This is a genomic window from Marinobacter salinexigens (assembly GCF_008370345.1).
Taxonomy (GTDB): Bacteria; Pseudomonadota; Gammaproteobacteria; order Pseudomonadales; family Oleiphilaceae; genus Marinobacter; species Marinobacter salinexigens.
In genome coordinates this window covers 1-57,671 of record NZ_VTUU01000004.1, presented here as the reverse complement: position 1 = coordinate 57,671, position 57,671 = coordinate 1, and the positions used below count along the sequence as shown (strand labels likewise).

The 57,671-nt window shown below is 55.7% G+C and carries 55 protein-coding genes and 1 rRNA gene (1 of these 56 running past the window's edge); 24 read left to right on the top strand and 32 right to left on the bottom strand.

Translation table 11 applies throughout. The features are described from left to right. On the bottom strand, window positions 1–144 hold the 5' portion of the coding sequence (locus tag FWJ25_RS09940; RefSeq protein ID WP_246166777.1) for a DUF2066 domain-containing protein. The gene continues 1,128 nt to the left of window position 1, outside the view; 144 of the gene's 1,272 nt are visible here — the first part of the coding sequence; its start codon is at window positions 142–144; the stop codon falls past the left edge of the window. Window positions 145–454: 310 nt separating this feature from the next. Here FWJ25_RS09940 and purM point away from each other — a divergent pair, with 310 nt between their 5' ends. From purM to FWJ25_RS09925, 3 genes are all read left to right on the top strand, one after another. Beyond that, the gene (purM, locus tag FWJ25_RS09935) at window positions 455–1,519 is read left to right on the top strand and encodes a phosphoribosylformylglycinamidine cyclo-ligase (protein ID WP_149600138.1); all 1,065 of its coding nucleotides are present in this window, start codon (window positions 455–457) and stop codon (window positions 1,517–1,519) included. Next, complete coding sequence (gene purN, locus FWJ25_RS09930; protein ID WP_149600137.1) at window positions 1,516–2,178, top strand: phosphoribosylglycinamide formyltransferase; 663 nt, start codon at window positions 1,516–1,518, stop codon at window positions 2,176–2,178. The genes purM and purN overlap by 4 nt, the downstream gene beginning before the upstream one ends. An 85-nt stretch (window positions 2,179–2,263) precedes the next feature. Then, window positions 2,264–3,013: a DUF3108 domain-containing protein gene (locus FWJ25_RS09925; RefSeq protein WP_149600136.1), complete on the top strand. Its 750-nt coding sequence runs from the start codon at window positions 2,264–2,266 to the stop codon at window positions 3,011–3,013. On the opposite strand, the gene FWJ25_RS09920 is transcribed toward FWJ25_RS09925, so the two are convergent. From FWJ25_RS09920 to apbC, 4 genes are all read right to left on the bottom strand, one after another. Continuing rightward, window positions 3,010–4,287: a valine--pyruvate transaminase gene (locus FWJ25_RS09920; RefSeq protein WP_149600135.1), complete on the bottom strand. Its 1,278-nt coding sequence runs from the start codon at window positions 4,285–4,287 to the stop codon at window positions 3,010–3,012. The two genes, FWJ25_RS09925 and FWJ25_RS09920, sit on opposite strands and share 4 nt — an antisense overlap. 82 nt (window positions 4,288–4,369) lie before the next feature. Further along, window positions 4,370–4,969: a YjaG family protein gene (locus FWJ25_RS09915; RefSeq protein ID WP_149600134.1), complete on the bottom strand. Its 600-nt coding sequence runs from the start codon at window positions 4,967–4,969 to the stop codon at window positions 4,370–4,372. Beyond that, window positions 4,966–5,532 (bottom strand): dCTP deaminase, encoded by a 567-nt coding sequence (gene dcd, locus FWJ25_RS09910; RefSeq protein WP_149600133.1) that lies wholly within the window; start codon window positions 5,530–5,532, stop codon window positions 4,966–4,968. The genes FWJ25_RS09915 and dcd overlap by 4 nt, the downstream gene beginning before the upstream one ends. A gap of 239 nt (window positions 5,533–5,771) precedes the next feature. Further along, entirely contained in the window at window positions 5,772–6,872 is a 1,101-nt protein-coding gene (gene apbC, locus FWJ25_RS09905) for an iron-sulfur cluster carrier protein ApbC (protein ID WP_149600132.1), read from the bottom strand. 192 nt (window positions 6,873–7,064) lie between these two features. Between apbC and metG the strand changes: the two genes are divergently transcribed. The 8 genes from metG to nth are packed head-to-tail and all read left to right on the top strand — an operon-like array spanning window position 7,065 to window position 15,299. Next, complete coding sequence (metG, locus tag FWJ25_RS09900; RefSeq protein ID WP_149600131.1) at window positions 7,065–9,095, top strand: methionine--tRNA ligase; 2,031 nt, start codon at window positions 7,065–7,067, stop codon at window positions 9,093–9,095. Window positions 9,096–9,122: 27 nt separating this feature from the next. Next, the gene (gene rsxA, locus FWJ25_RS09895) at window positions 9,123–9,704 is read left to right on the top strand and encodes an electron transport complex subunit RsxA (RefSeq protein ID WP_149600130.1); all 582 of its coding nucleotides are present in this window, start codon (window positions 9,123–9,125) and stop codon (window positions 9,702–9,704) included. A 15-nt stretch (window positions 9,705–9,719) separates the two neighbouring features. Further along, the gene (gene rsxB, locus FWJ25_RS09890) at window positions 9,720–10,298 is read left to right on the top strand and encodes an electron transport complex subunit RsxB (RefSeq protein ID WP_149600129.1); all 579 of its coding nucleotides are present in this window, start codon (window positions 9,720–9,722) and stop codon (window positions 10,296–10,298) included. Then, window positions 10,298–12,148: an electron transport complex subunit RsxC gene (gene rsxC / locus FWJ25_RS09885; protein ID WP_149600128.1), complete on the top strand. Its 1,851-nt coding sequence runs from the start codon at window positions 10,298–10,300 to the stop codon at window positions 12,146–12,148. The genes rsxB and rsxC overlap by 1 nt, the downstream gene beginning before the upstream one ends. A gap of 21 nt (window positions 12,149–12,169) precedes the next feature. Next, window positions 12,170–13,222 carry an electron transport complex subunit RsxD gene (gene rsxD, locus FWJ25_RS09880; RefSeq protein WP_149600127.1) on the top strand — a complete coding sequence of 351 codons (1,053 nt, stop codon included), beginning with the start codon at window positions 12,170–12,172 and terminating at the stop codon, window positions 13,220–13,222. Window positions 13,223–13,225: 3 nt separating this feature from the next. Further along, on the top strand, window positions 13,226–13,927 hold the full coding sequence (gene rsxG, locus FWJ25_RS09875; RefSeq protein WP_149600126.1) for an electron transport complex subunit RsxG: 702 nt from the start codon (window positions 13,226–13,228) through the stop codon (window positions 13,925–13,927). A 2-nt stretch (window positions 13,928–13,929) separates the two neighbouring features. Continuing rightward, window positions 13,930–14,649 (top strand): electron transport complex subunit E, encoded by a 720-nt coding sequence (locus FWJ25_RS09870; RefSeq protein WP_149600125.1) that lies wholly within the window; start codon window positions 13,930–13,932, stop codon window positions 14,647–14,649. 11 nt (window positions 14,650–14,660) lie between these two features. Beyond that, complete coding sequence (nth, locus tag FWJ25_RS09865; protein WP_149600124.1) at window positions 14,661–15,299, top strand: endonuclease III; 639 nt, start codon at window positions 14,661–14,663, stop codon at window positions 15,297–15,299. An 84-nt stretch (window positions 15,300–15,383) separates the two neighbouring features. Here the strand turns inward: nth and FWJ25_RS09860 are convergent, their stop codons facing one another. The 17 genes from FWJ25_RS09860 to FWJ25_RS09780 form a co-directional block, all read right to left on the bottom strand. Next, entirely contained in the window at window positions 15,384–15,959 is a 576-nt protein-coding gene (locus tag FWJ25_RS09860) for a chalcone isomerase family protein (RefSeq protein ID WP_149600123.1), read from the bottom strand. A 215-nt stretch (window positions 15,960–16,174) separates the two neighbouring features. Next, a complete protein-coding gene (rpoS, locus tag FWJ25_RS09855) occupies window positions 16,175–17,155 on the bottom strand; it encodes an RNA polymerase sigma factor RpoS (protein ID WP_149600122.1) in 981 nt (326 codons plus the stop codon). A gap of 209 nt (window positions 17,156–17,364) precedes the next feature. Next, window positions 17,365–18,135 (bottom strand): peptidoglycan DD-metalloendopeptidase family protein, encoded by a 771-nt coding sequence (locus tag FWJ25_RS09850; RefSeq protein WP_246166754.1) that lies wholly within the window; start codon window positions 18,133–18,135, stop codon window positions 17,365–17,367. Between the two features lie 304 nt (window positions 18,136–18,439). Beyond that, window positions 18,440–19,357, bottom strand: a complete 918-nt coding sequence (locus tag FWJ25_RS09845; protein ID WP_246166775.1) for a DUF368 domain-containing protein — start codon at window positions 19,355–19,357, stop codon at window positions 18,440–18,442. A gap of 80 nt (window positions 19,358–19,437) precedes the next feature. Continuing rightward, complete coding sequence (locus tag FWJ25_RS09840) at window positions 19,438–20,094, bottom strand: protein-L-isoaspartate(D-aspartate) O-methyltransferase (RefSeq protein ID WP_149600120.1); 657 nt, start codon at window positions 20,092–20,094, stop codon at window positions 19,438–19,440. After that, window positions 20,091–20,861 carry a 5'/3'-nucleotidase SurE gene (gene surE, locus FWJ25_RS09835; RefSeq protein WP_149600119.1) on the bottom strand — a complete coding sequence of 257 codons (771 nt, stop codon included), beginning with the start codon at window positions 20,859–20,861 and terminating at the stop codon, window positions 20,091–20,093. The genes FWJ25_RS09840 and surE overlap by 4 nt, the downstream gene beginning before the upstream one ends. 11 nt (window positions 20,862–20,872) lie before the next feature. After that, window positions 20,873–21,979 carry a tRNA pseudouridine(13) synthase TruD gene (gene truD, locus FWJ25_RS09830; RefSeq protein WP_149600118.1) on the bottom strand — a complete coding sequence of 369 codons (1,107 nt, stop codon included), beginning with the start codon at window positions 21,977–21,979 and terminating at the stop codon, window positions 20,873–20,875. Next, window positions 21,976–22,455 (bottom strand): 2-C-methyl-D-erythritol 2,4-cyclodiphosphate synthase, encoded by a 480-nt coding sequence (gene ispF / locus FWJ25_RS09825; RefSeq protein WP_149600117.1) that lies wholly within the window; start codon window positions 22,453–22,455, stop codon window positions 21,976–21,978. Before ispF ends, truD begins: the two co-directional genes overlap by 4 nt. Window positions 22,456–22,479: 24 nt before the next feature. Further along, window positions 22,480–23,184 carry a 2-C-methyl-D-erythritol 4-phosphate cytidylyltransferase gene (ispD, locus tag FWJ25_RS09820; RefSeq protein ID WP_149600116.1) on the bottom strand — a complete coding sequence of 235 codons (705 nt, stop codon included), beginning with the start codon at window positions 23,182–23,184 and terminating at the stop codon, window positions 22,480–22,482. Window positions 23,185–23,189: 5 nt separating this feature from the next. After that, window positions 23,190–23,462 carry a septum formation initiator family protein gene (locus tag FWJ25_RS09815; RefSeq protein ID WP_149600115.1) on the bottom strand — a complete coding sequence of 91 codons (273 nt, stop codon included), beginning with the start codon at window positions 23,460–23,462 and terminating at the stop codon, window positions 23,190–23,192. Window positions 23,463–23,674: 212 nt separating this feature from the next. Continuing rightward, window positions 23,675–24,970: a phosphopyruvate hydratase gene (gene eno / locus FWJ25_RS09810; protein ID WP_149600114.1), complete on the bottom strand. Its 1,296-nt coding sequence runs from the start codon at window positions 24,968–24,970 to the stop codon at window positions 23,675–23,677. A gap of 200 nt (window positions 24,971–25,170) precedes the next feature. Continuing rightward, window positions 25,171–26,016 carry a 3-deoxy-8-phosphooctulonate synthase gene (gene kdsA, locus FWJ25_RS09805; RefSeq protein ID WP_149600113.1) on the bottom strand — a complete coding sequence of 282 codons (846 nt, stop codon included), beginning with the start codon at window positions 26,014–26,016 and terminating at the stop codon, window positions 25,171–25,173. A 2-nt stretch (window positions 26,017–26,018) separates the two neighbouring features. Continuing rightward, a complete protein-coding gene (pyrG, locus tag FWJ25_RS09800) occupies window positions 26,019–27,647 on the bottom strand; it encodes a CTP synthase (protein ID WP_149600112.1) in 1,629 nt (542 codons plus the stop codon). Between the two features lie 88 nt (window positions 27,648–27,735). After that, window positions 27,736–29,097: a tRNA lysidine(34) synthetase TilS gene (tilS, locus tag FWJ25_RS09795; protein ID WP_149600111.1), complete on the bottom strand. Its 1,362-nt coding sequence runs from the start codon at window positions 29,095–29,097 to the stop codon at window positions 27,736–27,738. Then, window positions 29,081–30,034 carry an acetyl-CoA carboxylase carboxyl transferase subunit alpha gene (gene accA / locus FWJ25_RS09790; RefSeq protein WP_149600110.1) on the bottom strand — a complete coding sequence of 318 codons (954 nt, stop codon included), beginning with the start codon at window positions 30,032–30,034 and terminating at the stop codon, window positions 29,081–29,083. The genes tilS and accA overlap by 17 nt, the downstream gene beginning before the upstream one ends. A gap of 179 nt (window positions 30,035–30,213) precedes the next feature. Next, a complete protein-coding gene (dnaE, locus tag FWJ25_RS09785) occupies window positions 30,214–33,696 on the bottom strand; it encodes a DNA polymerase III subunit alpha (protein WP_149600109.1) in 3,483 nt (1,160 codons plus the stop codon). Between the two features lie 43 nt (window positions 33,697–33,739). Further along, complete coding sequence (locus tag FWJ25_RS09780) at window positions 33,740–34,207, bottom strand: TlpA family protein disulfide reductase (protein ID WP_438616566.1); 468 nt, start codon at window positions 34,205–34,207, stop codon at window positions 33,740–33,742. A gap of 67 nt (window positions 34,208–34,274) precedes the next feature. Between FWJ25_RS09780 and arsC the strand changes: the two genes are divergently transcribed. Genes arsC through tfpB form a run of 4 tightly spaced genes read left to right on the top strand, consistent with a single transcriptional unit; the run spans window position 34,275 to window position 37,451 of the window. Continuing rightward, window positions 34,275–34,628, top strand: a complete 354-nt coding sequence (arsC, locus tag FWJ25_RS09775) for an arsenate reductase (glutaredoxin) (protein WP_149600108.1) — start codon at window positions 34,275–34,277, stop codon at window positions 34,626–34,628. A 28-nt stretch (window positions 34,629–34,656) separates the two neighbouring features. Continuing rightward, a complete protein-coding gene (gene wrbA / locus FWJ25_RS09770) occupies window positions 34,657–35,262 on the top strand; it encodes an NAD(P)H:quinone oxidoreductase (RefSeq protein ID WP_149600107.1) in 606 nt (201 codons plus the stop codon). Window positions 35,263–35,301: 39 nt separating this feature from the next. Next, a complete protein-coding gene (locus tag FWJ25_RS09765; RefSeq protein WP_149600106.1) occupies window positions 35,302–35,661 on the top strand; it encodes a DUF2069 domain-containing protein in 360 nt (119 codons plus the stop codon). Beyond that, window positions 35,658–37,451, top strand: coding sequence for a type IV pilus assembly ATPase TfpB (gene tfpB, locus FWJ25_RS09760; RefSeq protein ID WP_149600105.1), 1,794 nt, complete (start codon window positions 35,658–35,660; stop codon window positions 37,449–37,451). The genes FWJ25_RS09765 and tfpB overlap by 4 nt, the downstream gene beginning before the upstream one ends. Before the next feature lie 5 nt (window positions 37,452–37,456). On the opposite strand, the gene FWJ25_RS09755 is transcribed toward tfpB, so the two are convergent. From FWJ25_RS09755 to smrA, 9 genes are all read right to left on the bottom strand, one after another. Continuing rightward, window positions 37,457–38,515, bottom strand: a complete 1,059-nt coding sequence (locus tag FWJ25_RS09755) for a DUF3080 domain-containing protein (RefSeq protein ID WP_149600104.1) — start codon at window positions 38,513–38,515, stop codon at window positions 37,457–37,459. Window positions 38,516–38,562: 47 nt separating this feature from the next. After that, window positions 38,563–39,255 carry an acireductone synthase gene (gene mtnC / locus FWJ25_RS09750; RefSeq protein WP_149600103.1) on the bottom strand — a complete coding sequence of 231 codons (693 nt, stop codon included), beginning with the start codon at window positions 39,253–39,255 and terminating at the stop codon, window positions 38,563–38,565. Beyond that, the gene (locus tag FWJ25_RS09745) at window positions 39,252–39,812 is read right to left on the bottom strand and encodes a 1,2-dihydroxy-3-keto-5-methylthiopentene dioxygenase (protein WP_149600102.1); all 561 of its coding nucleotides are present in this window, start codon (window positions 39,810–39,812) and stop codon (window positions 39,252–39,254) included. The genes mtnC and FWJ25_RS09745 overlap by 4 nt, the downstream gene beginning before the upstream one ends. Continuing rightward, window positions 39,809–40,435: a methylthioribulose 1-phosphate dehydratase gene (locus FWJ25_RS09740; RefSeq protein WP_149600101.1), complete on the bottom strand. Its 627-nt coding sequence runs from the start codon at window positions 40,433–40,435 to the stop codon at window positions 39,809–39,811. Before FWJ25_RS09740 ends, FWJ25_RS09745 begins: the two co-directional genes overlap by 4 nt. 49 nt (window positions 40,436–40,484) lie before the next feature. Continuing rightward, a complete protein-coding gene (locus FWJ25_RS09735; protein WP_246166752.1) occupies window positions 40,485–41,489 on the bottom strand; it encodes an XdhC family protein in 1,005 nt (334 codons plus the stop codon). A 16-nt stretch (window positions 41,490–41,505) separates the two neighbouring features. After that, on the bottom strand, window positions 41,506–43,710 hold the full coding sequence (locus FWJ25_RS09730) for a xanthine dehydrogenase family protein molybdopterin-binding subunit (protein ID WP_149600099.1): 2,205 nt from the start codon (window positions 43,708–43,710) through the stop codon (window positions 41,506–41,508). A 1-nt stretch (window position 43,711) separates the two neighbouring features. Then, entirely contained in the window at window positions 43,712–44,194 is a 483-nt protein-coding gene (locus FWJ25_RS09725) for a (2Fe-2S)-binding protein (RefSeq protein ID WP_149600098.1), read from the bottom strand. Between the two features lie 82 nt (window positions 44,195–44,276). Next, window positions 44,277–44,471 carry a hypothetical protein gene (locus tag FWJ25_RS09720; RefSeq protein ID WP_149600097.1) on the bottom strand — a complete coding sequence of 65 codons (195 nt, stop codon included), beginning with the start codon at window positions 44,469–44,471 and terminating at the stop codon, window positions 44,277–44,279. 64 nt (window positions 44,472–44,535) lie between these two features. Then, window positions 44,536–45,117 carry a DNA endonuclease SmrA gene (smrA, locus tag FWJ25_RS09715; RefSeq protein ID WP_149600096.1) on the bottom strand — a complete coding sequence of 194 codons (582 nt, stop codon included), beginning with the start codon at window positions 45,115–45,117 and terminating at the stop codon, window positions 44,536–44,538. A 169-nt stretch (window positions 45,118–45,286) separates the two neighbouring features. Here smrA and FWJ25_RS09710 point away from each other — a divergent pair, with 169 nt between their 5' ends. The 9 genes from FWJ25_RS09710 to FWJ25_RS09670 all read left to right on the top strand — a co-directional run bounded on the left by FWJ25_RS09710 (window position 45,287) and on the right by FWJ25_RS09670 (window position 57,489). Further along, entirely contained in the window at window positions 45,287–47,206 is a 1,920-nt protein-coding gene (locus FWJ25_RS09710) for a putative nucleotidyltransferase substrate binding domain-containing protein (protein ID WP_149600095.1), read from the top strand. Window positions 47,207–47,220: 14 nt separating this feature from the next. Continuing rightward, on the top strand, window positions 47,221–47,928 hold the full coding sequence (locus FWJ25_RS09705) for a 3'-5' exonuclease (protein ID WP_149600094.1): 708 nt from the start codon (window positions 47,221–47,223) through the stop codon (window positions 47,926–47,928). A gap of 210 nt (window positions 47,929–48,138) precedes the next feature. Further along, window positions 48,139–48,402: a DUF4212 domain-containing protein gene (locus tag FWJ25_RS09700; RefSeq protein ID WP_149600093.1), complete on the top strand. Its 264-nt coding sequence runs from the start codon at window positions 48,139–48,141 to the stop codon at window positions 48,400–48,402. 6 nt (window positions 48,403–48,408) lie between these two features. Then, entirely contained in the window at window positions 48,409–50,175 is a 1,767-nt protein-coding gene (locus FWJ25_RS09695) for a sodium:solute symporter family protein (RefSeq protein ID WP_149600092.1), read from the top strand. A 98-nt stretch (window positions 50,176–50,273) separates the two neighbouring features. Then, window positions 50,274–50,780, top strand: a complete 507-nt coding sequence (locus FWJ25_RS09690) for a hypothetical protein (RefSeq protein ID WP_149600091.1) — start codon at window positions 50,274–50,276, stop codon at window positions 50,778–50,780. Between the two features lie 49 nt (window positions 50,781–50,829). Continuing rightward, entirely contained in the window at window positions 50,830–54,336 is a 3,507-nt protein-coding gene (locus tag FWJ25_RS09685; RefSeq protein ID WP_149600090.1) for a hybrid sensor histidine kinase/response regulator, read from the top strand. A gap of 8 nt (window positions 54,337–54,344) precedes the next feature. Next, window positions 54,345–55,988 (top strand): tetratricopeptide repeat-containing response regulator, encoded by a 1,644-nt coding sequence (locus FWJ25_RS09680; RefSeq protein ID WP_149600089.1) that lies wholly within the window; start codon window positions 54,345–54,347, stop codon window positions 55,986–55,988. Next, entirely contained in the window at window positions 55,985–56,701 is a 717-nt protein-coding gene (locus FWJ25_RS09675) for a sensor histidine kinase (protein ID WP_246166750.1), read from the top strand. Before FWJ25_RS09680 ends, FWJ25_RS09675 begins: the two co-directional genes overlap by 4 nt. A gap of 35 nt (window positions 56,702–56,736) precedes the next feature. After that, on the top strand, window positions 56,737–57,489 hold the full coding sequence (locus FWJ25_RS09670) for a response regulator (RefSeq protein ID WP_149600088.1): 753 nt from the start codon (window positions 56,737–56,739) through the stop codon (window positions 57,487–57,489). Between the two features lie 86 nt (window positions 57,490–57,575). On the opposite strand, the gene rrf is transcribed toward FWJ25_RS09670, so the two are convergent. Next, window positions 57,576–57,671, bottom strand: a 5S ribosomal RNA gene (rrf, locus tag FWJ25_RS09665); the annotation flags it as partial.

Below are 57,671 nucleotides of genomic sequence, written 5' to 3'. Positions count from 1 at the left end.
CCGGGAGCCGGAAACCCGAACCAGAACCCTGGCGAGACCATCTGCGTAACCTTCCGCCAGTTGCGCCGGGGAAGAGCCCGCGACAGGGACCTCCACCGAGTACAACCCGGAAACGGTCACTGCGGAAACCGGTGATCCAATCATCGCCAAGATGAGCCCCAACGCTCCTGCCCATGCGGTCTTCCATGCGGCCTTAGCTGACCCGCACATCGACTTTGGTCCTGTCACTGACATGAAATACCCTGCTATTCACGTGAATGGCGCATAGGATACACCATGCCCCAGGACGTGAGTAGCGAAGAGGATTTCAGAAAAGCAATAATAGCCAGTGCCTTGGCGGGAATACTTCCAGCTCCAGTGGCGCCGTCAGTCGTAGGGGGAAATACATTTGGAGCGCTCCTCTGCACCTGTTAAAATCCGCCGCCTGACCCATTGGCCAACGGTTAAGTACACCATGAGCGAACAGAAGCCCTCCCTGACCTACCGCGACGCCGGCGTTGACATCGACGCAGGCAACGAACTCGTTAACCGCATCAAGAATACTGCCGCGCGCACCCGTCGCCCGGAAGTTCTGGGTGGTCTTGGCGGATTCGGCGCAATGGTTTCCATACCTGCCGGTTATAAAGAGCCCGTACTGGTTTCCGGTACCGATGGAGTGGGCACCAAGCTCAGACTCGCCATGCAGCTCAACAAGCACGACACCATCGGTATTGACCTGGTGGCCATGTGTGTTAACGATCTGGTTGTTGGCGGGGCCGAACCCCTGTTCTTCCTCGATTACTATGCGACCGGCAAGCTGAACGTCGACGTCGCCGCCAACGTGGTTGCCGGAATCGGCGAAGGCTGTGAACTGGCGGGCTGCGCATTGGTCGGTGGCGAAACCGCCGAAATGCCGGGCATGTATGAAGGCGACGATTACGACCTTGCAGGCTTCTGTGTTGGCGTCGCCGAGCGCAGCGAAATCATTGATGGGTCCCGGGTTCAGCCGGGTGATGCCCTGATCGCTCTGGGCTCTTCAGGCCCACACTCCAATGGCTATTCCCTGATCCGGAAAATCCTGGAGGTCAGCGGTGCTGACCTGAACGCGCCAATGGGCGACACCACCCTGGCCGATGCGCTGATGGCTCCGACCCGCATCTACGTGAAGAACCTGCTGAAGCTGATTAAGGATGTTGACGTTCGCGCACTGTCCCATATCACTGGCGGCGGGCTTCCTGAAAACATTCCCCGCGTTCTGCCGAGCGGCACTGTAGCAGCCATCGACACCGCCAGCTGGACACTGCCTCCTGTGTTCAAGTGGCTTCAGGATGCCGGCGGTGTGGCCAGCGAAGAGATGTATCGCACCTTCAACTGCGGCATCGGCATGATTGTCTGTGTCCCGGCAGACCAGACAGATCAGGCTCTGGCCACTCTGCAATCACTGGGTGAAAACGCCTGGCAGGTTGGTGTTATGGAAGCTGCCGACACAGCAGATACCGACGCCAGCGTACGCTACGCACCAGGACTTCTCTCCGCATGAAGGCAGACCAGACTCCCCTGCCGAGGATTCTCGTCCTGGCCTCTGGTAGCGGCACCAATCTGCAAGCACTGATCGACGCCACCCGGGAACGAGACTTCCCGGGCGAGATCATTGCCGTAGGTAGCAACAAGCCAAACGCCTTCGCTCTTGAACGCGCGGCTCAGGCCAACATTGACACCTTTGTGGTGGATCATACCAAGTACGATTCCCGCGAAGCATTTGACGGCGCCCTGATGGCGGAGATTCGCCAGCACAATCCTGACCTGATCGTGCTGGCAGGATTCATGCGCATTCTGACAACTGATTTTGTTCGCGCCCTCCGCGGCCAGATGCTGAACATCCATCCGTCGCTACTACCCAGCTATACCGGATTGAACACCCATCAGCGTGTACTTGAAGCCGGCGACAGCAGCCACGGAGTCTCGGTTCACTTCGTGACGGAGGAACTGGATGGCGGCCCCGTCATTGCACAGGCAGAAGTAAACGTTCTTGCTGGCGATACGGCGGAATCACTCGCCGAAAGGGTTCAAGTGAAAGAACACCTCCTCTACCCCATTGTCGTGCGCTGGTTCTGCGAGGGTCGCGTGCAACTTGGAACGGACTACGTGCTCTTTGATGGAGAACTGCTGAAAAAGCCAATGAGGCTGGCCGACAACTGAGTGACGCCTGAACGGATTGTCACATTTCACATCCGTGTAAACAGCTAGACTGTCGTCATACGAGACGGCTTTGAGATGTAAACACATGGACAGACGCCAACAACCCGCAAGACGCCTTGCCAGCGCCACAGCAACTCTGCTGCTGGCGCTCGGTGCCAACACCGCACTGGCCAACACAACGGCCGACACCCCCCCTGGTTTGCAACCGTTCGAAGCCAGCTATACAGCCGCCATGGATAAAGGCGTCTCGCTGAATGGCAGCGCCAAACGCACTTTGACCTCAAAAGGTAACGGGGTATGGCTTTACAGGACCGACGTGGATTCGTTCATTGCCGATATCGACGAATCGATCATCCTGAAATGGGAAAACGACCGGGTTGTCCCCCTTCGCTACCGTTATCGATTATCCGGCTTCCTGATCAAGGATCGCGAAGAGTCCATTGATTTTGACTGGGCTTCAGGCAAGGCTACCGGCAAATACAAAGGCAAACCTTTCAGCCTGGATCTTGAAGAAGGCACCCTGGACCCTTTGGGCTTCCAGCTTCAACTTCATCAGGACATCAAAGCCGGCAAACGCGACGTCACCTACAGAATCATTGATGGCAACAGCTACGACACCGACCGGTTTGCGGTGATCGACAAAGAACCTCTGGAAAACAACGGGAAAACGCACATCACCTTCAAAGCAGAGAAAGTGCGTGAAGAAGGCGCCAAACGCCAGACATTGATGTGGTTTGCGCCCGACGAGGATTTTTTGCTGATGCGCCTGCTACAGGTGGAGCCGGATGGCAGCCACTACGAGCTCAGGCTGAAAGACGCGGAGCTGGGCAGTTAATCTGACCGCCCCGTCTCTTTCCATACAGCTTTGACTTCGTCTGCGATAATCCGCAAACCTTCCGCAACCCGGTCATCATCCTGAGAGTATGTTACTCGCAGACATTCATGGCGATGCTTCCAGCCATCCTCCGGCAAGCCCGGGAAGAAGTAATGACCGGACACGACCAACACCCCGCGCTGTTTGAGTCGCTGATACAACTCAAGACTGGAGATCGGCAAATCCGGAAACCATAACCAGAGGAACATGGCGCCCTCAGGCTTGTGGATGTACCAGCGGCAGCTGTCCTCCCCCATAGCCGCCCTGAAGGCCGCGACGGCCTTTTCCATTTTGGCTTTGTAGAACGGGCAAACCACCTCTCGACTCAGGGACAGGATCTCCCCGGTTTTTACTAATGGCTCCGCCAGCATTGCGCCAAAACTGCCCGTGGCCAGGTTAAGAATCGCATTGATACCTGACAAGGCCTTAATAGTGGGCTCCGCGGCGATTACGATTCCCGTTCTGGCTGCCGGCAGGCCGAGCTTGGACAAACTCAGACAAAGGATAATCTGATCATTCCATGTTGGCTCAGCATCCACGAACAGCAAGCTGGGGAATGGCGTGCCATAAGCCCCGTCAACGATAAGCGGTATGTCATGATCCCTCGCCATCTGCTCCAGTCGCAACAACTCTTCATCCGTTACCACGTTTCCTGTCGGGTTGGTCGGCCTGGAAACACAGATAGCACCCGTCTCTCCAGTAACCTCAACAGCATCAAAGTCAACGCGGTACTTGAACTCGTGAGCATCAGTAAACGAAATTTCCGGCTGTACCGCTCGGAATAACCCGGGATCAATCCCTGCATCGGCGTAGCCGATGTACTCCGGCGCAAGCGGCAGCAGGATATGCTTGTGGTGTCCATCTCCGTAGTTGCCACCAAACATGTTAAACAGCATGAAGAATGCCGCCTGACTGCCGTTGGTCAACGCAATGTTCTCAGGCGTTAAACCCCATCCGTATTCCCGGTTCAACAGCTCCGCCAGGGAGGCAATAAACTGCTTTTCACCCTGTGGGGGATCATAGACACCAACCAGCCTCCGCATATCGGCCTCATTGCCGCTGATGTCCGCCAGAATCTGTTGAACCCTTGCCTGCACCTCCGGAATATGACCCGGGTTGCCACCGCCCATCATGATCATGTCATCCCCGGATGCCATCGCATTCCCGAGATCATCCATCAGGGAAGTGATACCGGCATCGGCAGTGAACTTACGGCCAAAAGCAGAGAGTTTCATAAAACCATCCAATCAATGCAGAAACATCAGGGGTCGGAACCAGCTGTCTTTGAGCAAGTGTAGCCCCGACAGCGGGGAGGGCTTAGCTTTCCAGGGCAATACCGAGGTTACTGACGCCATCGTTGGCCGCACCCTCGCGCAATTCATCAACAAAGACCTCCGTAGGTACTCGCTGGCGCTTCAAAGCCAGAACCAGATCCCGTTGGAACATCTTGTCTTCTTTCATCAGAGGGTGCTGATCCAGCAATCGGACCAACTCATCTTCGGCCAGATCCTCGCCTTCAGACAACTCGATGAAGCTCACAATCGTGGAAGTCGCCAGCTGGGACGCATCCGTTGCCCGGTGCTTGCCTGGATTCAGGCGGTTAAGCAGTGCCTGCTCCAGTAACTGGCAGAAATCAAACGCAGGGTAAACACCGTAGGCATCGTAGTCGTCGACATTCGGGGAAAGGCTTTCCAGCTTGCTGAGTAACTGGGGAATGGCCGCTTCCTCGACATCCTTCTGGAGCATATCCCACGCCAGGTCGAGTAACTGGCGCATTTTACCGCCACTTTTGAGCCCTACCGCATCTGCGAACAAGGCGTAGTTCGGAAAGGAGCGCTCAGCGAGAGACAGCAGGAAGGCGCATTCGCGCCAACCCTGCAGTTGCGATACGGCTTTTAGAAACTGATTGGCGTTCATGTCCTGGGCAGGGTCACGCCGGTCTGACCAAGGTACTTTCCACCCCGGTCCTTGTAGCTCGTTTCGCAGACTTCGTCCGATTCAAAGAAGAGCATCTGAGCCACGCCTTCGTTAGCGTAGATTTTAGCCGGCAGGTTGGTGGTGTTGGAAAATTCCAGGGTAACCTGGCCTTCCCACTCCGGTTCCAGCGGCGTGACGTTGACGATGATTCCGCAGCGTGCATAGGTCGACTTGCCAAGGCAAATGGTCAGTACGCTACGCGGAATACGGAAGTACTCGACAGTGCGCGCCAGTGCGAAGGAGTTCGGAGGGATGATGCAGACGTCGCCCGTGTAGTTGACGAAGCTGTTCTCGTCGAAGTTCTTCGGGTCTACAGTGGCGCTGTGGACGTTGGTGAAGATTTTGAACTCGTTGCTACAACGGACGTCGTATCCGTAGCTGGAGGTGCCGTAGGAGATGACTCGGCCCTTTTCGGATTCACGTACCTGTCCGTGTTCGAACGGCTCGATCATGCCGTGCTGCTCGGACATCCGGCGGATCCACTTGTCGGATTTGATGCTCATTTGGGTGGTCTCGGTTCCACTGGGAAAATTGGGGCGTAGTTTAACTGTTACGGATAGATCTGTCGAAGGCCTGTGGCCGCCGTTTGGGGGGCTGCAGTGGCAGAGCCGATCTTCCAAAAACCGCTACGAGCACATCCATGTGCGCTTGTCTCCGGCCATCCTTGGCCTACGACATTTTTGGAAGATCGGCCCTGCCACTGCGAACAGGCCTTTCTGCGGCCCGCCCGAATAGTCGGGACTTAGTGCTCTGTTACCGACACACTGGAGATAGACCCAGTCAGGTTACGCTCCCTGGTGGACAGTTCAGCACCAACACGGCGGGCAATGTCACGGTAGCGACGGGCTACTTCGGAATCAGGTTCTGCAATAACAGACGGCAAACCGCTATCGGTCTGTTCCCGGATGGTCATGTGCAGGGGAAGTTGCCCCAGCAACGTGGTGTCGTATTCCTCGGCAATGCGTTCGCCGCCGCCATGGCCGAACAGGGGTTCTTCGTGGCCGCAGTTGCTGCAGATGTGGACACTCATGTTTTCGACGACACCCAGTACCGGAATGTCGACTTTGCGGAACATTTCGATGCCTTTTTTACCATCCAGCAGCGCAATGTCCTGCGGAGTGGTGACGATGACGGCGCCGGTGACCGGGACTTTCTGGGCCAGGGTGAGCTGGATGTCGCCAGTGCCCGGGGGCATGTCGATGATCAGGTAGTCGAGTTCATCCCACAGTGTCTGCTGAAGCAGTTGCATGACTGCGCCGCTGACCATGGGACCGCGCCAGACCATGGGGGTTTTGTCGGTGACGACGAAAGCCATGGAGTTGGCCTGCAGGCCGTGGGCTTCCATGGGTACGAAGTATTTGTTTTCACGGGTGTCCGGACGTTTACCTTCGGGCACACCGAGCATCATGCCGATGCTGGGGCCGTAGATGTCGGCGTCGAGGATGCCAACCCGGGCGCCCTCAGCTTTCAGCGCCAGCGCCAGGTTGACAGCGGTCGTGGACTTACCGACACCGCCTTTCCCCGAGGAAACAGCGATAATGTTTTTGACGCCTGCGACTGACGGGATGTCCTTCTGGTTCTTGTAGGCGTGGATTTTCTGGCCCACGTGAACCTCTGCACTGTCGACGCCGTCGACGTTCTCGAGGGCGTTGGTGACGATTTCTTTAAGTGCTCCGGCTATGCCTTTGGAAGGGTATGGAAGCTCGACCATCAGGGTGACCTTACCACTGTCGTCAGCAGCGAGGTTCTTGACAGCACCGAGTTCGTACAGGTCCTTTTCAAGGTATGGGTCCCGGTATTGGCGGACGGCTGTTTCCAGGGCCTGCGGGGAAATCTGGGTCATCGGGTTCTCCGGAATAAGCTCATAAACACAGAAACGGGTGTTTCAGGTGAAAATTAATGGCTTGGAAGGTATCATCTGTGCCCGTTTCTGACCATATGGGGTCTTAATCTGGAGCAATCAATGCCGGTTGCCGTCCAGGCCCCTGTTTTTTTGTCTTTCCAACCCGTATCAACAGAAGGTTCGGACATCACCATGACGCAAGCTAGCAAGCCACAGCGCGATATTCTGGTTACCAGCGCCCTGCCCTACGCAAACGGGCCGATCCACCTGGGTCACCTGCTGGAGTACATTCAGACCGACATCTGGGTGCGCTACCAGAACATGCGTGGCCATAACTGCTATTACGTTTGCGCCGACGATGCCCACGGCACGGCTATCATGCTGCGTGCCGAGCGTGAAGGCATTACGCCGGAGCAACTGATTGACCGTATCCGTCAGGAGCACCAGGAGGACTTCGCCGGTTTCCATATCCGGTTCGACAACTACTACTCCACGCATTCCGACGAGAACCGGTACTTCTCCGAATATATTTACCGTCAGCTGCAGGAAAACGGTCATATTGCCACCCGGAAGATCACCCAGTTCTTCGATCCGGAGAAGGAGATGTTTCTGGCGGACCGTTTCATCAAAGGCACTTGTCCGAAGTGCAAAACGGAAGATCAGTATGGAGATAACTGTGAGGCATGTGGCGCCACATACACTCCTGCTGAGCTGATTAACCCTCGCTCAGCCGTGTCCGGTGCGACTCCGGTGGAGAAAGAATCCGAGCACTATTTCTTCAAATTGCCGGATTTCCAGGATTTCCTGACCAAATGGACCCGAAGTGGAACGCTTCAGCCGCAGGTTGCCAATAAGCTGGCCGAGTGGCTGGACGCCGGTTTGCAGGAGTGGGACATCAGCCGTGATGCGCCTTACTTTGGTTTCGAGATCCCAGATGCTCCGGGCAAGTATTTCTATGTCTGGCTGGACGCCCCGATTGGCTATCTGGCGAGCTTCAAGAACCTGTGCAACCGGGAAAATATCGATTTTGAACATTTCTGGAAAGCGGATTCCGAAGCCGAGGTGTATCACTTTATCGGCAAGGACATCATCAATTTCCACGCGCTGTTCTGGCCATCCATGCTCCACGATGCCGGATTCCGTACCCCGACTGCGGTCTGGGCCCATGGTTTCGTCACCGTAAACGGCAAGAAGATGTCCAAATCCCGGGGTACGTTTATCATGGCACGTACCTATCTGGACCACTTGAATCCCGAGTATCTGCGTTACTACTTTGCCGCCAAGCTGACCGGCAGCGTCGACGACATGGACCTGAACCTGGAGGACTTTGCCGCCCGGGTTAACTCGGATCTGGTGGGCAAGGTGGTCAACATTGCCAGCCGCAGCGCCGGTTTCATTACCAAGCGATTCAACGGTCAGCTTGGCAAGGTCACTGAAACCGCGAAGCTTCAGGAGTTCATTGAAGCGGGTCAGCAGATTGAGGAATTCTACGAAGCCCGTGAATTCGGCCGTGCGATGCGTCGGATCATGGAGCTGGCAGACATCGCCAACCAGTACGTCAACGACGAACAGCCGTGGGTTATTGCCAAGCAGGAAGGCCAGGATGAAAATCTCCAGGCCATCTGTACCAATGCCATCAACATGTTCCGTTTGCTGATGACCTACCTGGCCCCGGTCCTTCCGAAAACGGCCGAGGCAGCTCAGTCGTTCCTCAATGCGCGTCTGGTCTGGAACACCCGCGGGGAACTGCTGGAGAATCATGGTATCGACAAATTCAAACCGCTGATGAACCGTGTGGATATGGCACAGATAGAGAAGATGCTGGATGCCTCCAAAGAGGAGCTTCCTGCTGCCACGGGCCAAAAGGAAGCAGCCAGTGATCTTGAGCCAATTGCGGATGAGATTGAGTTTGGCGATTTTGCAAAAGTGGACCTGCGTGTCGTGAAGATCGTTAACGCAGAGCACGTGGAAGGTGCCGATAAGCTGCTTCGTCTTACACTTGATGTGGGACATGGCGAGCGCAATGTGTTTGCTGGTATCAAGTCTGCCTACAAGCCGGAGGACCTCATCGGCCGCATGACGGTCATGGTAGCCAATCTGAAGCCCCGGAAAATGAAGTTCGGTATGTCGGAAGGTATGGTTCTGGCCGCAGGCCCGGGTGGCAAGGATATTTTCGTCCTGTCCCCGGACTCCGGTGCCACCCCCGGCATGCGGGTAATGTAAGAGCGGGCGAAACAAGAGTAAGCATCGATGACAGAGTATCTGCTGATTCTGGTCAGCACCATACTGGTGAACAACTTCGTACTGGTTCAGTTTCTGGGCCTGTGTCCTTTCATGGGAGTTTCCGGCAAGCTGGAAACCGCCATGGGCATGTCGCTGGCCACGACATTCGTACTGACCCTGTCATCGGTGTGCAGCTACCTCGCGTATACATACCTGCTCGCCCCGCTTGATCTGGCGTTTCTCAAAACCATTACCTTTATTCTGGTGATTGCAGTGGTCGTGCAGTTCACCGAAATGGTGGTCCGTAAAACCAGCCCCCTGCTGTACCGGGTGCTGGGTATCTTCCTGCCACTGATCACTACCAACTGCGCGGTTCTTGGTGTCGCACTTCTCAACCTTAATAAAAACAATAACTTCGTTGAATCGGTGTTATACGGATTCGGTGCAGCCGCTGGCTTCTCCCTGGTCCTGGTGCTGTTTGCTGCCATGCGGGAGCGCATTGCCGTTGCAGATGTCCCCATTGCCTTCCGCGGTGCGGCAATCGGCATGGTGACCGCCGGCCTGATGGCTTTGGCCTTCCTCGGTTTTACCGGTCTGGTCAGCGTTTAACGGAGACACGTTTTTATGTGGACAGGCATTATCATCGCTGTGCTGGTGCTCCTTGCCCTTTCCCTTGCGTTCGGCGGGCTGCTTGGCTTTGCAGCCGAACGCTTCAAAGTGGAAGGCAATCCTCTGGTTGACCAGATTGATTCTCTGCTGCCACAGACCCAGTGCGGCCAATGCGGTTTCCCCGGATGCCGCCCCTATGCGGAATCCATCGCCGATGGGGATGCCATCAACAAATGCCCACCAGGCGGGGAGTCCACCATCAAGGCTCTGGCAGACCTGCTTGACATGGAGCCTCAGCCGCTGGATGCCGAACACGGTGTAGAACAGGAAAAGCGTGTCGCGGTGATCCGCGAAGATGAATGCATTGGCTGTACTAAGTGTATTCAGGCATGCCCCGTGGACGCGATCCTCGGCGCCGCCAAGCACATGCATACCGTCATTGAAAGTGAATGTACCGGCTGCGACCTCTGTGTGGAGCCCTGCCCCGTAGACTGTATTGATATGGTTACCATTAAACCTGACATCCGTACCTGGACCTGGACACCGCCAGCTACAAATATCATTGCGACTGATCGTCAGGGAGCGAGTGCCTGATGACTCAGCTCTGGGACTTTACCGGCGGTATCCACCCTGCCGAAAACAAGCAGCAATCCACCACTCGCGGGATTCGAACCGCCACCATGCCCGAGCGGTTGTTTCTACCTCTACAACAACACATCGGAGCGCCGGCAGAACCTGTGGTTCAGGTAGGTGACCGGGTACTCAAGGGTCAGAAAATCGCCGACATCACCAATGGCATCGGCGTTCCGGTCCATGCCCCTACGTCCGGCGTGATTGAAAACATTGCACATCACCCGGTTCCCCACCCTTCCGGCATGGAAGACTGGTGCATCACGCTCAAACCGGACGGGGAAGAACAATGGACTCCGACCAGCCCGGTCAGCGATTACAAAAGTCTTGAGCGGGATCAGGTCCTTAAACTGATCCGGGAAGCCGGGATCGCCGGCATGGGCGGCGCGGGATTTCCCACGAATATCAAGCTCCGCCCCCCCAGGGACCGCAAGGTGCAAACCCTGATTCTCAATGGTGCCGAGTGCGAGCCCTATATCACCGCCGACGACATGACCATGCGGGAACAGGCAGAGGAGGTCGTTGGGGGCCTGAAAATCATGTCCTGGATACTTCGCCCGGAACGGTGCGTGATCGGAATCGAGGATAATAAACCGCAAGCCATTGAACGTATGGCAAAGGCCATCGAAGGTACACAGATCGAACTTGCGGTCATTCCGACCAAGTACCCATCCGGTGGTGAAAAGCAGTTGATACGGATCCTCACGGGCATGGAAGTGCCCAGTGGCGGTATTCCTGCGGATATCGGGGTGATGTGCCAGAACGTGGGTACTGCCCGGGCCGTTTCCCGCGCCGTATTTGAAGGTAAGCCCCTGATTTCAAGGGTGATCACCATTACTGGTGATGCCGTCAGGGACCCGGGCAACTACGAGGCGTTGATTGGAACCCCCGTAAACAGCTTGCTCGATCAGGCAGGTTTTGATCCGGCCAGGGCAAGCCGTTTGGTATCCGGTGGACCGATGATGGGATTCACGCTTACCTCCACCGAAGTACCGGTTACCAAAACCAGTAACTGTGTGATCGCTGCTACAGACCAGGAACTGCCGGCACCGCCGCCTGAGCAACCCTGTATCCGCTGCGGCCAGTGCGCCGACGCCTGCCCGATGGAGCTGCTTCCCCAACAGCTGTTCTGGTATTCCCGAGCTGAAGAGTTCGAAAAAGCTGAGCACATGAACCTGTTTGACTGCATCGAGTGCGGCGCCTGTTCCTATGTTTGCCCCAGCTCTATACCGTTGGTCCAGTACTATCGCTACGCCAAAGGTGAAATCCGGGTACAGAAGGCCGAGCAACTGAAAGCGGATCGTGCTCGCGAACGGTTTGAGGCTCGCCAGGCTCGCCTGGAAAGAGAACAGGAAGAGAAGGAACTGCGCCGCAAGGAACGTGCGAAGGCCGCTGCCGAAGCTCAGGCCCGGAAAAAAGCCGAAGCCGAGCAAGCCATCAGCAGCGACAGTGCGTCAGATGAGAGGGCAGCCAAAGCTGCACAGGTAGAACAGGCCCTCGCCCGAAAGAAAGCCAAAGCCGAGCGGGCAGATGCGGAAAAGGCTCCTGCCGAAGCCCCTGCTCAGGAGGCGCCGGCCCCCGCGCAACCCAAGCCCGATCTTGAGGCCCTCGAAAAGCAGGTGACCCAGGCGCGCACGAAGCTCGAGAACATGCAGGGTATGCTTGAAGAAGCCCGAACCCAGCAAGCGGACAATGTCGATAAGCTGGAACGAGCCGTTGCCAAGAACCTCGACCGGGTCAAAAGGGCGGAAGATGCCCTGGCAGAAGCACAGCAACTGCTGGCGAATCAGTCCGAATCACAGTCAACCGAATAACCGAGTTCAGGCCGAATCATCATGGCATTTGTTCAACAGTCATCTCCACATGCCCACAAAGCCCGCCCGACATCCCGTGTCATGCTTTGGGTCATCATCGCGGCTCTGCCCGGCCTGCTGGCACAGACGCTGTTCTTCGGTTGGGGTAACCTGATCAATGTTGTCTGGTGCATTGCCGTCGCTCTGGCGTCCGAAGCCATCATCCTGAAATTCCGGAAAAAGCCGATCAGCGCAATCCTCAAGGACAATACCGCCGCCGTAACCGGCCTGCTCCTCGGCCTGTCACTGCCGCAATTTGCTCCCTGGTGGGTATCCCTGACCGCCGTGGTCTTTGCGATTGTGATTGCCAAGCAGCTTTATGGCGGACTGGGTTCCAACCCCTTCAATCCTGCGATGGTTGGTTATGCTCTGGTACTGATTTCGTTTCCTGTAGCAATGACGACCAACTGGGCAGAAGCAGCGCTTCTTTGGCAGGGTGCGCCCGGATTTGGCGAGACCCTGACCGCCATTGCTTCAGGCCATCAGACCGCAATCGATGGCTGGACCATGGCAACCCCACTGGATGAGTACAAACACAAGATTGCCACCCACACTGCGAAAGAAGTGCTGGCCCATCCTACCTTTGGTGAGGGTGTCGCCCGGGGATGGGAATGGGTAAATGCCGGCTTCCTCGCCGGCGGTCTTCTGCTTATTGCACTGAGAATCATCAGTTGGCACATCCCAGTGGCTTTCCTGGCTGCGTTGGGCATCATGAGCCTGGCCTTTGGCAGCAATGCCGACCAGGTTGCCCCGCTCTCTCTCCAGCTATTGGCCGGGGGAACCATGCTCGGAGCCTTTTTTATCGCCACCGATCCGGTATCCGCGGCGACCAGCCACCAGGGTAAACTGATCTACGGAGCGGGCACCGGCATCCTGATTTACCTGATCCGTACCTGGGGCAACTACCCGGATGCCGTCGCCTTCAGTGTGTTGCTGATGAATTTTGCCGTGCCATTCATCGACCATTTCACGCCACCACGCACCTACGGGCATCACAAAGCCCGCCGGGGCGTTCCCGGTAAGAGTCAGGGATAAGTCATGGCAGCACTTGCACAGTCAATCCGTCGTAGCGCTATTGGCCTCGGCCTTTTTGCAGTCATAACAGGCGGTACCATTGCCGTTACCCAGGCGTTCACCGCCCAGCGCATTCAGGAACAAGCCGCCCGGGCCGAAGCCAAGGCGTTGTTTGAGATCATTCCCGAAAGCTCCCACGATAATGACATGTTGCATGATACGGTTGAGCTTCCCCAAAGTGACCGTCTTGCCGGGGATGGCCCGGTAACCGTGTGGGTAGCACGCAGGGACGGCAAGCCAACCGGTATGATCATGCCGGTTATCGCTCCGGACGGTTATTCAGGCAACATCCGTTTGCTGGTAGGCCTCGATATGAACGGCACGATTCTTGGAGTACGGGTCACCAGCCACAAAGAAACTCCGGGACTTGGGGACCGTATCGAAACCCGGAAATCGGACTGGATCCAGGATTTCACCGGGCGTACCCTGGGGAAACCGCCTCATAACGAATGGAACGTGAAGAAAAACGGCGGTATGTTCGACCAGTTTACTGGCGCCACCATCACTCCCAGAGCTGTGGTTAAAGCCGTTCAGAAGTCCCTGATCTATTTCCAGAAAAATCACAACGAAATTCGCGTGCGGCTGGGTGCGCCTGCTGAGCCAGGAAAAAGCAGGCTTGAGCCGGAAGCGATTGCAGGTGAAACCACTACGCCGGAGCATTCCTGATTATGGCTGACAAAACGCCCAGCGAAATCATCAAAGACGGTCTCTGGAACAACAACCCTGCCCTGGTTCAGGTTCTGGGGTTATGCCCACTGCTCGCGGTAACCAGTACCGTCGTCAACGCCATAGGCCTTGGTCTGGCCACTCTGCTGGTCCTTATGGGGTCCAACCTTGCTGTCTCCCTCATCCGCAATTTTGTGGGTGAGTCGGTCCGGCTGCCAGCCTTCGTGATGATCATCGCATCCTTCGTAACCTGCGCTGAGCTTTTGATGCAGGCCTTCACTTACGAGCTCTACCAGATTCTGGGAATTTTCATTCCACTGATCGTGACCAACTGCGCCATCCTTGGCCGCGCGGACGCCTTTGCGTCCCGTAATACACCCGGAAGGGCCCTGCTGGATGGCGCAATGATGGGACTTGGATTCCTGGCGGTACTGGTGGTGCTGGGCGGCATGCGGGAACTTGTCGGTCAGGGTACCCTGTTTGTTGACATGAATCTGCTGCTGGGCCCGGCAGCTGCAGACTGGGTTATCCGGCCGTTTGAGCGCTACCCGAACATGCTGTTCATGATGCTCCCTCCCGGCGCTTTCATGGGACTGGGACTGTTGATCGCCCTGAAAAACAGCATTGACAGCAAACTTGAGGCGCGCCGGAAGGCCGCCACTACAACGGCCCCGGCCACATCTGGCAGCAAACGTGTGCGGGTAACCGGCAACGTATCCTGAAAACGTTATCTATGAATAAAGAAAAACGAACAGAGATTTTCACTCGTTTGCGGGCTGACAATCCCAACCCGACCACCGAGCTGAACTATTCGTCACCCTTCGAGTTACTGATTGCGGTTATTCTCTCAGCGCAGGCAACGGATGTCGGCGTTAACAAAGCAACCGACAAACTGTTCCCGGTCGCCAATACGCCAGAATCCATTCTGGCTCTGGGCGTTGACGGGCTGAAGGAATACATCAAAACCATCGGCCTGTTTAACAGTAAAGCCGAAAACGTCATCAAGACCTGCCGGATTCTTATCGAGAAGCACAACAGCGTGGTTCCTGAAAAACGTGAGGATCTCGAAGCCCTGCCCGGGGTTGGCCGAAAAACGGCTAACGTGGTTCTGAACACAGCGTTCGGTCACATGGCCATGGCTGTAGACACCCACATTTTCAGGGTGTCCAACCGGACAGGCATTGCCCCTGGCAAAAATGTTCTGGAAGTGGAAAAACGCCTGCTTCGCCTGGTACCCAAGGAATTCCTGCTGGATGCCCACCACTGGCTGATCCTCCATGGCCGCTACACCTGCGTAGCACGTAAGCCAAAATGTGGCGCCTGTATCATCGAGGATCTGTGCGAGTTCAAACAGAAGCGGGACTACCTCTAACCACTGCTTCCAGCTTCCTCCCTGCCAAAAAAACCGGCCCTGACTTCATGGCCGGTTTTTTCATTTTCAAGAACAGCGTAAGACTTAACGTTGTCCAAGCATCTTCTTTTTCAGGTCCTTCTGGGCAGGCTCGTCGGAGAGCCAGATGCCGAACAGCGCCTTTTTGAAGGCCAGATCACCGACAGTGTCCTTGAGTTTGCCGTTCTTCAGGACTTCAACCCCCTTGCCCGGGAGGTAGACCAGATCAAATACATCCCCTTCTTTGATTTCTTCCTGGAACACCTTCATGAACTGGTCGATGTCGCTCTGGATCCCTTCCATCTTGCCACCAGTCGACGCCTCAAACCCCTCAAGGGTAGCCGACGTCATTCGATCACTGGTGATCATGCCGGAAATAATGTGAAGAGTAATGGCCTGGGGCTCATCAGCATTGATGACAGCCTGTCCGTCGCTGATGGTTTCGGGCACATAGAGTCCGCCTACGTACAGATCCATGAACCACTTGGAACGGGTGCCCGCGCCATTGAGCTTCAGCTCGGTATCCATCGCGGAATACGTGTCCGGAACATCCACACCTTCAACGGTCAAAGCGGATGCGGGAGCCGACAATGCAGCCACCATGATCATAGAGGCAAAACCGGTTGTTAGAGCCTTCATCATAGTCCTTCCTTTTCAATCATTATTATTGACGTGTTTCATTCGTGCACCGGGTGTTACCACCTGACGATCTAACGATCCCAACTCTGCCCGGTCACGGCATTTTAGCAATGACCCGCCATCCCGGGGCGCCGCCTGGTTCTCATTTGCGGTGTTACTGAAACACAAAAGCCGACCAGGAACACTGGTCGGCTTGCCAAGGAAAAGAGTCTGTGAAGCTACTTGAACAGAAGGCTTCCGGACAACCCCTCCTTTTCCAGAATTTCCCGCAAGCGACGCAGGGCCTCAACCTGAATCTGGCGAACCCGCTCACGTGTCAGGCCAATCTCCTGGCCGACTTCTTCCAGCGTACTCACAGGGTAACCCCGGAGGCCGAACCGTCGGGACAGCACTTCCTGTTGCTTGTCACTGAGTTGGTCAATCCACTTTTCCAGGCAGGAACACATATTATTGTCCTGCAGAAGATCCGCGGGGTCGGAGGCCCCTTCATCCGCCACGGTATCCAGCAGAGATTTCTCGCCACCGGCACCAATCGGGGTATCCATCGAAGCAACGCGCTCATTCAGGCCAAGCATGCGCTTAACGTCCGCAACTGGCTTGTCCACCATCTGCGCAATTTCTTCAGCAGAAGGTTCATGATCCAGCTTCTGGGTCAGCTCACGGGCTGCACGCAAATACAGGTTCAGCTCTTTAACCACGTGAATGGGGAGACGAATCGTGCGGGTCTGGTTCATGATCGCCCGTTCGATGGTCTGCCGGATCCACCAGGTCGCGTAGGTAGAGAAACGGAAACCGCGTTCCGGATCAAACTTTTCAACGGCCCGGATCAGGCCCAGATTTCCTTCTTCGATCAGATCAAGGAGCGTCAGGCCACGGTTCACATAGCGGCGCGCGATCTTGACCACCAGGCGGAGATTACTTTCGATCATCCGTTTGCGACCGGATTCCTCACCTTTTCGTGCCAGGCGAGCAAAATAGACCTCCTCTTCAGGAGTCAGGAGTGGAGAAAAACCGATTTCGTTGAGGTAAAGCTGGGTGGCGTCCAGCTGTTTCTGGTTGCTGAAATAGCGACCTTGGGTGGGAAAGTCTTCACTGGCCGCAGAATCCTTTTCCGACTTTTCTTCGGCTAGTAATTGTTCCTCAGACTCTTCTACGTCCGCTACACGATCAATGATGATTTCATCTTGCTCTGCTGACATTTTCTTGCCCCGCCTCGTAATAATCCTGTGTTTTGATCCAATGCTTTTTTGTTTTTCGGATCCTTCCGTTGTGCTTGATTTCTCAGGACATCATTTAGTTGGCCGGCTTTTGCCGTAGCCATTTTTATTTTTCTGAATGCGGTTTTCGTCAGTACCGGTTTGGCTGCCAAGAACGCTTTTAAAAATTCGTCCTCTATGCCTTGCTGTCGTCAGCGGCGCGGCAAGTAGTGCGCGGGATCGACCGGGTTGCCATTCTTTCGAATCTCAAAATGCAACATGGGCCGTTCGGCTCCACTGCTCCCCAGCTCAGCAATCACCTGGCCGGCTTTAACATCCTCCCCTTCCTTAACCAAGATCGTCCGGTTGTGTGCGTAAGCACTGAGATAGTGCTCGTTATGATTGACGATAATCAGATTACCGTAACCAAGCAACCCGTTGCCGGCGTATACCACGTTTCCATTTGCCGCCGCTTTAACAGCATCCCCGGCTTTACCGGCAATATCAATACCTTTGTTGACTTTCCCAGATGATGAATATCCAGCAATTACGGTGCCAACATGGGGCCAGCGCCAATTGATCCGGGCAACAGTCTGATTCTGGGACGATAGAGGAACCTTCCTGTCCGGCACTTTGGTGACCACCGGTTGCTTCGTTGCCTGGGGCCTGGGAACCCGGGCAACCGTTTGCTGACGTCTGCTGGAAGCACTTGAAGTTGAAGCAGTCTGCCTGCTGGATGTGACAGTACCGCGACGGTCAAGGCGAAGAACTTGTCCGGCCTTTAGCTGCCAGGGAGGGCCGATGCCGTTCGCGTTCCCCAGTTCACGGTAATCCCTACCGTAGCGCATGGCGATGCTGTAAAGGGTTTCGCCGGATTTCACTACGTGCTGCCCCCAATAAACCGGAGGATTGTACAGGTCGTCCTGATGTATCGCCTGGGTGTTGCAGCCGGCGAGGAGAACGATAAACAGCAGCAGTGGCACTGCCCTGGCCGGTAACTGAAAGGCTTTTGAGGAACGAGTCAGATCGTGGGCACCGGAGGGGAACCGCGGGGGGGCCGACAGAGTGGCGATGAGTAACCCACGCAAAAATCTCACAGAAATAAGAACAGCCCGGTTATGAAAAATCCGTATAAAGACGACAGCGCGCCGAAGCAATTTATAAGGTTTTCAGAGTAACTTGCTAATATATTGCATATTTCCTGATGGAATCCAAGTTACTCAATCACCATATTTGTTACCGGCTGACACACCAAATTTGCGCACCAAGTAACACTTTTGTAATCCCTTACGCCTCATGTTCAAGCTGAGAGGCCCTTCGTTCGGCGCTGCGCCCAAACCACTCCAGGGCCAGTACCAGCATAAATCCAACAGCGGCGAGCAGGATTGCAAGCATCACCTGGGGATCGTGCCCCGCCAGTTGCCCATAGGCCGATGGCGAGATACTGATTTCCTGTAATGCCACCTGCTCACCAGCACTATTGGTACGCCAGCTCAACACTTCCTTCCAGGGCCAGACCTTGTTCAGAGCACCGATCATAAAGCCGGTCAGTAGCGCCAGAACGACATCATGAAAGTGATGGAATGCCCAGGTAATCAGCCTTGCGATCGAAAGAAGACCCAAGAGGCAGCCAGCGGCAAACAGGAACAGGATCGAGATGTCCCCGCCTTTGATCGCCGTAAGTACCGGGGTATACATGCCGATGACCAGGAGAATGAAACTGCCTGAGATTCCCGGAAGGATCATGGCGCATATTGCCAGTGCCCCCGCACCAAAAAAGAGCAGTGGATTGGGCGTTAACGGACTGACAGACAGGCTGGTGATCCACCAGGCGAACGCAATTCCGATCGCCAGGGGAAACAACAGGGTATAGGTATATTGGCGAACCTGCCTCCCAACATGCCACACCGACGCGAGGATCAGACCGAAGAAAAAGCTCCAGAGCAGCACCGGATATTCAGTAAGAGCAAAGCTGATAGCTGATGCCAGAGTCACAATGCTGGCCAGTATCCCCGCCAGAAGACACGCCAGGAAGTTGCCGTCAATCGCCGCCCAAAAAGCAGCAACCTGTCCCCGAAAAAGATGCTGAATAAGTGCCCCGGGAACCGCATTGACAGCCTCAAGCAGTCTGAAATAAATGCCGGTTATAAAGGCAATGGTCCCTCCGGACACCCCAGGTACGATATCCGCAGCGCCCATGGCCATCCCCCTGAGGAAAATAGCCAGCGGTCGGTGGGTACGATCTACGTCAGCTACACTGTGTGCCTGATGAGCTCCAGGACGACTCAACGAATCACTCCCCCAAGCAGCGGAACGAAATACACCGGTTCGAGTTCCTTGTAGTCAAAATGTTCACCTCGTCGGGTGACCTGGACCAGTACCTGCTCTTCTTCACCGACCGGAGCAATCAACACACCGCCGTCGGCAAGCTGCGCTAACAGCTCCGGAGGTACTTCGACCGGCGCAGCGGTCACAATAATACCGTCGAACGGCCCACGATCCGGCCAACCCATGCCACCATCAGCATGTTTGAGCAATACATTGCGGGCATTCAACTGGCGCAGGCGATCGCGGGCCCTGTCCTGCAATGGTTTGATACGCTCGACACTGAAAATTTCGTCAAACAGGCGGGAAAGAACAGCTGTCTGGTACCCCGACCCGGTCCCTAACTCCAGTACCCGGGCAGGCTGGCTTTCCAGCAATAGCTCGGTCATCCTGGCGACGATATAGGGTTGGGACAGCGTCTGGCCGTGACCAATCGGTAATGAGGTATCTTCATAGGCGCGGTGGGAAAGCGCTTCGTCAAGAAAGATATGACGCGGAACGTCCCCAATCACATCCAGCACCTTATCCGATTCGATGCCAGCCTCTTTAAGCCGCTGAACAAGGCGCATGCGAGTACGCCGGGAGGTCATCCCTATCCCCTGCAACTGGGTGCTCATTTCTGTCCTCCCAAACTGTCCGGGAGCGCTTCAACCCAGTTCTCAAGAGGCAACAGCGCCTCATGTCGGGTCATATCGACATGCACGGGTGTGATGGAGACATAACCTTCACGAACGGCGTAAAAATCTGTACCCGGACCAGCATCGCCGCCCTCACCCGCAGCACCGATCCAGTACCTTTGCTTACCCCGAGGACATATCATCGGAACAGCACCTTCGGCTCTTTCCCGGTGTCCGAGCCGGGTAACTCGGAACCCTTTCAGCTGATCCCAGGGGACATCCGGTACATTGACATTGAGGATAGAGCGCGGGCCAAGTACAAGGGGGCGTTCACTCTCCAGGAGCAGTCGTACCACCCGGGCCGCGGTTTCGTAATGAAAAAGGCCTTCGTTAGCGAGGGAAACGGCAATGGCAGGTAACCCGAGATGGCGACCTTCGGTAGCCGCAGCGACCGTTCCCGAATAGATAATATCGTCACCCAGGTTGGCATGAGTGTTGATACCAGAGACAACACGATCAAACGGTGTATCAAATACCCCGTTAACCGCCAGGTGAACACAATCCGTAGGTGTCCCATCCACAGAATGGAACCCGTTTGGATGCTGCTCCACGGTCAGTGGTCGATTGAGCGTCAGAGCGTTACTCGCCCCACTATGATCACGATCCGGGGCCACCACTTCCAGGTCACCCAGGCCCCGAAGCCCTTCATACAGGGCAATCAGCCCCGGTGAATGAACTCCGTCATCGTTCGACAACAGAATACGCACGATGTTCTCCGCTAGCCTTGCTGTTTGTTATGTTGGCTGAGGCTCACGTCCTCAAGCTCAAAAATATCGTTCAGAATAGTGGTCGCGTACTGTCCCGGGAGCAAGTAAAACTTCAGTTCAAGATTACCGTCTGCGCTCCAGTGCCACGACAGGTCACCGGGGACCACAGCCAATGATCGCCGTTCAGGCTTCATTCGGGTTGTGGCAAACAGTTTGAGGAGTTCCGGTGCTCCCTGCGCAATGGATCGTTCCAGGCCCTCCTGGTCCCCCGACGCTCGCGTCCCTCCATCGCCCCACAGAGGCCCGGTGGTTCCAGACTGACCATCAGGCAATCCGGGTTCCCCATCAAGAGGCACCAGCCAATTCTGATCTTCAACACGGCGTGCTAATACTTCATTGAAAATCCATGAACGTGCCGCCGAAAAGTACAATACGTTTTTCGAGTCGCCTCCGCCACCCGGTTTGCCTCGTCCCCTTCCTTTCCGCCCTTTTCGTCGTTGCTCCATTGAGGAAGGGTTCATCGCCGCGGCACGATCCAGGTTGGCGCCGCCTATGCCGAATCGCTGAGGGCCAAAGTAGTTCGGTGCGCCATGATCACGAAGTCGATTCAGAGCCAGGTCGATATCGCTTTTTGTGCCCCGAACGTCCCGGAGTGTAATCACAAAATGGTTACGCTGGTGATCCCCACGGCGCAGCTTTCGGAAAAAACGACAGGCACCCCGTATGCTCCAACGTTCGCGAATGCTCTCAATCAGGCTGAGATCTTCGTCCTGCATGCCCGGCCGGTAAAGGCTGAACCATTGGCTGGTAACCGCGTGACGGTCTTTCAGCCCGCAAAGCCCGACATCAAATGAGCGGCATCCGGCGAGGCTTGCAAGCTCCCTGGCCACGTATTCACTATTGTCCCCGGTTTTCTCAAGCAGGATACAGAGATGCTCCCCTTCACCGCGCACCGACTGAAGGTCACGGGTATCCTCCGGCATTCCCTCCAGGGTGAGATCTTCGTCCACGCGGAAATCTTCGGGGCAGGACTTTAGTTTTGCCTCGGCTAACCGATGGCCCGACGAGGTTGGCCAGTCCAGTCGCCATTGTCCTGAGGCTGAATCACTCCCGGTCACGATGATACCGGCTCCAGCAGACAAATCGCCTGGCAGGCAATACCTTCGCCCCGGCCGGTAAAGCCCAGCTTTTCTGTGGTGGTTGCCTTTACGCTGACCCGGCTGGCAGGAATTCCCAGATCCTCCGAGATATTCAGCCGCATCGACTCAACGTGTGGTGCCATTTTGGGGGCCTGGGCAATAATGGTGGTATCAACATTCGAGACCTGATAGCCCTCATCCTGAACACGGGCGACGACTCTGCGTAAAAGATCCCGGCTGTCCGCACCTGCCCATTCATCACTGGTATCCGGGAAAAAATGCCCAATGTCCCCCAGAGCGACTGCTCCCAGAAGGGCATCGGCCAACGCGTGCAGTAGCACATCGCCGTCAGAATGGGCTTTCAGGCCATGACTATAGGGAATCGACACACCGCCAAGAATCACAGAATCGCCTTCGCAGAAGGCATGGACATCAAAACCCTGACCAATTCGCATACTTCACTCCGGGATTCAAAATATTCAGAGACGGCTCAGAATAAAACCGGCTAACGCCAGATCTGCAGGTACCGTGATCTTGAGGTTATCAGGCCGACCCTCAACCAGAACCGGCATGTTACCGGAAAACTCCATGGCAGAGGACTCGTCCGTCACTGGATCGCCGTTTGTCAGGCTAGCCTCCAGTGCGGCTTTCAGTTGACCAAAGCGGAACATCTGAGGCGTCAGTGCCCGCCAGAGCCGGCTTCGATCAATGGTGGTTTCAACTTCCGGTAACACACCGCCACCTGCCTGCTTCAAAGTGTCCGCAACAGGCGCAGCCAACAGGCCACCGACAGGATGCCCGGAAAGTGTGTCAATCAGGTTAGAGAGGTCATCCCGATGAATACAGGGTCTTGCTGCGTCGTGCACCAATACCCAGTCACTATCGTTCGCCTGTCCGTCGAGCGCATGGAGCGCCGACAATACGGAATCCGCCCGCTCGGCGCCTCCGGTACAGGTTTGAATACGGTCATCCGCTGCCGATTCCGTATCTAGCCACCAGTGATCCTGAGCACTCAACGGCACCATACACCCGGAGAAATCGGCGTTATGCAATAAGCGGGAGAGCGTTATGTCGAGGACAAAGCGGTTATCTAGCCTGAGATATTGCTTCGGAACGTCGGATTGCATCCGTTTGCCGATACCGGCGGCGGGAACAATAAGCCAGTATTTGGGGGGTGTGGTCATTGCAATTACTTGTCAACAACGAGAAAGAAAGTCTCGTCCTCGCGAATCAGCCCTAGGTTCATTCGTGCCCGCTCCTCAACAGCACTTTGCTCATTGCGCAGGTTGCGAACCTCCGCATAGAGCCGATCATTGCGTGCGGCCAACTCGGAATTCTCGGCCCGCTGCTCAGCAATAGAGTGCTCAAGCGCCCATACCTGCGCAAAGCTCCCCTCCCCGATCCACAGTCGCGCCTGTAGCAGGAGGATAAGCACAATCATGATGGTCCAAAGCAGTTTCACGCCGGTCAGATTCCAATCATTCCGTTCAAAATTTCTACACTGAGTGTTGAGTATAGACCTTAGAGTAGATTAGCAACAAATTCTTCTAACTGTTTGTGTAAAAAGGCCATCGTAACCGAGATTTAACCTCAGCCACGATGGCCTTGTCATTCTACAGGCCACGATCATAACGATCGTGGCTGCAAATGGAAACGCCGGAGCGTTGCCGGGCCTCAGGCCTGGCCTTTGATTTCGCTCAGACCGCGATACGGTGCATTGCCATCCAGAGCTTCCTCAATGCGCAGCAACTGGTTGTACTTGGCAACCCGGTCAGAACGGCACAGGGAACCTGTTTTGATCTGACCAGCGCAAGTCGCAACCGCCAGATCGGCAATGGTGGTATCCTCTGTCTCGCCGGAACGGTGAGAGATAACCGCTGTGTAGCCAGCATCCTGAGCCATCTTGATCGCATCCAGAGTCTCGGTGAGGCTACCGATCTGGTTGAACTTGATCAGAATGGAGTTACCCACGCCCTTCTCGATACCCTGCTTGAGGATCCGAGTGTTGGTTACAAACAGGTCGTCGCCAACGAGCTGAACCTTATCGCCCAGTTTGTCGGTCAGAACCTTCCAGCCATCCCAGTCGCTCTCGTCCATACCGTCTTCGATGGAAACAATGGGGTAACGCTCAGACAGGCCTGCCAGGTAATCCGCAAAACCTTCGGAGTCGAAGCTCTTACCTTCACCGGAAAGCTGGTACTGGCCATCTTTATAGAACTCGGAAGAAGCGCAGTCCAGGGCAAGAGTCACATCTTTACCCAGCTCGTAACCAGCTTTCTCAACCGCTTCCTTGATGGCCGCCAGCGCGGCTTCGTTGGACGGCAGGTTGGGCGCAAAACCACCCTCGTCACCTACCGCGGTGTTCAGACCCTGGGCCTGCAGGACCTTCTTCAGGCTATGGAAGATTTCAGCACCAACACGCAGAGCTTCAGCAAAGCTCTTTACGGAAACCGGCTGAACCATGAATTCCTGGATGTCGACGTTGTTGTCCGCGTGCTCACCGCCGTTGAGGATGTTCATCATCGGAACCGGCATGGAGAACTTGCCCGACGTGCCGTTAACATCTGCAATGTGTTCATACAGCGGCTTGCCCAGAGAGGCAGCAGCAGCTTTGGCGGCCGCCAGAGATACCGCCAGGATAGCGTTTGCACCCAGGTTGGCCTTGTTTTCAGTACCGTCCAGGTCCAGCATCACCTGATCCAGGCCACGCTGCTCGGCCGCGTCTTTACCAATCAGAGCTTCACGAATGGTTGTGTTTACCGCGTTAACGGCTTTGGTCACACCCTTGCCAAGATAACGGGAAGCGTCGCCGTCACGAAGTTCGAGCGCTTCGCGGGAGCCAGTAGAGGCACCGGAAGGTGCGCAGGCACGGCCCAAGGTGCCGTCTTCAAGAATCACGTCGGCTTCTACCGTCGGGTTACCACGGGAATCCAGTACCTCACGGGCTTTGATATTGGCAATCTTTGTCATTCTTCTGGTTCTCCAGGTTTTCAATGTCTAATCGTATTCAGATTACGGTTCGATTTAGAGCAGGTAGGGCAGACCTTTCCAAAACACGCTCCTTGCGGCACATCCATGTGACGCTTGGGCTCCGCCATCCATGGCTCCGCACAGTTTTGGAAAGGTCTGCCCTACCTGCTCGTATTCCTAAATAAAACAAACACCGCCAATCAGGCGGTGTCGATAGGTTTAAAACTTTTTATCAGGTCATCCACAGCCTTAACCCGCTGGAGGAACGGCTCCAGCTGACTCAGGCGAAGAGCGCAGGGCCCATCACATTTCGCCTGATCCGGATCGGGGTGAGCCTCAAGGAATAGCCCTGCCAGTCCCTGTGACATACCCGCCAAAGCCAGATCCGTTACCTGAGCACGGCGTCCACCGGCCGAATCAGCACGACCACCAGGCATCTGCAATGAATGTGTGACATCAAAGAACACCGGCACATTCATCTGCTTCATGATGCCAAAGCCAAGCATGTCCACCACCAGGTTGTTATAACCGAAGCTGGAGCCACGCTCGCACAGAATAACCTTGTCGTTACCTGCCTCTTCGCACTTCTTGATGATGTGCTTCATTTCCTGGGGAGCAAGGAACTGGGCTTTCTTGATGTTGATCACCGCGCCGGTCCGGGCCATCGCAGCCACCAGATCCGTCTGCCGGCTCAGGAACGCCGGCAACTGGATGATATCGCACACTTCAGCCGCAGGAGCAGCCTGATCCGGTTCGTGGACGTCCGAAATGATCGGAGTGCCAAACTTGTCCTTGATGTCCGCCAGAATCTGAAGCCCCTTCTCGAGACCCGGGCCACGAAACGAGTGGATCGACGAACGGTTGGCCTTGTCGAAGGACGCCTTGAACACGTAGGGAACCCCCAGGCGTGCACAGACATCAACGTACTTTTCAGCCACTTCAAAGGCAAGCTCCCGGGATTCCAGTACGTTCATACCTCCGAACAGCACGAACGGCTTGTCGTTGGCAATCTCGATTCCCGAGACGGTCAGGTTGCTCCGTGCCATGATCAGGCTTCCTTCTTGTTCGCCAGGGCAGCTTTGACGAAGCCTTTGAACAGCGGATGGCCGTCGCGAGGCGTAGAGGTAAATTCCGGGTGGAACTGGCAAGCCACGAACCAGGGATGCTCAGGCGCTTCCACCACTTCTACCAACTTGCCATCAGACGAGCGGCCGGAGATTTTCAGACCCGCACCTTCCAGCTGAGGAAGGAAATGGTTGTTCACCTCGTAACGGTGACGATGGCGTTCACGGATGGTCTTTTTGCCATAGCTGTTAGCGATGGTAGAGCCTTCGGTCAGCACGCAATCCTGCGCACCAAGGCGCATGGTACCGCCGAGATCTGACTCCTCGGTACGCTCCTCGCGCTCGCCTGTCGCATCCAGCCACTCAGTAATCAGACCTACGACCGGCTCCGGCGTATGGCTGCGGAATTCGGTACTGTGCGCGTCTTTAAGGCCTGCAACATTACGGGCGTATTCAATAACCGCCACCTGCATGCCGAGACAGATACCGAGGTACGGCACCTTGTTCTCCCGGGCATACTGAACCGTGCGGATCTTGCCTTCCACACCACGCTCACCAAAGCCGCCCGGGACAAGGATCGCGTCCGCGGATTTGAGTGCGCCGATGCCGTCCCGTTCGATATCTTCGGAATCAATGTAATTGATCCTGACTTTGGTGCGGGTCTTGATACCGGCATGCAGCAAGGATTCAATCAAAGACTTGTAGGCCTCGAGCAATTCCATGTACTTGCCGACCATGGCAATGGTCACTTCCTGCTCGGGGTTCATCAATGCTTCCACTACCCCATCCCATTCACTGAGATCGGCGGCACGCGCATCGAGATTGAAACGTTCGATCACCAGCTGGTCCAGGCCATGCTCGTGAAGCATACGCGGAATCGCATAAATGGATTTGGCATCTTCAAGAGGAATAACCGCACGCTCTTCCACGTTGGTAAACAACGCAATCTTGCGGCGGGAACTGGCATCCACCTCATGCTCGGAACGGCACAGCAGAATGTCTGGCTGCAGGCCAATGGAGCGCATTTCCTTCACGGAGTGCTGTGTCGGTTTAGTCTTGATTTCGCCGGCCGTCGCAATGTACGGAACCAGAGTCAGGTGCATGAACAAGGCACGCTGCGACCCAACTTCAACCTTGAGCTGACGGCAGGCTTCCAGGAACGGCAGGGATTCGATGTCGCCTACGGTGCCACCAACCTCGATCAACGCCACATCAACACCAGCCGCGCCTTCAATTACACGGCGCTTGATCTCATCGGTGATGTGAGGAATCACCTGTACTGTGCCCCCAAGGTAGTCACCGCGACGTTCCTTACGGATCACTTCCTCGTAGACACGACCAGTAGTGAAGTTATTACGACGGCTCATCCGGGTGCGGATAAAACGTTCGTAGTGCCCCAGGTCGAGGTCGGTTTCAGCACCGTCTTCGGTAACAAAAACCTCTCCGTGCTGGAACGGGCTCATGGTGCCGGGGTCTACGTTAATGTAGGGGTCCAGCTTGAGAATGGTGACCTTCAGGCCGCGTGCTTCAAGGATGGCTGCCAGTGATGCGGAGGCAATACCTTTCCCCAGTGAAGACACGACACCGCCGGTGACGAAAATATAACGCGTCATGCAGATTCCGTGATTATCTGGTTCGGTGAAGGAGGGAGATTGTTCATCTCAAGATGGGACGCCAGACTACCAGAAAGCCCCCCCTGACTCAATCACAATCCCGCTCCACAACCAGCCGCCAGCCGGCGGCGGGGGCATCCCCCGAGTATTGTTCAGAACACCAGAAATCGCCAACCGCAATCAGCTCCTCCCGATCGCCGGAAGCCGCAAAAAACAACGGTATCCGGGGCCTTTCCCAAGGCGGAATACCCTGCTCCTGCATCCATATTTTTAACCGCTTCGAAGGTCCGTTTGGACGCGGTCGGAAGCTTTCTCCACCCTGCCTCGTAGATACCCTTATTGGCGAACAGGGCATTTGGGGGTTAGACCCTGAAGCAGACTCCAGGCGAGCGCGCCACTCCCCCCATTCAACCGCCTGGCCAGGCTCCAGCCAGCAATCTGACGACGGGATATCTACCGCATCTCTGACCAGCCACAACATGCCCTGGAAACGGCGAATACTGTAGCCGCCGGAACGGAGCTCCGGCTCTCTGTCTTCTCCGGCTTCCAGAAAATCACCCATCACTCTGGCCCAATCCGACAACGCAGGAGGCGGAAAACCCCGCCCGCGAATCCACCAGCGCAAAAGGTTTTTCTGTTCAGCCAGAGACAGTTTATGAAGGCCAGCCACGGACAACCTGCCGCTTTCATCTGCCAATTCATTCAGCTGAATTTCTGCCAGGCGATGGTTCAGGAAATCACTTTCCTTGCACGCGTTGGCAGTATGCTTCAAGCGCCGTGCCAGCCCCGGCCAACGAGCCTTGAGCCGCGGCATAATGGCGTGCCTGAGATAATTCCGGTCGTAGCCCTGATCGTCGTTACTCGGGTCTTCCACCCACGACAACCCGGCATCCCGGGCACAGTCGACAAGGACTTCCCGCTCCAACCCCAGCAGAGGGCGAACAAGCAGGCCATTACCAAGTGGCCGACTACCGGGCATCCCGCCCAACCCGGCTACACCAGTGCCCCTGAGCAAACGAAACAGAACCGTTTCACCCTGATCGTCGGCATGATGCGCCATCAGCAGCAGGTCACCCGGTTCCAGCACGGCTTCGAACTCGCGGTATCGAGCTTCCCGGGCGGCCTCTTCAATTCCACCAACCCCGGGAGTACTGCCCGCTTTTTCAACGGAGACCCGGCGAACAACCACAGGAACACCCAGCTTCTGCCCTTCTGCCAGGCAAAACGCCTCGGTTTGGTTCGCGTTGAGTTGTAACTGGTGGTTAACATGAATAGCAGCCACCGGAACCCGGCCACCGTGACAATGAACAGCAAGGTGAAGCAATAAATTGGAATCCAGGCCACCGCTGAGCGCGACCCAAAGGCGGGAATGTTCGGGAAGGCCCCTGACCGGAGCACACAGTGATTCCGGCCAGGAAAATCCGGTAACGGGCTTAGCGCCCGTTTTCATAGCGAGTAAGTCGCTCGTAGCGGCGGGAGACCAGTTCGTCCACAGGCAGACGGCTGAGTTCTGCAACACCCCTGCTCAGGACTGCCTTGAGGGACTCAGACATCTCAGCCGGGCTGCGATGAGCACCACCCATAGGTTCGCTTATGACGTTGTCCGCCAGCCCAAGGTCTTTAAGACGATCAGCCGTCACACCCATGGCTTCTGCTGCCTGAGCGGCATACTCTGCACTCTTCCAGAGAATGGAGGCACAACCTTCAGGAGAGATAACCGCATAGGTGGAGTACTGAAGCATGTTGAGCTGGTCGCAGACACCAATGGCCAGTGCGCCACCGGAACCGCCTTCACCGATCACGGTTGAGATAATTGGCGTTTTCAGACGGGACATTACTGCCAGGTTGAAAGCAATAGCTTCGCTCTGGCCACGCTCCTCGGCCCCGATACCCGGATAGGCACCCGGAGTATCGATAAACGTCAGAATCGGCATTTTGAAACGTTCAGCCATTTCCATCAGTCGCAACGCCTTGCGATAGCCTTCCGGACGCGGCATGCCGAAATTGCGCTTCACTTTATCCCGTACTTCCCGACCCTTCTGGTGACCAATAACCATCACGGGCTTGTCATCAAGACGGGCGGTTCCGCCAACGATGGCCAGATCATCCGCATAACGGCGATCACCGTGAAGCTCATCGAAGTCTTCAAAGATGGCTTCTACGTAGTCCAGAGTGTATGGACGGCGGGGATGCCGTGCCAACCGGGCTACATCCCAGGGCTGGAGATTCGAAAAGATGCTTTCCGTCAGGCTGACACTTTTCTTCTTAAGCCGGGTAATTTCATCGTTAATGTTGATGTCGGTGTCGTTACCCACCATACGAAGCTCTTCAATCTTGGCTTCAAGGTCGGCAATAGGCTGTTCAAAATCCAGATAGTTAGGGTTCATGATGTTCCATCATTTGATTGTCTGGCGGAGCGAACTCCACCACATCAGAATTTGGGACAAAGATAGCAGCGCCCGGAGTCTGGCTAAAGCGGACCTTTGTATGAGTCCGCTTTCTGACAAACTTTTAATTTTTCGCACAGTTAAGCACCGAAAAGCAGCCCGGACCTTGCCCAACACCCTCAATCATAGACCAGTTCCACGCACTGGTCGCCCACAAGGTACCGAAGCTCCAGTAACAGGTTGTCATCTGGCTGTACCCGCCAGGACTCACCCAACTCTATCCGGGTTTTGGCATCCGGACTGCTGTATTCGATCCAGACCGGACTCCCTTCACAGCGGAATGGCCTGAGGGTGTTATCAAGCTTATCCAGCAGACCGTTCTGAAGCTGGTCAGCGCGCAGGTTAAGCTGCAATCCCCGGCTGAATTGCTGACGAGCCGAGGCCACATCCGTGACCGAACTGACCCTCATTTTCAACTGGCCGGAATAGTCATCATGGCTGACCTGACCTTCAACAACAATGACCTGATCGGACTGCAGCAACTCGCGGTTTTCAAAAAATGCCTCTGAAAACAATGTAGCTTCAATCCGGCCACTACGATCATCCAGGGTGATGAAGCACATGGTGGAACCAGTCTTGGTTTTCATGGTGCGCTGGGCGACCACCAGCCCGGCCACACGCTGGGGAGATTTGTTCGGTTTCAGATCTGCGATGGAGGAACGAACAAACCGGCGAACTTCCTTTTCATATTCGTCAAACGGATGACCTGTAAGGTAAAGCCCCAGGGTATCTTTTTCACCCTTCAGTCGTTCCTTCTCCGGCCACTCCCGAACGCCCGAAACGTCAGCGTAGGCATCCCCGTCTTCGCCGCCACCTTCGAGCATCTCCCCGAACATGTCCATCATCCCGGCTGCATCATTCCGGGATTGCTGATCTGCCTGCTGAACAGCCTTGTCAATGCTGGCCATCAGTTGCGCCCGGCCGGGACCCAGCTTGTCCATAGCTCCGGAACGAATTAACGCCTCCATGGCACGCTTGTTGACCTTCTTCAGGTCCACACGCCGGCAGAAATCGAAAATATCCTGGAACGGGCCGCCTTTCGCGGCTTCCACGATGCTGTCGATCGGACCTTCACCCAGCCCCTTGATCGCACCCAGACCGTAAATGATCTGGCCATCATCGTTGACGGTAAAGGTGTACTCAGATCGGCTGACATCCGGAACGAGCAAGTCCAGCTTCATGTTCCGGCACTCTTCCACCAGCGTCACCACCTTGTCGGTGTTCTGCATATCGGCGGTCAGCACAGCAGCCATGAATTCGGCCGGGTAATGAGCTTTTAGCCACAGTGTCTGATAAGACACCAGCGCGTACGCTGCAGAGTGTGATTTGTTGAAACCGTAGCCGGCGAATTTCTCTACCAGGTCAAAGATATTTTCAGCCAGGGTCTTGTCGATGCCGTTGTTTTCACACCCCTCAAGGAAAACAGCCTTCTGCTTCGCCATTTCCTCCGGCTTTTTCTTACCCATGGCACGCCGCAACATATCCGCGCCACCCAGGGTATAGCCAGCCATCACCTGAGCGATCTGCATGACCTGCTCCTGATAGAGGATAACGCCGTAGGTTGGCTCCAGGACCGGCTGCAAGCCCGGATACTGGTAATCCGGATGCGGGTACGACAGCGGCTGACGTCCGTGCTTACGATCAATAAAGTCGTCCACCATCCCTGACTGTAGCGGGCCCGGGCGGAACAGAGCCACCAGGGCGATCATATCTTCCAGAGAATCCGGCTGCAGGCGCCGGATCAGGTCTTTCATTCCCCGGGATTCCAACTGGAACACCGCTGTGGTTTCCGCTTTCTTCAGGAGATCAAACGAGATCTTGTCATCCAGGGGTATCGTACTGATGTCCAGATCCCCCTGCCCGCGTTTTTCACGGCGCGGGTTGATCATACCCAGAGCCCATTTGATGATGGTCAGGGTTCGCAGCCCCAGAAAGTCGAATTTGACCAGGCCAGCCTCTTCCACGTCCCCCTTATCAAACTGGGTAACCAGGCTGCCGCCGTCATCGTCACAGTACAGGGGGGAAAAATCGGTGATTTTGGTGGGCGCGATAACCACACCACCGGCGTGCTTACCCGCGTTCCGACACACGCCCTCAAGCTTCAACGCCATCTCCCAGATTTCCTGGGCTTCCTCATCCTGTTCGAGAAACTCTTTGAGCTGGGGCTCCTGTTCGATGGCCTTATTGAGGGTCATCCCGACTTCAAACGGGATCAGCTTCGACAGTTTGTCCGCCAGACCATAGGATTTGCCCTGAACCCGGGCAACATCCCTCACCACCGCTTTGGCAGCCATGGTACCGAAGGTAATGATCTGGGAAACAGCCTCCCGGCCATATTTCCGGGCGGTGTAATCGATAACCCGGTCCCGGCCTTCCATGCAGAAGTCAACGTCGAAGTCGGGCATAGAAACCCGTTCCGGGTTCAGGAATCGCTCGAACAGCAGGTCGTATTCAAGAGGATCAAGGTCTGTAATCAGCAACACGTAGGCCACCAGGGAGCCCGCACCCGAACCCCGGCCAGGCCCCACCGGTACACCGTTATTCTTGGCCCACTTAATGAAGTCCATAACGATCAGGAAGTAACCCGGGAACCCCATCTGGATAATGATATCCAGTTCGAAATTCAGGCGTTTGTAATAGGCTTCCCTTTTCTGGTCATACTCAGGGTCCTCCTTGCTAAGGATGACTTTCAGACGCTCTTCGAGCCCTTCCTCAGAGGCATGACGGAAGTACTCATCCATGGTCATGCCTTCAGGAATCGGGTAGTCCGGCAGGAAATACTCGCCCATACGAACTTTAACCGAACAACGACGGGCAATTTCGACGGTGTTCTCGATCGCCTCTGGGATGTCAGAGAACAGCTCGATCATCTCCTCAGCACTGCGAAGGTATTGCTGGTCACTGAAGCGACGATCACGGCGTGGATCATCCAACGTACGGCTCTCACCGATACATACCCGGGCTTCGTGGGCCTCGAAATCGTCCGCCGTCAGGAAGTGAACGTCGTTGGTGGCAACAACCGGCAACGCCAGCTCACCGGCCAGCTCGACACTCATATGAAGGCAGTCTTCATCACCGGCACGGCCGGTACGTTGAAGTTCCAGGTAATAACTGCCCGGATACAGCTTCTTCCAGTATTCGGCGCGCTCCCGGGCCAACTCGGGCTTACCCGCCAGCAACGCCTTACCTACATCCCCGAGCTTGCCACCAGACAGCACGACCAGCCCGTTGGCTCTGGCTTCGAGCCACTCCCGGCGAATAATAGGCTTGCCATACCTCTGCCCTTCGGTAAAACCGAGAGAGATAATTTCAGTCAGGTTAAGGTAGCCATCGCCATTGCGAGCCAGCAGAGTCAGCCGGAAGGGAGCTTCAGGCTCGTCCGGGTTCTCCAGCCATAGATCCGCGCCAATGATGGGTTTGACGCCGGCACCAACGGCTGCCTTGTAAAACCGGACCAGCGAGCACATGTTGGACTGCTCAGTCAGGCCGACGGCGGGCATTCCAAGTTCGGCAACCCGACTGACCAGCGGTTTCACCCGAACCAGGCCGTCGACCATGGAGTATTCAGAGTGGACCCGGAGATGTACAAAAGTCTGTGGCATAACGTCAGGCAATTCCTGCTGCTGGATTCTTTGCGGCCCCGCCTCAACTGCGGATCAGGGCCCGTATATCTGCTTCTGACTGGGGACCAAAACGGACTTCCACCAGTTCGCCCTCAGGATCAACGACAAACGTCGCCGGCAACCCCACGGGTACTTCCCAGCCAAGGGTCTGGCCGGGGTCTCTGTTCAACAGGGTGAATTCGATACCCATTTTCTGGCCGAGATTCACCAGTGCTTCACCCTCAACGCCGTCAAAATTGACCCCCAGAACGGCAATGTCCGGCGATCTATCGAGGGCATTCAGCTCCGGGATCTCCTCCAGGCAGGGCTTGCACCACTCAGCCCAGTAATTTACCAGTACCCATTGGCCCCGATACTTGTCCCACCCGATATCGGGGGCATCGGCACGCTCGAGTTCAATTTTCTCACAAGCAGCCATCAGTAACACGACCGCCACCAGACCGAAACGCAGCAAACCTCCGAAAAAGCTCCGGAATGCAGGGTACTGCACGAGAAAACCTCCTGTTAGACTACGGCCTACGAAAATGTTGCATCCATTCTGAGAACCAGGCCCGAAGATGACAGAACCAACCCGGATTTTCCACAACCCGCGCTGTTCAAAATCCCGCCAAACCCTTGAACTACTTAAGGAACAGGGCATAGAACCCGAGATTATACGCTACCTGGAAACGCCACCGACAGCTCAGGAGCTGGCCGATCTTCTTGAGTTGCTGAACTGTGAACCCCGCGACATCATGCGCACCAAGGAAACCGAATACAAAGCTCTGGGGCTCGATAACCCTGAGCTGAGCCGGGAGCAACTGATTGAAGCCATGGTCGAGACGCCGAAGCTGATCGAGCGCCCCATTGTACTTGCCAACGGCAAGGCAGCGGTAGGACGTCCGCCGGAAAACGTGCTTTCCATTCTCTGACAGTCCCGAACCCAAGGAAACAGTATCAATGGCGGAGCAGCCTCCCTACATCCTGGTGCTTTATTACAGTCGTACCGGCCAAACCGCCGAAATGGCGTCTCAGATAGGCCGCGGCATCAGCCGGGTTACCGGCGTGGATGCCCGAATCCGGGCGGTACCGCCGGTCTCACCGGATACCGAAGCCAGCCTGCCAGGGGTGCCGGACACTGGTGCGCCCTACGCCACCAAAGAGGATCTTGCAGGCTGCTCCGGACTGGCACTCGGCAGCCCGACCCGCTTTGGTAACATGGCGGCGCCCCTGAAATACTTTCTCGATACCACCGGAGACCTCTGGCTATCAGGCGCGCTTTCCGGTAAACCGGCCGGAGCCTTTACCTCCACAGGCAGCCTGCATGGCGGCCAGGAAACAACCCTTATGACTATGATGATGCCACTGCTTCATCACGGTATGGTGCTGTGCGGACTGCCCTACACGGAGAAAGCGCTATCGAAAACCGAAACGGGCGGCACCCCTTATGGCCCGAGCCACTGGGCCGGCACCGACGAGCAACTGCCACTGAGCGCTGACGAAAAAGGTCTGTGCCAGGCCTTTGGCGAGCGCCTGGCGACGCTGGCGTTGAAGCTTGCAGACTAACACCCTGGTTCACACATTCACCGCTCCTGGACACCGAATATGCTACACAACCCGAAAGCAAAGACGACGGCCCGTCTGACCTCCGCAGCCTACGTCGCTGTGCTGGTCACTCTGGTGCTGACCACCTTCTTCCCGGCACCCGTCGAGGGGGTTTCCATACCGCTGATGCTGTCGGTAAAGCTATTGCCGTTGCTGATATTTGTCGTCCCGGTTTTTCGTGGCAATAACAAAGGTTATATCTGGATGGCCTTCGTAGTCATTTTTTACTTCACACAGGGTGTGGTTTCTGCGTGGCTAAGCGAAGGGGCTCCCGGACCGGTTGTCCTGACAATTCTTACCCTGCTGCTGTTCATCGTTGCCATGTTTCACCTTAAAGTGAACCGCCCGGTATCAGGATGAACGCGGTCCACCCCTCACAGCCCTATGGAGAACTGACACTCAGAGACCTGTGCACTGCACTGGTCTCCCGGGGCGAGATCAGCCAGGACGACGCCGATCGTGTACTGAGTGCAAACCTCGGCGCAGCAGCCGGCGGTAGCCAGGCGACCAGAAGGCACCCGCTTGAGTTGATTGCCATCGCCGGACTGAATAGCCTCAGATCCGGCCGTGCCCTGGGCCAGGAAGAGCTGACCCGCTGGCTGGCAGAGTGGGCTAACCAGCCTTACTACCATATTGATCCACTGAAAATCGACACGCCGGCGATTGCAAAAGTGATGTCCTATGCATTTGCTCAGCGCCACGGAATCCTTGCGGTCGAGATCAACCACGATGAAGTGGTCATTGCCAGTGCAGATCCTTTCAAAAATGACTGGGAAGGCAACCTTTCCCAGGCGGTGCGCAAGACCATTCGTCGCGTGGTTGCCAACCCGGAAGACATTCGCCGTTTTACCGTTGAGTTCTACCAGTTAGCATCTTCTGTCAGTAAGGCCGGAGGCCAGCAATCTTCAGCGGCCGGCAACACTCAGAATTTTGAGCAGCTGCTGGACCTTGGCTCCAGCGAAAACCCCGATGCTAACGACCAGCATGTGGTTCGTATCGTGGACTGGCTGCTGCAGTATGCGTTTGATCAGAGGGCCTCGGATATACATATCGAGCCCCGGCGCGGAGTGACCAGGGTCCGCTTCCGGATCGACGGCGTTCTGCACAGCGTCTATGAGTTTCCTGAGCATGTCGGTATGGCCGTCACCAGCCGACTGAAAATACTGGGTCGACTGAATGTGGCCGAAAAACGGCGCCCTCAGGATGGACGAATAAAGACGCGAAAGCCGGACAACAGCGAAGTGGAGCTGCGTCTGGCGACCATGCCCACAGCGTTTGGCGAGAAAATGGTAATGCGGATCTTCGACCCAGAGGTTCTGCTCAAGAGTTACGAACAGCTGGGATTCAGCAAAGAAGACCGGCAGCGCTGGCAGGACATGACCAGCCGCCCCCATGGCATTGTTCTGGTGACCGGGCCAACCGGATCGGGAAAGACGACCACACTCTATTCCACCCTCAAGCAGATCGCCTCACCCGAGCTGAATGTCTGTACCATTGAAGATCCCATAGAGATGGTAGAGCCGGCATTCAATCAGATGCAGGTTCAGACTAACATTGACCTGACCTTTGCCGCTGGCGTTCGCGCCCTGCTCCGCCAGGACCCGGACATCATCATGATTGGCGAGATCCGGGATCTGGAAACCGCTGAAATGGCAGTTCAGGCTGCACTCACAGGTCATCTGGTGCTGTCTACACTACACACTAACGATGCCCCCAGTGCGATTACCCGTTTGATGGAGCTGGGCATCCCGCCCTATCTCATTCGGGCGACCGTGCTTGGCGTGATGGCCCAGCGCCTGACCCGGATACTCTGCCCTCACTGCAAAGAGGCCGGCCCCGCCGACGAGAGCGCCTGGCAGACTCTGACGCGTCCTTGGAAAGCACCGGTTCCCAAGCAGTTCTTTCATCCTATGGGCTGTCTCGAATGCCGAAACACGGGCTACATGGGCCGGGCAGGCGTTTACGAAATCATGCCCCTGACGGGGCACCTGGTCAGCCAGATAACGGACCGCTGCGAGTTAGAGCAACTGCGCCTTGATGCCTACAAGGAAGGCATGAAGTCCCTGCGGCTGAGCGGTGCGCAAAAAGTCGCGGCGGGACAGACAACGGTTGAGGAAATTCTGCGGGTCACTCCGGAAAGCCAACGCTGAGACCGTCAGGCTCCGGGGCGTAAACCACACTGCTCCAGCAGATTCTGCCAACTGCGGGTATGTTCCATCATAGCGGTATCCAGCCTGCCCCAGAGGCTATTGTCTGTCTCCTCCGAGAGGTACCGCTGATACCAGGGGCGAAAACCTTCAGGCATCACCGCCAACTGCTGTTCCGCCAGCCTTGTCAATGGTCCCATCAGCGCCTGACTGGCCTGCCTCACATCGCTCAGATAAGGCTGCACCTTGCCAATATAAATACTGAAAAACATGTTCTGAACAATATCGGACTGATTATTGGGCTTGCCATTCAGGCAGAGTGGGCGCCCCTCGATACGCTGTCGGATCAACGCCGTAGCGTCGTCAAGCCTGGTTACAAGGAGTTGCGCGCTGTTGATGAGCTGCCCTGCCCGGGTCTCAGCCTGCCAACGTTGCTGCACTGGCCCGGCGAACTCGAGATCCACACCCACGTCACCGGCCAGTATCCGTGAGACAGCCTGATTTAACTGGCGAGCTTCCAGAGCCAGGTCGGAGACCGGATTGCCTTCTGCAGATACCGGGTATGAGCCCTTCGAGAGCGTAAACAGGCTCTCGACTTCCTCACCACCCAGAGTCGCGTTCCAGACCGCCACTGGCAGCGATGCACGCTTTTCCTTGATCGCACGCTCAAGGAGCACCACTAGCTCCTCGTCTTCCGTTTCCGGCAGGCAGTCGTTAGCGGCACGGATAAAACGAAGCTCATAACGCAATCGGTTCAGTGGCTGCATTACCCTGCCGAGAACAGAGTTTTTTTCGCCAACAACAACCTGCAACTCGCAGCCATAAAGTGACAGGAAATCCAGCATGCCCATATCCAGTTCGGGCATTGGCAAGGCGCGATCCCGTCGGCGCGGGAACAAGTCAGGGGATTCTATGGGGGATAACAAGGCTTCTGTTTCAAGAACCCGGGCAACCCGCTCCACATACTCATCCATCATGGAGCGGGCATCACTGAAAGGGTTGCAACCGGTGAGTACGCCGACAAGAAGTATCGAAACCAGCAACCGGATAATTCTGTGTCCGGGCATAATTACCTCACCGTTGCAGGACGTTCCTCATGTGCAGAAACCGAGGATCAGCGTCTTTTCAGAAGTTCATCCACCTCCGAAAAATTGCGGGCCACAAACCGGGACGTTTCAGGCAGATCACCATCCCGAACAAGCCATGCGGTTTGCATCCCGGCCTCTTCTGCCGCCGCCAGCTCTGCTTCCACATCCGACAGGAACAGTACCGTCCCGGCTTCAACACCGACTTCTCTGAGAATATTACGGTAGGAGTCCGATTCCTTCTTGCCACCGATACGGGTATCAAAGTAACCCGAAAAGTACGGAGTGAAATCCCCGTCAGTGGTATAACCGAAAATCAGTTTCTGCGCCTTGACCGATCCGGAGGAGTAGACAAACAACCGCAATCCGCGGTCATGCCAGCGCTGGAGATATTCGGCGGCATCATCATAAATGTGACCTTTCAGCTCGCCCTGATGATAGCCCTGCTCCCAGATCATTCCCTGCAGGGCCTTGAGCGGCGTTTCCTTCCGATCGTCACGAATCCAGCTCTGCAGGACCTCAATCAGACCATCCACGTCATTACCATCAACGCCCGCCGTCTCAGCCACAGCAGCGAGCTGTTCGGAGACCGCCTGATTATCCCTGTAGTGCTGACGCACAAACCCTGGCAAGTGTTCGCTGGCATATGGAAACAGCACGTCATGCACGAACGAGATCGAGCTGGTGGTCCCTTCGATGTCAGTCAGGACAACACGGATCATCCAGCAGCTCCTGCAAGCGCTTCATACCGGGGCAATGTTGAAGCAATCTCTTCACCGGTAAACTCGGCAACCCAGCCTTCAGTATTGGTAAACAGCCTGATACAGGTAAATTCCGGCTCCGGGCCCATATCAAACCAGTGACGGGTGCCGTCGGGAACGCTGATCAGATCGCTCTGTTCGCACAGAATGGCATACACCTGATCGCCGAAATGCAGGTAGAACAGACCATTACCGCGTACGAAAAAACGAACCTCATCTTCGCTGTGGGTGTGCTCATCCAGAAACTTCTGGCGAAACGCTTCCTTCTGAGGATTATCCGGGTTCAGGCTGACCACATCTGCAGTCTGGAAACCGCACTCTTTTTTCAGTTTCTCAACTTCCTGACTGTATGCATCCAGAATATCATCGGGCGAAGCGTCTGCCGGGAGATCCCGGGTATCCCAGCGTTCGAAGCGAACGCCGTGCTGTGACAGCATATCCCGGATTTCACTTGCCACTGTGGTAACTGTATGTGCCTGTTCAGGATGATCCTGGTGAAAAACACTCAATGTAGTCATGGGCGAACCCTCATGGTTTCAAGTTCACATTCAAACAGAAATTCAAAGGCTTCAACATGGCGCAGACAATCGGCCATAGTTTTGCCCCAGGTGTAAAGACCGTGGCCACGAATGAGGTAACCGGGCTGTTCCGGATGCTGCTCAAACCAACACTTGGTCTGTTCCGCCAGGGCATCGATATCCTGGGTATTTTCGAACACAGGAACGTCCAGCGTCGATTCATGAGTCTGTACGCCGCTGAATGCCTTCTGCAGTTCATAACCCTCCAGACTCAGGGGCTTGCCCGCAGGTAACAGGCGGCTCAGGACCGTAGCCTTAACGGAATGGGTGTGCAAAATGGCGCCAACATCCGGAAAAATCTGGTACAGAACGGTATGTAACCGGGTTTCAGCTGACGACTTACACTGGCTCTGGACTGGCTGCCCGGTAAGGTCTACGACCATCACATCACCCGAGCCCAGTTCGCCCTTATGGCGCCCGGACACGGTTATCGCAATATGATTCTCATCGATCCGAGCAGAGTAGTTGCTGCTGGTGGCCGGGGACCAGCCTCGGCCATAGAGGAAACGTCCCGCCGATATGATGGAATCGGCAGCAACGGCGTAACGGGTGACATCGAACACGGGCTCTCTCCCAGAGATCTCACGCTTTCAGAGCGCTCATTTGCCGACATTATAGGGATGGTGGAGTCGCCCGCAAATGGTGACGTGCTGCAATCAGGTCAGCAACAATGGAGATGGCAATCTCTGCAGGTGTTTTACTGGGGATGTTCACGCCGATCGGCGCCCGAAGCCGTTCCAGAACAGCCTCATCAAGCCCAAGGGACAACAGGCGCTCACGCCGGGCCTCGGAGGTTTGTTTCGACCCCATCGCCCCCACATAAAAGGCCTGGGAGACCAGGGCCGCCAGCAAGCCCATATCGTCAATCCGGGGATCATGTGCAAGGGCCAACACACCCGCCCAGGCATCGCTGAACTCAGAGGTAACCAGATCGTCTGGCAACTGCCTCACCAACGGAATATGGCTGTGAGCCCAGCCCTCCGCAAAAGCATCCCGGGGCTCACAGATGGTTACATCGAACTCCGCGGCAGAAGCAAATTCCGCTACGTATCTGGCGACTTCCCCAGCACCAATCAACAACAGGCGACACTCGGGCTGCAACCGGTGCTCAAGCGTCTCACCATCGAATCGGACGAAGGTACCATTCCCTGCCGGCGCAGGGGACACGTCAGGCCTATCGAGCTCACCGTTCAACGCTCGGTTTAATCCAACTCGCCGCACAACAGGCCGACGTTGTCTCATTGCGGTAACCAGTTCATCAATATGAGCGGATGCACTGTCAGACACGAGAGGCTCCACCAGTAAACGGATGGTTCCACCGCACGGCAACTGGAAATGGTCTCGATCCTGGTCGGTTATTCCATAATCGACCACCACCGGGTGCTCCGGGCATTCTGAAGACGTGCGCCGGAGAAGGTCCTCCTCAAGGCAGCCACCTGAGACCGACCCACTCCACAAGCCACTTTCACTGACCGCCAGCCAGGATCCTTTCGGGCGCGGTGAGGAACCCCAGGTTTCAACGATGGTGCAGAGCCAGACTTTCTGCCCCTGCACCAACCAGTCCTGAACATCACGGATCACCGACTCCTGTCCAGAAGACAGTGTGCGATCTCTCACTTCTTCTTGCCCCCTATCAGGCATTTGCTGTCAGCGGCAGCGAACGCTGGCGCTTGCCGGTTAACGCGAAGAGCGCGTTGCCCAGTGCAGGAATCACCGGAGGAACACCCGGTTCTCCAACGCCGGTAGGCGCTTCGTCATTTTCGACAATGTCTACCACGACTTCCGGCACTTCATACTGGCGCACCATCTGGTAATCATGGAAATTGCTTTGCTGAACAACGCCATCCCGGAACTCGATATTGCCGTAAAGCGCGGCCGTCAGACCAAAGATGGCACCACCCTCGATCTGGTCACGGACAATCTGGGGATTCACTACCTGGCCACAGTCTACCGCCGCAGACACCCGGTAAACCCGAATGGCGCCCCCTTCAATACCCGCTTCCACAACCTGCGCTACGTATGTGCCGAAGCTTCTGAACAGTGCAATACCGCGGGCACGACCTTCCGGCAGAGCCTCTCCCCAGTTTGCCAACCGGGCAGCCCGATCCAGCACTTCCAGGTGTCGCGGCTCGTTAGCCAGAAGCTTGCGACGGAACTCGTAAGGATCCTGACCGGCCTCATGAGCCAGTTCATCCATGAAGGTTTCAACCGCAAACCCATTGTGGGAGTATCCCACGGACCGCCACCAGGTGATCGGAATACCCGGGTCAGTGTGAGTGTGGCGAATATCAATATTGCTAACATCATAGGGATAGTCGATAGCCCCTTCGATGGCTGATACGTCTTTGGGCGTTGCCAGCCCTTCAGCCAGCACTCCGACCTTACCCAGCGTGCCGTACATGAACTTCGGTGCCCACGGGTACTGGGCCGGGGCTGCGTTACGCACATACCAGTCGAGGATTTGAGGCCCGACAATCTGGTGATGCCAGCCCGTAAGTTCACCATCGATGACCGAAGCTTTCATGCGGTGCAGCATCGCCGGGCGGTATAGATCGTGTTGAGTGTCTTCTTCCCGGGACCAGATAAGCTTCACGGGTTTTCCCACCCGGTAAGACGCTGCTGCAGCCTCTTCGATGTAATCCTGGACCAGACGGCGACCAAAGCCACCGCCGAGGAAGGTCGTGTTGACGGTTACATCATCCGGTGAGAGGTCGGTCATCCGGGCAACGGCTATCCGGCCAAGATCCGGCCCCTGAGTCGGTGCCCAGACTTCAGCGCTATCGCCCCGATACCAGACCGTTGCGTTCATGGGTTCCATGGTAGCATGGGCCAGATAGGGCTGTTCGTATTCAGCCTCAATAACGGAACCGGCCTTTTCGACAGCCTCGTCAAAGTCGCCTTCACTTCGCTCCGATTCCCCGGCATCGTCCTCAGCCGCTTCCCGATACCCTGTGAATACGTCCTCGTTGGATAGTGAGAGAGCCTCGGATTCATCCCACTCCACTTTCAGGGCAGCCTGGGCCTTTCGAGCCCGCCAGTATTTATCGGCAACGATTGCTACGCCGCGCTCAATTTCGAAGACGTCAATGACCCCCGGCATCGCCAGAACGTCGTCACCATTGAAGCCAAGCACGGTGCTTCCGTAGCGCGGCGCCCGCGTGACAACGCCGTAAACCATACCGGGCAGTTCGACATCAATACCGTATCCGGCGGTACCCGTGGATTTGGCAACAGCATCAAGGCGCTTGTCGGATTTGCCAATCAGCTTCCACTCGCTTCGCGGTTTAAGCGGTATTTCACCACGAATAATTTCTGCCGACGCCAGCTCGACCAGCTGGGCATACGGCACAGAATCAATACCATTAGGGTGAACAACCCGGCCGTCCTGGGCAGTGCATTTTCCAGCGTTAACGTTCCAGACCCTGGCACCTGCCATAATCAACATCTGGCGCGCCGAGGCCCCGGCTACCCGCAACGGCTCCCAAGCAGTTCCTACACTGGTGCTGCCCCCGGTCAGCTGGAGCTTGAACAAAGGATTGCGGTATTCCGGCGCAACGGGTGCAAAGCGCACAGATATGGATTCAGGAGGCACTTCAAGCTCTTCTGCAATCAGGGTAGTCAGGCCCGAATATGTTCCCTGCCCCATCTCAACCCGGTCCAGGGTAAACCATATGTCGCCAGTCTTGGTCAGCTCCAGCCAGGCACCAGCCTTCCAGTTTCCGGTTTCAGGGCTATACCCGCTCTGAATGCCAGCACAACCCGGTAAGGACATAGTCAACAGCAGGCTTCCGGAGGTGCCGGCACCAACCTTGAGAAAATCACGTCGATTCATCGCCATGTTATGCGCCCTCCTGCATAGAGGGCTCTACGATGCCGACGACTGATTCAACCGCCGCTACGATCCTTGAGTAGGTCCCGCAACGGCATATATTTCCTGTCATTGCGGCAACGATCTCATCCCGTGTCGGGGCAGGGTTCGTCTGCAGGAGGTGAGCGGCGCTCATAATCTGACCGGACTGGCAGTATCCACACTGGGGGACACCGTGATCCACCCACGCCTGCTGCAGCTCGTGCAGTTTACCCGGCTGGCCAAGACCCTCGATGGTGGTTACCTCTGAGCCAGCGGCCATATCCACTGGCGTTGAGCATGAACGCACCGGCGCCCCATTCAGGTGTACCGTACATGCCCCGCACAACCCGGCACCACAACCAAATTTGGTACCTTTCAGGCCGACTTCGTCTCTCAGTACCCAGAGTAACGGGGTATCGCCTTCTACCTCGAGCGTGTAGTCCTCACCATTTACCCTCAGATCCACTGCCATCCGGAACTCTCCCCTGCAGACCACTTACGGGTCTTTTTATTTTTCGTTGTTGTGGCAAACGTCTGCTGTCGTTACTTGACGATTACTTGACGATTTCTTCACCGTCTTTATTTACCCAGATCTTGCGTTCTCCGGTTTCCATCTGACCGTTGGAATTCCAGACTTCCCGATTTTCGGTTGCGTCGTTCAACTTACCGTTGTCGTTCCAGATCACTCTGTCCTTGCAACCCGCCAGGGCAACCACGGAAATCACTACCAGCAGCATTAACTTTTTCATGCGATATACCTCCTTAACTACCGCAGTAACGGTACTTAAAACTGTCCAAGTTTACAGAGCCCGGTTAACGGCTCCCATGACGCTCACGATTATTCTGCTTATCGCGTTCACTTTTTCGGACCATGACATAAACCGCACCGGTTCCGCCATGGTGTTTCTGGGCCGAATGGAACGCTAGCACATCCTCCAGCTCCGGCAGCCACTTCGCCACATAACTTTTCAACTGGGCAATACCGTCAGGATTCCGCTCTCCCTTACCATGCAGGATGATGACCGAGCGCAACCCATAACGCACACAGTCGCCAATGAACGAAAAGACTTCCCGGCGGGCTTCTTCAACAGTCATCCGGTGCAAATCCAGCCGCGCCTCAATCGGATATTGCCCCAAGCGCAGTTTTCGGAACACGCCGTGCTGAACGCCTGGCCGCTGCCAACTCAATATATCGTGGGACTTCAATGGCTCCACGATGTCTGACGTCAACGGGTTCCGGTCCTTGACTGGCGTGGCAACGGCAGAGCGCTGACGCTCCATATGCCCTGGTGTCAGGTCACGCGGGGTCTGTACCTCGGCTCTGTTCGGCTTTTTGATTCGCCGGACATCTTTCATCTCTTCGAGAAAGCTCAGGCGTTCGTCTTTCGTGGTCATGGCAAAAGTAAAAAGTTACCGTTTGGATTCAGGAACTTTACCACCCCCTCCCAACGCCATAAAGCAAAGCGTTGAGGGATCAGCCCTGCGACCAAAATCGTAAGGTCTTCTGGAAAGTCACTGAACTACACTGCAAACTGACAATAAGAACAATCTAAGGGCCCCCGGCATGGCAGCAGCGAATCAGGACAGCTCCCGATCCCAGAATACCCGCGCAATCATGGGATTTCTCCGTGAGCACGCTCCCTTCTCGAATATGGACGACCGGCACCTCGCACTTTTCGCAGACAATGCCACCCTGCGTTTTTTCGCCGATGGCGATGTCGTGCTTTCGCCGGATGACGGAGTAGTCAAACGGTTTTACGTTGTAAAACAGGGGCGGATTCGTGGCGAACGCCAGAACGAAAAAGATGATCGTCTGGAAACCACGTTTGAAATCAGTCTGGGCGAATGTTTCCCCCTGGCTGCGCTCATTGGAGAACGCCCCACGCAGACACTCCACCGTGCCGATGGCGATACGTTCTGCCTGAGCATCGAACAGGATGCCTTTATCACCCTGTTTTCAGAGAGTGATACGTTTCGCGACTTCTGTCTGCGCGGCGTCAGCAGCCTCCTGGATCAGGTCAACCAGCGCATTCAGTCCGGCGCTATGGCCTCGATGGGTTCCAGCAATACCCTGGACACGCCTCTGGAACGCTATGCTTTACGCAACCCTATCGTCTGTTCGCCCGATGTTCCGGTGCGAAAGGCCGTGGCCCGAATGCACGAAAACAATGTTGGCAGCATCATCATTACTGATGACAACCGGCACCCCACGGGCATCTTCACCTTGCGGGACCTGAGGTCAATGATCGCCAAGGGAGAGGCTCCGCTGGATACTCCGATTCAGCAGGTGATGACCTCAGAACCCTGCCGCCTCCCCGCTCACGCCGATGCCTTTGAAGCGGCAATGCTCATGGCAGAACACCATTTTGCCCACCTGTGCGTGGTTGATGAGGAAGACCACCTGATCGGGGTCGTCTCGGAACGCGATTTGTTCGCCTTGCAACGAGTGGATCTGGTAAATCTGGCTCGCACCATCGGGACGGCGACCCACCTGAGGACGCTGGTCAGCCTTCGGTCCGATGTTTCCCGTCTGGTCGACGCGATGCTTGCCCACGGAGCGGACTCCGGACAGGTCGTAAAAATCATTACCACGCTCAACGATGTTACTGTCCGAAGAGTGCTTGAACTGAATCTGAAGAAGAACGACCCCGGCATCCCGTTTACCTGGCTCACCTTCGGCAGTGAAGGACGCCAGGAGCAGACGCTGCTGACAGACCAGGACAACGGCATCCTGTTCCAGACGCCCGAGGGCATGACCGAGGAAGAAGTCCGGGAAAAACTGCTGCCGTTTGCTCAAACCGTTAACAAGGAACTGGCGGAATGCGGGTTTACCCTGTGCAAGGGCAATATCATGGCGAGTAATCCCAAACTGTGCCTTAGTGAACGTGAGTGGGACGACTGGTTCATTCGGTTTATTGATGCCTCCACACCACAGAACCTGGTGTATTCGTCGATCTTCCTCGACATGAGGGCCGTATTTGGACCAACAGCTCCCCTGCATAATTTGCTGGAAAAGGTACTCACCCGAATCCGCAAAAACGCCCTGTTCCAGAAAATGCTCGCGGGCAATGCCCTGCAACGCAAGCCTCCACTAACCATGTTCCGCAACTTCCGCTACCTGAATGACGAGGGCAACAAGCACTCACTGGACCTGAAACGCCAGGGGCTTGCCCCCTTTGTTGAGTCTGTACGGGTTTTTGCCCTCGCGAACGGAGTTGAGGTGGCAAACACACTGGAACGGATGGATGAACTGGCGCGGAAAGGCGTATTCGATCCGAAAGATGCCAACGCCTGGAAAGAAGGCTACAGCCTGATACAGGCCATACGCATGCGCGCCCACCAGGAAATGCTGAATCAGGGCGAGGACCTGAGTAACTTTATTGACCCGGATGACCTGAACCCGCTGGATCGCCGCATTCTCAGGGAATCCTTCCGCCAGGCACAACGCCTCCAGCAAAAGCTTGAAGTCACCTATCAACTCTGAGGCCCCGACCCGCCATGCTGGAGCAGATCAGACAGTGGTTACATAATCGCCGAGGAGGCCCGGTTGGCAGCCATGATACGGATAATCTGCCGAACCCCAAAACGCCGGGAGAACAGCTACTCTCCGACGCCCGACTCATCGTTCTGGACCTGGAAACAACAGGTCTGAATGCCGCCAAGGACGAAGTAATCGCCATTGGTGCAGTCGCCATTCGTGGCGGCACGATCCCCCTGGAAGACCAGTTTGACCTCATCCTGCGCCGGCCGGAACTGGATATCCGTGAAACAGTGCTGATCCACGGCATCGGCCCCGAAGCACTGACTCAGGGACATGAGACAGAAGATGCTCTTCTTCATCTGCTCGAATGGATGAACGGAGACCCCATACTTGCCTACCACTCCGCCTTCGACCAACGCTTTCTGGAAAAAACCCTGAAGGCTCAGCTCGGCTACACGCAATCACACACCTGGATGGATGTCGCAGATATCCTTCCCACCTTCTTTCCTGACGCAAGGACCGGCGGCAAAGGCCTCGATCACTGGGCGGACTACTTCGGCCTGGAGGTCAGCGCACGTCATCATGCTGCCGCAGATGCTCTCGCCACCGCTGAATTGACGCTGATCGCCCTGAACAAGGCCAAAAAAGAAGGCGTTAAAACCCTCCTGAACCTCAGCGAAAAGATCAAATACTACCGACGTCTGCAAAACATGCATCGGTTTTGAGATAAGTCAAAACCACCTTGCGACTCTGCTCCAATTTGAGGCAAATAGTTGAGAATTAGACCTTTTGCCAATATCCATATATTGCTTGACCAGTAAAGTCGGAGGGGACAACAGTCGGAGAAATACTTATATGAATAATAAATTCTCTAACACGAAAGCCTCACTAAAAATCTATCCAACCTCCACAACAACAACACAGGAGTGAAAACTATGTCAGGTCATAGCTACGACGCTGAACAATACTGGAAGGCGAACCTCCGCCTGATATTCGGGAGCCTGATTGTCTGGGCTCTGGTATCCTACGGTTTCGCAATCCTCCTTCGTCCCATGCTCGCAGGCATTAGTGTCGGCGGCACAGATCTGGGCTTCTGGTTCGCCCAGCAAGGCTCCATTCTTGCCTTCATCGTACTGATCTTCCACTACGCGTGGCGCATGAACAAGATCGACGAAAAATTCGGCGTGCATGAGGAGTAAGACAGAATGAGCCAATTTGCGATTAACCTACTTTTCGTAGGGGGTTCTTTCCTCCTCTACATCGGCATTGCTATCTGGGCGAAAGCCGGCAGCACCAAGGACTTCTATGTTGCGGGCGGCGGCGTTCACCCGATCACCAACGGTGCGGCTATTGGCGCAGACTGGATGTCAGCGGCATCCTTCATTTCCATGGCGGGCCTGATTGCGGCCGGTGGTTATGCAAACTCCACCTTCCTGATGGGCTGGACCGGTGGTTACGTACTGCTGGCCATGCTGTTGGCTCCGTACCTGCGGAAGTTTGGCAAGTTCACCGTCCCCGAGTTCATCGGTGACCGTTACTACAGCAGCAACGCGCGTCTGGTCGCGGTAATCTGCCTGATCGTAGCGTCCGTAACCTACGTAATCGGCCAGATGGCCGGTGCTGGTGTTGCCTTCTCCCGCTTCCTGGAAGTGGATGCGACCACGGGTCTGATCATCGCAGCGGTTGTTGTATTCATGTACGCCGTTCTCGGTGGCATGAAAGGCATTACCTACACTCAGGTTGCCCAGTACTGCGTGCTGATCGTGGCTTATACCATTCCTGCGGTATTCATCTCCCTGCAACTGACGGGCAATCCGATTCCGGGTCTGGGTATGTTCTCCACCCACACTGAATCCGGCATGCCTCTGCTGGCCAAACTGAACCAGGTTATTACTGATCTGGGCTTCAATGAGTACACCGCTGATGTTGATAACAAACTCAACATGGTCCTCTTCACCCTGTCCCTGATGATCGGTACGGCTGGTCTGCCACACGTCATCATCCGCTTCTTCACAGTACCGAAGGTGGCTGATGCACGCTGGTCCGGCGGCTGGGCTCTGGTGTTCATTGCCCTGCTGTACCTGACGGCTCCGGCTGTAGCTTCCATGGCTCGCCTGAACCTGATGACCACCATTTATCCTGATGGCACCGCGGCTGCTCCGATTGAGTACGAAGCGCGCCCGAATTGGGTCAAGGAGTGGGAAGTTACCGGTCTGATCAAGTTTGAAGACAAGAACGAAGATGGCCGCATCCAGCTCTACAACGACAGCGAAGCGTTCAAAGCTGAAGCTGAGTCCCGTGGCTGGAACGGAAACGAGCTGACTGTAAACCGGGATATCCTGGTACTGGCCAACCCTGAAATCGCCAACCTGCCTGGTTGGGTTATCGGCCTGATCGCTGCTGGTGGTCTGGCAGCCGCGCTGTCCACAGCCGCGGGTCTGTTGCTGGCCATCTCGTCTGCGGTGAGTCACGACCTCATCAAAGGCCGCTTCAACCCGGAAATTTCGGATAAAGGTGAGCTAATGGCAGCGCGTATCTCCATGGGCGTCGCCATCGTAGTCGCTACTTATCTGGGCGCTAACCCTCCGGGATTCGCAGCACAGGTAGTGGCCCTCGCCTTCGGTATCGCGGCAGCCTCGCTGTTCCCGGCTCTGATGATGGGTATCTTCTCCAAGCGGGTTAACAACAAGGGCGCCATCGCAGGTATGCTCTCCGGTCTGATCTTCACCCTGGTCTACATCTTCGTGTACAAGGGCTGGTTCTTCATTCCGGGCACCAACAACCTGGCCGACACTCCGGCTAACTGGGTACTGGGTATCTCCCCGCTGTCCATCGGTGCCATTGGTGCAATCGTCAACTTTGCGGTAGCCTTCGTTGTATCCAACGCAACTGAAGAGCCGCCCGTTGAGATTCAGGAGCTGGTTGAGAGCGTTCGCTACCCACGCGGTGCCGGACAGGCTTCAGACCACTAAGCAACACATCAACCTGATTCAGTTCATGAATTGACAGGTTGATACCGAACGGGCTTCCTCAACGAGGGAGCCCGTTCTTTTTTAAGGAAACTGAGTTTATGTTCTGGACCTTTGTAGCCACCGTATTCTGCGGGCTCGGTGCAGCCGGTATAGCCCTGGGCATCAGAGCCGCAACGAACAAAAAGGCCCCTCGCTGGATCATTCCGGTTTTCGCCGGAGCCGGCATGCTTGCTTACCTCGTCTATGGCGAATACACCTGGTATGAACACAAAAAAAGCCTCCTGCCCGAAGAAGCCGTTATTGTTGATACGGAAGATGAAGGCATCTTCTGGCGACCCTGGACCTTTGTTGTCCCCTATGTGAGCGCGTTTTCCACGGTCGACGTCAAAAGCATCAGCCGTGATACCAACAACCCGGATATTCTCCGTTTCACACTCTACAGATTTGAGCAGAAGGTAACCGATGCTGTGTCACATCGAGTCCACCTGATTAACTGTAAAAGCCGGGAACTCGTGCCCCTGGGCTCTGATGGCACTCCGAGGGTCGATAATATGAAAGTTCTTGGCAAGACTGACCCATTGGTACAGACAGTCTGTTCAAACTGATTAGAACCATTCCCTTACTTGAAGCGATAGACAACGAGAAGAGCGTTCCATGATAAGCGCCTGGTTGCTGGTACTCATTTCCATCACCTACATTTCCATTTTGTTTGTCATCGCCTGGGCCGGTGACAAACACCCGGGGTTGTATCGGCAACGACTCGCCCGCACCCATATCTATGCGCTATCGCTGGCCGTTTACTTCACGTCCTGGACCTTTTACGGGGCTGTAGGCCGGGCAACACAGGAAGGGCTGGGGTTTCTTCCAATCTATCTTGGCCCGCTGTTGGTCTTTCTGTTTGGCGCCCCCCTGCTCCGCCGCATCATCTATATCAGCAAGCGCAATAACAGTACTTCCATCGCTGATTTCATAGCGTCCCGATACGGTAAGTCACAGCTACTCGCCGCCATGATTGCAACCTTTGCACTCATTGGCAGCGTGCCGTATATCGCCCTGCAGCTTAAAGCGATTGCCATGGGCTTTAACGTACTGTCGGAAACCGGTACCGGATACCAGGAACTGAGCTCAGCAGCCTGGAACGACTCCGCCTGGTATATCACTCTGGCACTTGCCGTCTTCACAGTGCTTTTTGGCACCCGTCATCTGGAATCTACCGAGCATCATCGGGGCATGATCCAGGCGGTAGCGTTTGAGTCCCTGATAAAACTGGTGGCGTTCGTCGCCGTCGGTCTGTTTGTCGGCTATGGGCTCTATGGCGGCTTTGGTGATCTGCTGGGACGGGTAAAAGATGCGGATCTCGTCGGGACGCTGACAACCGATGGGCTACAGGCGCCGGCGTTCATCACCCAGACACTGGTCGCCATGCTGGCAATCATCTGCCTGCCGAGGCAGTTCCACGTCATGGTGGTCGAAAACACCGATCATCGGGATTTCGAGTTTGCCCGCTGGGCCATGCCGATTTACCTGATTGTAGCCAGCGCCTTCGTACTGCCAATAGCCGCAGCGGGTATGCTGGTTCCGGAAGGCGTCAACGCCAATCCCGACATCCTGATTCTCCAGCTACCGATCATGGCCGGTGAAAAGTGGCTCGCCATCCTGGCCTTTCTGGGCGGCGGATCCGCAGCCGCAGCCATGGTCATTGTCTGTTCTGTAGCCATCGCCACCATGGTGAGCAACGAGATCATCATGCCGGCGCTACTCAAATTCTTCCGCCCCGGAATGAACCGAAGAACAGACCTGAGCTATCTGCTTCTCAGCATCCGGCGGGTTGCCATCTTCGTGGTGCTTCTGACGGCTTACGGCTTCTACCGCATGGCTGGCGAGGATTACAGCCTCACAGCATTCGGTTTGCTGTCCTTCGCCGCTGCGGCTCAGTTCGGCCCGGCGCTGGTTGGTGGCATCATCTGGCGGAGAGGCAACTACATGGGCGCGGTCTGGGGACTGGGCCTTGGTTTCCTGGTCTGGAGCTACACCCTTCTTCTACCTGCCCTGGCCACCACTGGCTGGCTGTCGGACACTCTGGTTAACGATGGCATTCTGGGCCTTGGCTGGACCCGCCCCACGGCGCTGTTCGGGTCAAACCTTGATCAGATCAGCCATGGCATCATCTGGAGTCTTGGCGTTAACACGGTAACCTATATCGTGCTGTCCATGCTGACCCGCCAGAGAGTTCGCGAAAAAATCCAGATTGCCTCCTTCTTCCATGATCCACAACCCAAGGCAGAAACTGCACAGCACCAGAGTTGGCAGGGCGAAATCCTCATTTCCGACCTCCAGGCTCTCACCGACCGTTTCATGGGTGAAGATCGCTCGGAAACTATTTTTCGTAACTACGAACGCCGAAATGCAATCCGTCTGCATCCTCACCGGCCAGCCTCCACCCACTTGATGAAGTACATCGAGCGGCAACTGGCGTCAGTGATTGGTGCATCCACTGCCCGGGTTGTCCTGGAATCGACTCTGACCGGCAGAGACATGCAAATAGAGGACGTCGTCAGTATTGTCGATGAGGCCTCTCAGGCCATGACCTTCAGCCGGGAATTGCTGCAGTCAGCCATTGAAAACATCAGCATCGGGGTTTCTGTCGTCAACCACCAACAACAGCTCGTTGTCTGGAACCACCGTTACCGGGACCTGTTCACCTACCCCAAGGGCTTCGTCAGGGTAGGTCGCCCCGTCGAAGACCTTATGCGCTATAACCTCACCAATGCCAACCTTTCCGCCCGTCGCATCGATGAAATCATTGCTAACCGGTGTGACAGCATGCGCGAGGGGCGGCCGATGTCCTATGAGCGCCAACGCCCGGATGGTACGGTCCTGCGCATCGACGGAAGCCCCATACCCGGCGGTGGATACGTTACAACGTTCCAGGACATCACTGCCATGCGGCGGACGGAACAGGCCCTGAAAGAAACCAACATCTACCTCGAACAGCGGGTCAAAGAACGTACCCAGGAACTCCAGGTCATCAACGAACAAATGCTCAAGGCGAAGTCCGTGGCGGAGCAGGCAAACCAGAGTAAAACCCGCTTTCTTGCATCAGCAAGCCACGACCTGCTCCAGCCGCTGAACGCGGCCCGTCTCTTTACCTCGGCACTCGCTGGCAAGGCTGAAGACGGTGAGATGAAGGAGCTAGTGGAGCATATCGACAGTTCCCTCGGTGCAGCGGAGGAGATCATCAGCACTCTGCTGGATATTTCGAAACTGGACGCCGGGGCACTTGAACCAAATATCGGCGTATTCCCCGTCAATGACCTGCTCAGGCACCTTGCGACAGACTTCTCCGCTATCGCCAAGGACCAGGGCCTTGATCTTCACGTTGTCCCGAGCAGCGCCTGGATACGGTCTGACGCCAAGCTGTTGCGGAGGGTTGTTCAGAACTTCCTGTCAAACGCCATCCGCTACACATCTGATGGACGCATTCTCCTCGGCTGTCGTCGTCTGAAGGGCTATATCCGGATTGAAGTGTGGGACACAGGGCCGGGCATTCCGGAAGATCAGCTCGCCCATATCTTCGAAGAGTTCCGCCGATTCCAGCAAGGACGGGATAAAAAGGGGCTGGGGCTGGGGCTGGCTATCGTTGATCGTATCAGTGGTATGCTGAATCACCCGGTCACGGTCCATTCGGTACAGGGACGGGGCAGTGTGTTCGGCATTACAGTTCCCGCAGCCGTACCCGACCAGAGCCAGGTGGCAGCACCGAAGTCGAGCAGCAGCTCCCGACGAGTTTCAAATCTCGGTGGCCTGCATGTTCTCTGCATCGACAACGACGCGGCAATTTTGCAAGGCATGGCCGCCTTGCTTGGAAACTGGCAATGCGATGTCACTGCCGCAGAAAGTCTCGAAGACGCGCTGCAAAAACTCGGTGACCGGACACCAGAAATCATCCTGGCCGACTACCAACTGGATGACAACAAAAACGGGCTGGATGCAATGGATGCCGTGCGGAGCCGTCTAGGTTCCGACATCCCCGGCATTCTGATAACAGGGTATATGGCACCGGAAGTTCGGGAAGATGCGATCAATCGCGGCTACCATATACTCTATAAGCCAGTGAAGCCGGCGGCTCTGCGGGCGCTGGTCAATAAACTACTCAAATAGAAGCGAGAATGGCTGAAATCGGTCCGCGAAGCGGCATCAATCCCTTTGGAAAGCTCAGTTATCTTGTCATTGATGACTTTGAGAGTTTCCGCTTGTCCATGAGGCAAATGCTCCGAAGTTGCGGCGCGGACAATATCGAGCTGGTATCCCATGCAGCGCCCGCGGTTCAGTATTGCACCTATAACCACGTGGATGTGGTGCTCTGCGACTACAACCTGGGCGAAGGCCGGAACGGCCAGCACATTCTGGAGGAACTCCGCCACAAGAAGCTGTTACGGAGATCATCCCTGTTCCTGATGGTAACCGCAGAAACATCCAAGGAAATGGTCATGGGGGCTAGGGAATACCAACCCGATGGCTACCTGACCAAGCCCATCAACCGCGCCATGCTCGAAAAACGCCTTGGTAGCCTGATTGAGCAGCGCAATGCGCTTTTGCCAATTAACAGAGAGATCGACAGGGAAAATTATCCCGAAGCCATCTCGCTGTGCCTGCAAATGCTTCCGAAACAGCCCCGCTACAAAACCTGGCTGATGAAAACCCTGGGCGACCTCTATTTTCAACTCGGCGACATGGCTCATGCCATCAAGGTATATGACGATGTGCTGGCCCAACGCGAACTGTCCTGGGCCCGGCTTGGTAAGTGCAAGATACTGCTCGCCAATAGAAGCTACGACGATGCAGTCCGGGGACTCCGAGAGCTGATAGAGAGCCACCCCGACTATATGGAGGCCTACGATCTCCTGGCCGAAGGCCTGAAACGGCAGGGCCGACTTCCACAAGCCCAGCAGGCGCTCCAGAAAGCGATTGAGCACTCTCCCAACGCCCTACTCCGACAAAAGCATCTCGCGGAACTCGCAGCGTCAAATCAGGATATGGATACGGCCTCAGATGCCTGGCGTCGTACCGTTGATCTGGGCACCTACTCCATACACGACAGTTCCGAGCATTATCTGGCGCTCAGCCAGACTCTATCGGACCTTAGCGAAGGAAATACCGAACCCGAAAGTGCCAGCCAGGCTAACGAAGCACTGAGCATCCTCGGAAAAATGGAAAAGCGCTTCTCCAACGAAGATGGCATTGAAACCAGAAGCCGGGTTATACAATGCCGTATCCATGCTGGTCAGGGCCGGCAGCAGGAGGCAGAAAAAATCCTGGCGACGGTAAAAGGAGAGTTCAATTCGCTGGAGGATATCAGCCCGGATGCAGGCCTTGATTACGCAAAGACATTGTTCAGGTTGGGACACCAGGGTGAGGCAAAAAGCTTCCTTGTGGATCTGGCCCAGCGCTTTGCAGCAAATCCAGACATACTCGCCAAAATTGAAGCACTCCTGGATGAACCCGTCGGTTTCCGGCAGAAACTGCAAGCGCGAACCCTGAACCGTGACGGCATAAAAGCCTTTGAATCCGGCCAACTGGATGCCGCAGCACAAGCCTTCAGCAAAGCACTGAGCATTGTTCCTGACCATGCAGCATTGAATCTGAACCTGATACAGGTTTACCTCAAGCAGTCAGAAAGCTCGCCTACTCCAGGCACACTACTCGACAAGTGTCGACAACTTATCAGCCACCTGGATACTTTGCCGGAGCAGCATCGCCAATATCGACGCTACACTGCCCTGAGACGCAAGCTGGAAGGAATGAACCGATGACGGAGAAGACCGTAACAGCGCAAGATAGCCCTCAAATGGATCAGAGTATCGATTTCTCGATGGTTCTGGCGTCCGCTGTACACGACATGAAGAACTCTCTTGGAATGCTCCTCAATAGCCTTGATGAGCTTCGTCAGGAGAACGAGAACACGCTGCGAGATTCAAAGCAGTTCAATATGCTGCAGTATGAAGCCGAGCGCATGCACAATGACCTGGTACAACTGCTCGGTATCTACCGGTTAGGCGAAAACAATCTTTCCGCCCATATCGAAGAACATTACGTTCCGGATTTCCTTTCCGAGCATCTGGCGCGGCACACACCCCTGCTCGAAGGCCTCGGCATAGACTATTCCGTCGCTGCTGAAGATATAAACGGTTTCTTCGATGCAGACTTGCTCACAGGTGTGCTCAACAACACGATCAATAATGCCATACGCTACACCCAAAGCAGGATTCGTCTGACAGCACATATGAATGACGGAAGCCTCGTCATAGGCGTTGAAGACGATGGCAACGGGTATCCCGTAAACATGCAGCATAGCGGAACCCTCAATTTTAAATCGCTGGATTTCAATAGCGGCAGCACCAGTCTTGGGCTGTTCTTCGCGTCTTCCGTCGCTCAACTGCATAGCAATGGAAGTGTGACTGGCTCGATCAGACTGCACAACGGCGGCGAATACGGTGGTGGAGTGTTCGAGATCTGGTTACCCTGAGCCAGACGACGCCAGATTCAGGAACGGAGAATCCTATGGCACGGGCGCATGCACTGATTATTGAAGACTCATCCACCGCGCGTATTCTTTTGTCGCGCATGCTCGAGAGAGCAGATATTAGCAGCCGTGGCGTTGCCAGTGCCGAGGAAGCCTTTCCTCTGTTACAAAGCGAGCCCTTCGACCTGATATTTCTGGATCACCTTCTCCCTGGTATGGATGGCTTCGAAGCCCTGAAAAAGCTGAAAAGCGATGCCGAAACCCGGGATATACCCGTTTTCATGTACACCTCCCAGAATGCCGAAAAGTACATTCAGGAAGCCCGCGCTCTGGGTGCTAACGGTGTCATCCGTAAGCAGGTGGACAGGGAACAACTCATTACGACCCTAGATCAGATTCTGAGAGAGCCCCCCGAATCCGGCGAAAGCCTCGCCCTGAGGGCCGCTGTTGAGGGAGCAGAACAGGGAGCCAGGGAAAGCCTGGAACAAGCATCCCGGCGTATAACCGGGCGCTTGTCTACGGTAGAAGTTGCTTACGAGGAACTGGAGGAAGACGTTCGCGAGCTTCGCACAGCGGTTAATACACTGAGAAACCAGCGAATAGAAGATGCTGCCCGTAGCCGATTCCGTATACGACTGCTGTGCGTGAGTTTACTGGCAGTCGTCGCTGTACTGGCGTTACTTGTGTTCTGGCAAATAAGTCTTCTGGGCAGCCACATCGAGCAGGCTGACGGGCAATTTGAATTGCTCCGCGGGGTTGTCAGAGGACTTGTCGAATTGGTTGGAGAGTAAATCCCTCTTTCCAGTTTGGTCCCGGAGGTTTCCATCAGGCAATAAAAAACCCCAGCATCAAGGATGCTGGGGTTTAGGTATTAAGCGCCTGACGATGACCTACTCTCACATGGGCAACGCCACACTACCATCGGCGCAGGACTGTTTCACTTCTGAGTTCGGGATGGGATCAGGTGGTTCCA

Bases quoted from the DNA above. Each gene is read 5' to 3' on its own strand.
- FWJ25_RS09725 (WP_149600098.1), bottom strand. From the start codon at position 44,194: ATGGCAGTGGATCTGAGGGTAAATGGTGAGGACTACACGCTCGAGGTA.
- apbC (WP_149600132.1), bottom strand. From the start codon at position 6,872: ATGACCCAGATTTCCCCGCAGGCCCTGGAAACAGCCGTCCGCCAATAC.
- FWJ25_RS09755 (WP_149600104.1), bottom strand. From the start codon at position 38,515: ATGCCCGGACACAGAATTATCCGGTTGCTGGTTTCGATACTTCTTGTC.
- tilS (WP_149600111.1), bottom strand. From the start codon at position 29,097: ATGAAAACGGGCGCTAAGCCCGTTACCGGATTTTCCTGGCCGGAATCA.
- nth (WP_149600124.1), top strand. From the start codon at position 14,661: ATGAATAAAGAAAAACGAACAGAGATTTTCACTCGTTTGCGGGCTGAC.
- FWJ25_RS09730 (WP_149600099.1), bottom strand. From the start codon at position 43,710: ATGGCGATGAATCGACGTGATTTTCTCAAGGTTGGTGCCGGCACCTCC.
- rsxA (WP_149600130.1), top strand. From the start codon at position 9,123: ATGACAGAGTATCTGCTGATTCTGGTCAGCACCATACTGGTGAACAAC.
- dnaE (WP_149600109.1), bottom strand. From the start codon at position 33,696: ATGCCACAGACTTTTGTACATCTCCGGGTCCACTCTGAATACTCCATG.
- FWJ25_RS09720 (WP_149600097.1), bottom strand. From the start codon at position 44,471: ATGAAAAAGTTAATGCTGCTGGTAGTGATTTCCGTGGTTGCCCTGGCG.
- ispD (WP_149600116.1), bottom strand. From the start codon at position 23,184: ATGACCACACCCCCCAAATACTGGCTTATTGTTCCCGCCGCCGGTATC.
- tfpB (WP_149600105.1), top strand. From the start codon at position 35,658: ATGAACGCGGTCCACCCCTCACAGCCCTATGGAGAACTGACACTCAGA.
- FWJ25_RS09670 (WP_149600088.1), top strand. From the start codon at position 56,737: ATGGCACGGGCGCATGCACTGATTATTGAAGACTCATCCACCGCGCGT.
- FWJ25_RS09710 (WP_149600095.1), top strand. From the start codon at position 45,287: ATGGCAGCAGCGAATCAGGACAGCTCCCGATCCCAGAATACCCGCGCA.
- arsC (WP_149600108.1), top strand. From the start codon at position 34,275: ATGACAGAACCAACCCGGATTTTCCACAACCCGCGCTGTTCAAAATCC.
- ispF (WP_149600117.1), bottom strand. From the start codon at position 22,455: ATGCGAATTGGTCAGGGTTTTGATGTCCATGCCTTCTGCGAAGGCGAT.
- FWJ25_RS09680 (WP_149600089.1), top strand. From the start codon at position 54,345: ATGGCTGAAATCGGTCCGCGAAGCGGCATCAATCCCTTTGGAAAGCTC.
- mtnC (WP_149600103.1), bottom strand. From the start codon at position 39,255: ATGATCCGTGTTGTCCTGACTGACATCGAAGGGACCACCAGCTCGATC.
- rsxC (WP_149600128.1), top strand. From the start codon at position 10,298: ATGACTCAGCTCTGGGACTTTACCGGCGGTATCCACCCTGCCGAAAAC.
- purM (WP_149600138.1), top strand. From the start codon at position 455: ATGAGCGAACAGAAGCCCTCCCTGACCTACCGCGACGCCGGCGTTGAC.
- metG (WP_149600131.1), top strand. From the start codon at position 7,065: ATGACGCAAGCTAGCAAGCCACAGCGCGATATTCTGGTTACCAGCGCC.
- FWJ25_RS09690 (WP_149600091.1), top strand. From the start codon at position 50,274: ATGTTCTGGACCTTTGTAGCCACCGTATTCTGCGGGCTCGGTGCAGCC.
- smrA (WP_149600096.1), bottom strand. From the start codon at position 45,117: ATGACCACGAAAGACGAACGCCTGAGCTTTCTCGAAGAGATGAAAGAT.
- accA (WP_149600110.1), bottom strand. From the start codon at position 30,034: ATGAACCCTAACTATCTGGATTTTGAACAGCCTATTGCCGACCTTGAA.
- rsxD (WP_149600127.1), top strand. From the start codon at position 12,170: ATGGCATTTGTTCAACAGTCATCTCCACATGCCCACAAAGCCCGCCCG.
- FWJ25_RS09920 (WP_149600135.1), bottom strand. From the start codon at position 4,287: ATGAAACTCTCTGCTTTTGGCCGTAAGTTCACTGCCGATGCCGGTATC.
- FWJ25_RS09925 (WP_149600136.1), top strand. From the start codon at position 2,264: ATGGACAGACGCCAACAACCCGCAAGACGCCTTGCCAGCGCCACAGCA.
- FWJ25_RS09745 (WP_149600102.1), bottom strand. From the start codon at position 39,812: ATGACTACATTGAGTGTTTTTCACCAGGATCATCCTGAACAGGCACAT.
- wrbA (WP_149600107.1), top strand. From the start codon at position 34,657: ATGGCGGAGCAGCCTCCCTACATCCTGGTGCTTTATTACAGTCGTACC.
- FWJ25_RS09695 (WP_149600092.1), top strand. From the start codon at position 48,409: ATGAGCCAATTTGCGATTAACCTACTTTTCGTAGGGGGTTCTTTCCTC.
- dcd (WP_149600133.1), bottom strand. From the start codon at position 5,532: ATGAGCATCAAATCCGACAAGTGGATCCGCCGGATGTCCGAGCAGCAC.
- FWJ25_RS09845 (WP_246166775.1), bottom strand. From the start codon at position 19,357: ATGGCCATGGGCGCTGCGGATATCGTACCTGGGGTGTCCGGAGGGACC.
- FWJ25_RS09685 (WP_149600090.1), top strand. From the start codon at position 50,830: ATGATAAGCGCCTGGTTGCTGGTACTCATTTCCATCACCTACATTTCC.
- FWJ25_RS09700 (WP_149600093.1), top strand. From the start codon at position 48,139: ATGTCAGGTCATAGCTACGACGCTGAACAATACTGGAAGGCGAACCTC.
- FWJ25_RS09860 (WP_149600123.1), bottom strand. From the start codon at position 15,959: ATGATGAAGGCTCTAACAACCGGTTTTGCCTCTATGATCATGGTGGCT.
- FWJ25_RS09765 (WP_149600106.1), top strand. From the start codon at position 35,302: ATGCTACACAACCCGAAAGCAAAGACGACGGCCCGTCTGACCTCCGCA.
- rpoS (WP_149600122.1), bottom strand. From the start codon at position 17,155: ATGTCAGCAGAGCAAGATGAAATCATCATTGATCGTGTAGCGGACGTA.
- rsxG (WP_149600126.1), top strand. From the start codon at position 13,226: ATGGCAGCACTTGCACAGTCAATCCGTCGTAGCGCTATTGGCCTCGGC.
- pyrG (WP_149600112.1), bottom strand. From the start codon at position 27,647: ATGACGCGTTATATTTTCGTCACCGGCGGTGTCGTGTCTTCACTGGGG.
- FWJ25_RS09840 (WP_149600120.1), bottom strand. From the start codon at position 20,094: ATGAGCACCCAGTTGCAGGGGATAGGGATGACCTCCCGGCGTACTCGC.
- FWJ25_RS09915 (WP_149600134.1), bottom strand. From the start codon at position 4,969: ATGAACGCCAATCAGTTTCTAAAAGCCGTATCGCAACTGCAGGGTTGG.
- kdsA (WP_149600113.1), bottom strand. From the start codon at position 26,016: ATGGCACGGAGCAACCTGACCGTCTCGGGAATCGAGATTGCCAACGAC.
- FWJ25_RS09870 (WP_149600125.1), top strand. From the start codon at position 13,930: ATGGCTGACAAAACGCCCAGCGAAATCATCAAAGACGGTCTCTGGAAC.
- FWJ25_RS09675 (WP_246166750.1), top strand. From the start codon at position 55,985: ATGACGGAGAAGACCGTAACAGCGCAAGATAGCCCTCAAATGGATCAG.
- rsxB (WP_149600129.1), top strand. From the start codon at position 9,720: ATGTGGACAGGCATTATCATCGCTGTGCTGGTGCTCCTTGCCCTTTCC.
- eno (WP_149600114.1), bottom strand. From the start codon at position 24,970: ATGACAAAGATTGCCAATATCAAAGCCCGTGAGGTACTGGATTCCCGT.
- purN (WP_149600137.1), top strand. From the start codon at position 1,516: ATGAAGGCAGACCAGACTCCCCTGCCGAGGATTCTCGTCCTGGCCTCT.
- FWJ25_RS09705 (WP_149600094.1), top strand. From the start codon at position 47,221: ATGCTGGAGCAGATCAGACAGTGGTTACATAATCGCCGAGGAGGCCCG.